The following is a 57,671-nucleotide window of genomic DNA, read 5'->3' as shown; positions in this document are numbered from 1 at the left end:
GCAGCAGCATGAGGTCATACGGCCGCCCTGCCGTCACCAAAGCCCGTGTCAGTTTCAGGGTATTGATGAAATAGACATTGTCGTCGGTCACCCCGTGGATCAGCAGTAGCGGACGCGACAGGCCGGACGCATAGGTCAGCACGTTACTGGTGCGGTAGCCCGAGACATCCTGATCGGGAAGACCAAGGTAGCGTTCGGTATAGGCAGTATCATAATCGGAAAAATCGACCGGCGGAGCACCCGCCACACCCGCACGGAACAGTTCGGGATGCCGCATGACCGCCATGGCCGTGAAATAGCCGCCAAACGACCATCCATAAACACCGACGCGCTTCATATCCATTTCCGGAAATGCCTTGCCCAGCGCCGTCACACCGGCAACCTGATCCTCAAGCGGCGCGTCAATAAGGTCATCATGTATGGCGCGTTCCCAGTCGCGGCTACGGCCGGGCGTCCCGCGTCCATCAAGGCTGACCACAATGAAACCCTGATTGGCCAGGCACTGGTTTTCCGCATGCATGCGCGGTGCACGCAGCACCTCCTTGTATCCCGGCCCGGCATAGACCGACAGGATGACCGGCAGGCGCTGTCCACGGTGGAAATTGACGGGCCGGACGACCATTGCGTCATACCCTTGTGCCCCAATCGTCAGGAACTGCATGTTGAACGGCGGCAGTGCACGCGCCACATCAGGCAGGCTGCCCGTGACCTGCCCGTCACGTCCACGCAGCAGGACGCGCAGGCTGCCGTCCGCGGCGTTGAAACGGTCGATGAACTGGTCATGGCGGCCGGGCGTGAAGTTCACCTGATGCAATCCCGCCGCCGTCGCCAGGGGCGTGACCGCGCCAGTGCGCAGATCGGCACGATATACCGCCGTTCCCATCCGGTCCGGTGTCGCGGTGAAGGTGATCGTGTTTCCTGCAAAATCGACATCATCAAGCGAGGCAAAGGGCAGGGTCGGGGGGGTTACGACATGGTCCAGCGTCCCATCCGCGTGCCGCATCTCCAGTTGCCATTGGCCACTGCGCTCCGACGCCCACAGGAAATGCTGCCCGTCCTTCATCCAGTAGGGCAGGGCAAGGCCCGTCGTCCGTGCCGTGGGGGCAATATTGACCCATGCGGCATCATGTTCGGACAGCAGTTCCTTCGTCCGGCCCGTATGGGGATTGACGTCCAGGACATGTTCCTCGTCCTGTGCACGGTCCATCACCACCAGCGACAGGCGCCCGGTCTCCTTTGACCAGACCACGCGCACGACATACGGGTAACGCGTGCTGTCCCAGCGTATCCACCGTGTCCCGCCACCACTGCGCCTTATGATGCCCAGACGCACCCTGGCATTGGGCGTGCCTGCCTTGGGATAGCGGAATGCGACAGGAGGCGTCGATGGATTTTCCGGGTCGGCGATATAGTGCTTTTCCACCCCGGACAGGTCCGCTTCCTCATAGACAAGGAAACGACTGTCGGGCGACCACCACATGCCCTCATGCCGGTCGAGTTCCTCGGCCGCCGCGAATTCCGCCACGCCATGGGTCAGGTCCGCCGTGCCACCATGGGTCAGGCGATGCGCCTTTCCCGTCGCCAGTGTGATGATGTGGATGTCATTGCCCTTGACGGCCGCGACGTGACGCCCGTCGGGGGACAGGCTCGGCGCGCCCCAGTCATCCCCCGGCAATGCCGTCGCCGCATGATCGGACAGGCTGATCCGCAGCAGGTGTCCCGCCTGACTGGCGATGGCGGTCGTGCCGGCATCGGCCATCTCGAATGCGGTCACGCCGGTCATCGTCAGGCGTGCACGCTCCCGCCGGGCCTTTTCCTCCACCGACAGGTGTTCATTCGCGCTGGCGACATGCGTCAGTGCCGTGTCCTGGCCTGTGGCAATATCATGATACCACAACTGCAGGGCCGTATCCTGCGCGCCGCTGCGCAGGAACATGACCCCACGGCCATCGGGGGTGATCGCGGCATTGCGCGCAATCCCCAGCGTATAGGTCTGCGTCGCCGCGCTGTCGGCAAAACATTGCGACGTGTCGGCCCGCGCAACACCCTGCCATGCCCCAAGCAGCAGGACACCCCCCATCAGCAGCCGTCTGGTTGTAACCTTCATGGCGTAACCACGCGGGGCTTGAGGATATCGGCCAGCATGTCGGGCGTATTGGCGATACGCTCCAGTCGCGGATATCGCAGCCCGCCATGATAGGGAATGGAGACCGTCCTGTAATGATCCCCCGCACGCACCAGCAGACGGATCGGAGCGGCGCCATTCGCGCTGGCCGCCGTGATCGCATCGGACAGGGTATCGGCATCGAAGGCGAGATCGTTGACCGCAACGACCTCTTCATCCATCGTCAGGCCGGCCTGCCATGCGGGGCTGTTCCATTCGACATTCAGCAGCTTGCCCTTCTGGTTCAGGGAAAACCCGAGGGAGAAGCTGTAGTCATGCATCTTCAGTATCGTCTCCCGCGCGGACTGGTACGCCGTAGGCTCCGTCGTGTAGGTCAGGCGATAGCCACCACGCGCCAGCCCCTCCAGCGGGGCATGACGGGTCACGACATCCACGCGATCATGCAGGAATTTGGCCCAGTCATAGGGCTGGACCGCATTCAGGGCGGCAATCATGTCCTCGCGGCGGTAGGTGTGGGTCACGACGCTGCCATCATCAACGCCAAAGAACCGCCTTGCTACATCATCCAGCGAATGCTGGCCGTGCGACAGGTCACGCAGCAGCGTATCGACCTCCAGCCACAGCAGTTGCCCTTCGGAATAGTAATCCTCGCTACGCTGCCAACTGCGCCATGACAGGGGCGTGCGCCGTGCGATGACCGGATCGTTGGTCGTGTCCACCAGCGGCCGCCACAACCGGCCCGCGCGCCCGTCATAGGTCGCGGCCACCAGCGCGATCGCATCAAGCACCTGCGGCGGCGTCATCAGGCCACTGCGCGCGGCAAGGACATAGCCCCAGTACTGCGTCTGCCCTTCATAGATCCACAGCAGGGCCCCACGATGGGGGGTATTGAAATCCGCGGCCCACAGGTCTTCGGGCCGGCGGAATTTGCCATTCCACGAATGGGTGTATTCATGCGCCAGCAGATCGCGGAAGGGAAAGGTCTTGTCCCATTTCGTGAAGTATCCACGCGGCCCGCTATTCTCGCTGGACTGGTGATGCTCCAGGCCGATACGGCCCAGTTCTTCCGTCAGTGCCAGCAGGAAGTCATAATGTTCGTAATGATGGGACCCAAAGACCGCATTGGCCTGCACGACAAGGTTGCGATGCGCCTGCACCTGCGCATCCGTAGCGGCGAGTTCCTCCGGCCGGTCGGCCACGACATCAAGGGAGACCGGCGCGCCATGCGGTGGGGTCAGGTCAAAACGCCGGAAATAATGTCCGGCAAAGACAGGGGAGTCCACAAGCCGGTCAAAGGACGTGTCCTGGAACGTGACGCTGTCGCCCGGTGAGGCCCCCGCACGCGGGCGCAACGCGGTTCCGTACTGCCACCCGTGCGGCAGCACCAGCGTTGGCGAGACGGTAATGCCCCGGGTGAAATACCCTGCCGGATAGAGCGCGACGGCATTCCATTGCACGTTGAGCATGTCCGGCGTCATCACCACACGCCCCACCTCGGGGGAGACCGGCGTCAGGACCTGGAAATCCAGCGTGACCGTTGTCGCACCGGCAGGGACGGGGATGTGAAAGGCGCTGATATCGACGGTGTCACGCACCCACGCCACGGCCTGCGCGCCCGCATGCACCGACAGGCCCGCAAATTCGGTAATCGAGCCAGTCGGGGAGTGGTGGCCCGGAATCCACATCGGATACCTGACGATGAAATCCCCGCCATGGGCCGACAGTTCGGGCGCGACGGGAACCGTTTCATGCACGGTGTAGATATGGCGCGCGATGTCCGTCCCATCGACCTTCAGCGCAATGGTGCCCGGCATGCGCACATCCCGGGCGGACGGGATCGGGGCCGGCATGGGAAGCTGTTGTGGCGCGGCGACCTCGGCCGCGCGGGCATCCGCATGCATCGCAACAAGAACGGCAAGTCCTGACAGGCCCGCAAACAGGATAGAACGCAAAACGCATACTCCACAGATATTGTACCGGTCGTTTCTTTCCCTGCCCGACATGCAAGACCATGCCGGGCAGGGGAGGCGGGTATTTCCGGATTTTTGGAATTACCAGATTTTTACACGGGATTCCGGCTTGATATACAGCGACTGCCCCGGCTGCACGTTCCATGCCTTGTACCATGCATCGATATTGTGCATCGGCATGTTCACGCGCGCGCGCGGCGGGGAGTGCGGGTCGGTAATCACGCGCTGGCGGATCGTGTCATCACGCAGTTTTTCGCGCCAGACCTGCGCCCAGCCCAGAAAGACGCGCTGATCCCCGGTCATGCCGTCGATCACCGGGGCTTCCTTCCCCTTGAGAGAGGCATGATAGGCATCAAGCGCCAGCGTCAGGCCGCCAAGGTCCGCGATGTTTTCCCCCATCGTCAGCTTGCCGTTCAGATGCACGCCGGGCAGGACCTCGAACGCATCATACTGCGCGCCAAACCGGGCCGAAAGCTGGTTGAAGCGTTCCTCGTCCTTTTTCGTCCACCAGTCGCGCAACTGTCCCTTTTCATCGAATTTGCGGCCTTCGTCGTCGAAGGAGTGGGTCATTTCATGACCGATCACCCCACCGATCGCCCCGTAATTGATGGCCATGTCGGCCGAGGGGTTAAAGAATGGCGGCTGGAGGATGGCGGCAGGGAAGACGACCTCGTTAAAGACGGGATTGTTGTACGCATTGACCGTCTGCGGCGTCATGTCCCATTCGTCACGATCCACCGGCTTGCCAAGGTGCGCCAGCCAGTAGGACCATTCAAACCCGACGCCGCGCGCCGAATTGCCATACGCATCGCCGCTGTGGACAACCAGTCCCGTATAGTCACGCCACTTGTTGGGATAGCCGATCTGGATCGCGGAGCTGTCCAGCTTGCGGATCGCGGCCTTGCGCGTGGCCTTGCCCATCCATTCATTGTGCTTCAGGCGGATACGGAACGCCGCCTTCAGTTCCTGCGTCAGGCCGACCATCTTGTCGTGATAGGGGGCGGGGAAATACCGGCTGACATAGACCTTTCCCAGCGCCATGCCCATGGCTTCGCTCGTCGCATGTCCCGCCCGTTTCCAACGCGCGGTCAACTGCGGCTGTCCCGACAGGATCTTCCCATGGAAATTGAACGATGCGTTGACAAAGGCGCGCGGCAGGACCTGCGCCGCATTGTCCGCCAGATGGAAGGCCAGCCACGCCCGGAGCGTCGTCATGTCCGTGCGGGCAAGAATCTGCGCCTCGGTCGTGATGGCGGAGGGTTCGCCCACGATGATGTTCCCCAAATGAATGACATCATCGGGAATGCCCGCCGCCTTCAGATAGGACAGCCAGTCAAAGCCCGGCGCCTTTTCCTGCAGCGTGGCCAGCGACAACGGGTTATAGATCCGGTCCGGGTCACGCATGTCCTGCCGCGCCCAGTGCGCCTGCGCAAGGGAGGTTTCCAGCGCCACGATCGCACTGGCCCCGCCGCGCGCGTCCGGCCAGCGGATCAGGCCCAGCATCTGCGCGACATAGGCCTGATAGGCGCTTTTCTTCGCCTGCATCTCGGGCTTGAGGTAATAGTCACGGTCCGGCATGCCCAGGCCCGCCTGATCCAGCGTCAGGGTATATTTCGTGGGCGTGCGGGCATCAGGCTGGATGCTCAGGGCGAAGGGCGTGAACTGGAAACCAACCTGCGCGGTCCCCGACAGGCTGGCGAAATCGGTGGCGGTCCGGATCGCGCGGATCTGCGCAAGGTCGTCGGACAAAGGACGGATGCCATGGGCCTCGATGGTCTTTTCATCAAGGAACGTGGCATAGAATGTGCCAAGCTTCTGTTCGATCGTCTGGGGATCTTCCACCGGATGGGTGGACAGTTCTTCCAGGATGCTCCGCACACGTGTCCGCGACAGTTCGGCCAGCGCGTTGAACGGGCCATACGAGGTCATGTCGGGGGGGATGACGATATCACGCACCGCCGTGCCATCGGCATACTCGAAAAAGTCGTTCCCCGGCGCGACCGAGGTATCACGCCCGGCAAGATCAAAGCCCCAGCGCCCGAAATCCCCGCCCCCGGCATTGGCCGCCCCCTGCGTGACCGGGGCGGCAAGCGATACACCCGCACCACAGGTCGCCAGCAGCGTGGCCCCCATAAGTCCGGCGCGCATCGCACGTCCTGTCATACCTGCCATTATGTATTCCCTGTTTCGAGAGCATGAGTAAGCCATTCCATTTTGACGTCAAAATGGAATACCGACAATACATTCACACGTATAAGAAACATGAAGTTCACATCGGAAAACACAGATGTGAAAAGGCGATACGAAAGACTGGCGCCACGTTCCCGCCGATTGCGGCGAAAGGGAAGGGGGCGGACATGCATTATTTCAGCATTTCAACATGAAAAAGGCGCGACCCGTTGCCGGATCGCGCCCTGAAACCGGCACAGCAGATCAGAACTGTGCGGAAACCGAACCGAAGAACATACGCGGTGCGGCCACGAACAGGTTGGCGTTATCATCGCCACTCACGCTCGCGGCACCATAGACACCACCGATATAGTTCTTGTTGAACAGGTTGGTGATACCGAAGGTCGTCTTGATGTTCTGTGCGAAACCGACCTTGCCGAAGTTGTAGCTGCCATTCAGGTTCGACGTCCAGTAAGACGGAATGTACTGGTCGTTCGTATAGGTCATGGCGCGACGGCTTGTATAGGTCGCGTTGAAGTTGAACATCGCCCGATGCCACGTATAGGTCAGGTTCGCCTTATACATGAACTTCGGATAATAGACCTGATGCTTGCCCTTCAGGCTGATGGTATCGCCACCATCGGGAATGCTGCCTTCGTAAACCGCGTTGTTCCAGCTAAAGCTGTTGGAAATCTCCAACCCATGGACCGGACGGATCGCCGCCATCACATCCGCGCCGTTCATCGTTTCGCGGCCCACGTTCGCCACGGCGCCATACGTGTTGCCGGTCGATCCGGACGTCACTGTCGCCAGACGGTTGTAGTAATCGGTGTGATAGAAATCGGCACTCGCCGTCAGCATCTTGGAGTTGTAGCGATAGCCCACGACATAGTTCCAGGTGCGTTCCGGACGCAGCGTGTTCTTGTTCGCGTTGAACACGGACTGTGCCGAGTTGGTCGCACTGCCGAGGCCACCCCACACGGTGCCGGAACTGCTCTGCTGCCCATAGTCATAGGCACGCATGTTCTCGGCGATGTCGAAATACACTTCATGATGACGTTCGAAGTGATAATCGAAGTTGAAGTGCGGCAGGAAGGCGTTGGCCGCCGTCATGCTGCCATCGGCAGGATGGCTGTAATAGGTGTTCCAGTTGGAATACTTGGCGGTATTATCCATCTTCGTGCCGCCATGCGTGTCCTGCAGCAGCGACTTGAAACCCGCACTGACCGTCATGCCCGGAATGATGTGATAGGTGTCCTGCAGGTAGAACTGGAACGTATTGGTATTGAAGGAATCCGAATACCACGTCGCCGCCTGCGACGCCTTGAAGTCGCTCTTGGAGTTGTGGGCCGCATCCACGCCATCCTCATACATGCGCATGGGATAGTTGAAGGCGTCGTTTTCATACCAGATACCGGTCTGGATGTCGTTGCCGTGGGTATGGATCGTGAAGTTCTGGGTAAAGCCGATACGCTGGACATCGGGATGCCCCGTTTCCAGCGCCATGGGCACGCCGGAGTTCGGCGAGACGAGGAACGGGTTGGAGCCACTGTAATCGCCACTGGACACATGCGCATAGGCAATGGTCTTGGACGTCACGTTCGGGAACAACTGGAACTCACCCGTCACGGCGGACAGGTAGTTACGCTGCGTCTGCGTGCCGTCATAGGCGTAATCGCCAATTTCGTCGTTCGACAGGATGCCCTGCAGGCTGGACGGGACACCGCCATTCTGCGCGTAAGTGGCATATTCCTTCGAAAGGGCATAGTTGGGCTTCAGATAGGTCGCATCGCGCCCCATCTTCTCCCACATATTTTTTGTCAGCCCCATGTAGTTGTACTGTGCGAAGTTCGAATAATCGAAAATCGCCGTGATCTTGCCGCGATCACCGACCGGCTGGACCAGCTTGAAGTTCGCCTGCTGTTCCTGCTGGTCGCCAAAGCCCTTCCACAGGTCCTGGTCCGTACGGGCATACGCCGCATAAAACCGGGTGCCGGTCGAATTCAGGACGCCACTGTCCACACGCCCGAACGTACGAAAGGCGTTATAGCTGCCAAAGGTCTGCCCGACGCGCCCACCGGCCTTCATCGACGGATCCGACGTCGTATAGGTCAGCGCACCGCCAAGGGTCTGCGCCGAAGGGGTATCCAGCGCACCGGCCCCCTGCGACACGGTCATGCCCGCGACGTCTTCCTGGATTTCCATCTGATCGACGCTCAGGCCGTTCCAGTTATGGAACCCCTGGCCACCCATCGGGATGCCGTCGAGCGTTTCACCAAGCTGCATCTGGTTGAAGCCGCGCACATACAGGGTGTTCGCCACCGTATCGAGGCCAAATGCGTCATCCGATGCGAAGTTGACGCCCGGCGTGGTCAGCGCAAGGATCTGGTTGGGGCTTGTGCCCTCAACGAAATGGTCCATCTGCTGACGTGTCACGGCCTGCACGGCACCATGCGAACGCACGCGTGAGACACTGACCTTCAGGGTTTCAGGCGCTGAATGCGGTGTCGCAGTGCTATGCGCGCGGGCAGGGTGCGCGGCCGCCGCCTGCGAGCCATTTGCCCGATGAAGACGATGGGTAGATGCAGTGGTCGTGGATGCGGCAGTGCCTGTCTGCGTCGCGGCCATGGCAACAGAGCCGACCGACAGCAGCCACACAAATGCCGATCCCGCCAACAGGGGCTGACGGGCCAGACGATTTTTTTCCCGCCTCGCTATATTAGGCATAGAGGACTTTTTCCAATCACAGCCATGACGCGGTGCCATATCGGATCACTCCGTATCCTGCACCGTCATATTGTTGATGCTCACGCCGCGGCGTGAAGGAAAAAGTACGGACCATTTCGCGCATCGTTTCCCCCCATACAATCGGACATGCCGACCGCCACAACCTGATTTCCTGATGAAAATCATTACAGTGTCAGAAGAGGAAAGATTCAACGCCGAAAAAAAGGCAGCACAACGCGGTGCCTGCCCCTGTGACGAAAGAGCAACACACGCTGATGATGGCGTAAATTATTTCAGAATGTGAAGAAGCCCCCGCACATTCAGTCGGTTTTTGCTAACATTCCATATCTGTCCATTTTTTCTTTCGTATTATATTCCTGAAATGGAGCAAAAAGAAAGATAAATTCATTCCGCTAGCCAAAACTTTTTGGAATGAAATCGTATCGTTTTGAAATAACAATCGATTTCCACATACTGAATGATCCCGTGCCATAAAAAATTCATGGAAATCGTATCTTTTTCCGGCATGTGTGTCGCGCAAGACCTAGACAAATCCTGAAAAATAATAACCGGAAATCATGAAGATGCATATGGAAACATAAATATCATATATATGTTTTCCATCTAATAATATTTCAAACCCAACGCCCTGGCATAATTCACACTCTGCACATCTTATTCATATTTTGAATGAAACATTTATTATTACATTATTTATAGAATTGAATATCACCCTGTTTCATGGAGGTTTCCCGGCCTTCATCATCCGCACATGCATCGCCAGCGAAATTTCAGCCAGACATTTTGCCAAATTTAACGTGCCCAAGCCTCCGCCGGTTTCCCACAGCAGGAGGGGAGGGACGGCATCAGGCCATCCATTATTGTTGTAGCATGTCGATCAGGAGAACCTGCCGCCAGGGACCCACCCCCGAAGGAGTGGGTCGCGGTCCGGATTATGTATCATCCGGACCAGAGAGAGGGCAGATGGGATATCAGCCAAGCCGCGCGCGCATCGTGAATGTCACGGATGCAGGCTGACCAGCGATGCCATCACTATAGGAAGTACCACAACCATAGTTACTGGCAGCCTGCCCGGCCAGCGGACCGGAACTGATGGTCGAGCAGGTGCCCGGCGCAATCTGCTTGTATTTGTACTGCCAGTAGAATGTATTGAACAGGTTATAGACATTGATATCGAAGTTCAGGGACTTCAGGGGACCTGCGTTCTTGAACGGCATATCGTAATTCAGGTCCAGCGAAAAGATCATGTACGGGGCAATGCCACCATGCGGATCATATGTCGTCGCACCCGATGTAATGGTGTAGTAGTTATAGTTCGTTCCGTTATCGTATCCTCCCACACCGGGAATGTTCCCGACATTCTGGAAGCCGGACAGATCGTAGGTCGTGCTCTGATGACCCGTATACTGTCCCTGGAAACGGACATTGAAATTATCGCCATGCCGGATCAGGTTGCGGGTGCGATAGTCAATGCCGATCGTCGAGAGCCATGACGGCACGCCGGTAACTGGCGATCCCTTTGTCGCGATCCCAAACTGGTCTTCCTGCACTGTCATGCTTTCCAGCGCTGTGGCGTCATAATGCTCGCTAAGATGCGAGAAATTGCCAAACAGCTGGATCTTCGGCGTCACCTGCCAGATGACCGAGGCCTCTTCACCCTTCATCGAACGCTGGCCCGCATTGGTATAGGAGCTATACCCCGCCAGTGCGCCCGACTGATATTCGAACATGCCAAAGTCACGATCGACCTTCTGATGGAAGTAATCGACTGAAATCGAGATGTTGCGGCGGTTGAACTTGATACCACCTTCTTCCATGTGCACGATCGAGGCATTCGGCACTTCGCCCAGCACGTTCGGCGAGAAGTCGGACACCGGCGCATACAGGGCCGAGTTACCCCAGCTTCCGTAAAACGACAGTCCCTTCAGCTTGGGTATGACCTTGTCCAGATCGTAACTGACGTTGATGAACGGCAGCCATTCACGATCCCACTTCTTGGCTGAGTAATAGCCCGTATTACAGGTATATGTCTGGCAGTAAGTCGTCGCCGCTGCCGCTGCCGAAACCGTGCCGCCATACATTTCGGTGCTGGTCAGGCCGGACTGCGTCCCCTCGATCACGAAGCCGGGCGTGACATGCAGGGTATTCTTGAACAGGTCGATCTTGTCCTGAAAATAACCCTGGTACATGACGCGCTGGCCGCCGCCTTCACCACCACCGCTGATCAGGTTTGCCGCCGTCTGCTTGACATCCGCGGTGCTCCCTGCCCAGGTCGGGGTCAGGTTGCTTGTTTCCTTGGCAATCAGGGCGCCGACCTTGATCGTATTCTGGATCCCCCAGAAACTGGGCGGCGTAATCGTCAGGCGTGGACGGATGCCATACGTGTCCGTACGTGTGTAGCTTTCCTGTGCATTGTAACCACAGGGACTGGTCTGTCCTGCCGCCGCCCATGCGGACTGGACGCCGGCGGCACAGTTGCTGCTGCCGTTATAGGTATACACGCCGGGCATATAGAAGATGTTTCCATACCCGTAGTACCCCTGCTCGCCAAAGCCTGCCGCTGTCTGCGTGAAGATATTGGAGCCACCGACCGAATAGGGGGTTGCGGCGCCATCGAGCGAAAATGAGTCCGGGTTCTGGTAATCGAGCATCGTTGAATCCGAAAATTCGTAGAAGCCCGTGACACCAACATTCAGGTAATCGTTGACGTAGGTGTCGTTCTTCAGGATCATCGTGAAGTAGTCGTTGTTTTCCTGACCGAACGTCGTATTCGGGTTATAGTTACTGTACTTACCGTATTTGTTCATCCATGCCGTCGGCACTGGCTGCGCCTCGAACCGCCCGTCGCCGGTATTGTAAAGCACGGTCGCGGAGAACAGGGACTGACCATCATTGTACGGTTTATCAAATGCAAACTCCATATTGTTATAACGCGCAGGAGTGTATTTGATATAGTTCTTGGTCTGCATGTTGGAATATTTCAACATGATCTTCGGCGCATCGACGCCGTGACCCATCCATCCATCCAGACGGCCGGAATCAGCCTCGAACCCTTCGTTCCATGTCCCGAATGACCCGACGGACCCGGTTATGTCAAGGTGACGGTCGTCACTCGGCCGCAGGGAATGATAGGCAATGGTACCACCGATTGTCCCGAATGTCGTTTCACTGGGATAGGCAACACCCGGATAAATGGACACCCCGCTGATCTGGTCCATGTTGAACTTACCGCCGATGATGCTGCTCATATAGCCACCGGAGCCACCATTCAGCAGATCCTGCATCGGCACACCGTCAAGGGTCTGCGCCACCTCCAGGCCACGCGCGCCACGCACGCTGATGACCGGTTCATTGTTGCCCACGCCCGACTGATAGACATTGACGGATGGTGCATCACGCAGGATGGACGCGACACTCCCCATCAGGCCGGCCTGACGGATATGATCGGCCCCAAGTTCGGTCACCGCGCTGGGGGAATTCTTTTCGCGCAGCAGACGCCGCTGGGCACGGACGGTAATGGATTCCGCCTTGGAACTGACATTCACGGTCGATGACGAAGCCGTGGACGACGTCGTCTCCGTAGAGGTTTTCTTGGCCTTCTGCGCCTTTACCGTGGTCGTGGTGCTGGCAGGGGTGGCAACCGAGGAGGTCACGTCCTGGGCGCCGGCGTCACGACTGGAAAAGCCGATCCCGGTCGTCGCCATCAGGGCCACAACAAATGTTACAGACGGATTGAGCGCGCGGCAGGAACTGACACAGCTGCTTTTCAAAGAGGCAGATGTTCCCTGTCGCATTATCAGATAATGCGACAGGGAAATACTTCTTTTTCTCATGGGCATCCCCCTTGCAATGAACCGACTGAATGTATGATCGGTAGGTTCATTACATATGTGGAAACATCCGCCTTCGATATGAATATACTAAAGTGTAGTATTAATTACACCATGTTGCACGAATGCAACATTCATGCCGGGATATGTTAAGTTCACATCAGGATTTATTTAACATTGTTCTCCTGCATCCATTCGCCCATCTGCGTGCGCGCACGTGCATAGATTTCCGCATTGGACATGATCTTGTCCGCTGCCTGTCGTGCTGAAACCATGCTGCCGCGTGAGGACGTGCTGGAGGGATTGCTCAGAACGGCCTTGGCAATATCGGGATTGACCGTCTCCCCCGCCACGGCCGGCAGGAGCGTTTCCTGAGACCAGGGGGAAAGGCGCTTGCGGATCTCATCCTGATTTTTCAGGACAATATCCCACACTTCCTCCGGATGGCCGCTTTCACGCGCGACAATCGCAAGCGCCCTGACAATGCGGCCATTGGGGATGGCGCCGCTATAGGCGAGGGCAACCGTCCGGCGGGTCAGCGCCATGTCATGCGAAGCCGCCAGCGCATCAAAGAAACGCAGCTTGCGTTCCGTATCGGGGGCCTTGTGAATGACCTTTTCGATCTGGGCGTATGTCTTTTCGTCTGCTTCGCGTCCTGCAATCGTGGCGACGGGCGCAACCAGACTGGTGGGCAGGGAAGAAGGCGTCTTCAGGTATTTTTCGAATCGTGCCTGCGCTTCGGCAATGACCGCGCGATCCCCGAACTGTCCCAGAACATCGATCACCTTCGGACGGAGCAGGGTATCGGTAAAGGGTTCGTCCGCACGCACGTTCCAGCCAAGGCGCTGCATCTGTCCCTGCAGTACCGAACGGGCAAAATCGTGGAACCGGGCCTGCCCGGGTGTTCCCATCATCATGGTATCCAGCGCCTGCAGGTGCGAAATCGTCTCCTGCCAGACGGCGATATCATTTTCATGGGTGGCGGGAAGATTGGCCACCAGCGACAGGTAATCCTTCAGGGATGCCTGCCCGGACTGGAACATCGCGAATTCATCGCCCAGCAGGTTGGCACGGTCCGCCGGACCGAAGGAGGCAAACTCCTTCTGCAGCAGCGCAAGCGACGCCGCATCGTAACGTGTACGGTAGTACCCGTTTTCACCAAGGTTGATCTTGATCGCATGGTCACATCCCGCAAAGCGCAGCGTGGACGGGGTCTTGCCCAGCAGGATCTTGCGGACATCGCCACCCGCGTCGCCGGCAATGACTGGAACCTTCCATTTAAGGGCCGCCGCATGGGGATCATGGATCGTAAAGCGGCTTTGCGTCAGGGTCAGCACGGTCGTATCGCCCACGCACCGGCGCGCGACATTGACCTGCGGGATGCCCGGCTGCTCGACGAAACTACGCGCGACCGAACCGATATCCTGCCCCGAGGCCTGCGACAGCGCGGCCCACAGGTCATCACTGGTCGCATTGCCATAGGCATGGGCCTTCATGTAGCCGCGCATGCCGTCACGGAAACGGTCCTCGCCCAGCCAGTTCTCGATCATGCGGATCACCTGCTCACCCTTCTGGTAGCTGATCCGGTCGAACGCGCTGCTGGCCTCGCTCACATCATGGATGGTCTGCTGGATCGGGTGGGTGGTGGACTGCGCATCGAGCGCCATCGCCGCTTCACGGTCGGAGTGCTGGCGCGGCCAGATTTCCCATCCGGGGTTGAAATGGTTGGTGGCCTTGGTTTCCATCCATGATGCGAAACCTTCGTTGAGCCAGATGTCATTCCACCATCCCATGGTGACCAGGTCACCCGACCACTGGTGCGCCATTTCATGGGCGACCACCAGATACACCCATTCGCGGGTTTCGGGCGAACTGCGCTTGGGATCAAACAGGACGGCATTGTCGATGAACGTCATCGCGCCCCAGTTTTCCATTGCCCCCGCCTCGTAATTGCCAGGAATGGCCAGCAGGTCGAGCTTTGGCAGGGGGTAGGGGACGCCAAAATACTGGTTGTAATACGGCAGGATGTCGGTTGCGGCACCAAGCGCGTATTCACCGGTCTTCTCCTCCCCGGCGGGCGCATAGACATTGATGGGGGTGGAACCACCCATGCCATGCACCGCGCCAAGGTCACCCGCCACCACGGCAAGGAGGTAGCTGGACATGCGCGGCGTCGTGGCGAAATTGACGTATTTCGTCCTGCCTGCCGCCTTCGTGACCGAGGTGACGGGCATGTTGCTGACGGCGGTATAGGCACGCGGCACGCGCACGCTCAACTGGTAGGTCGCCTTCAGGCCGGGCTCATCCCAGCTTGGGAACATGCGACGCGCGTCGGCGACCTCGAACTGGGTCACCAGCATCCGTTTTTTCCGGCCCTTCTGGTCACGGTAATCATCATAATAGATGCCGTTGGGCGTCTGCGGGATCGGCCCGCTATAATGGATCGACAGGACATGCCGCCCCGCCGGAACCTGACCGGGAACAGGGACGCTCAGCGTGGCGGTCTGCGCGGTCTCGTCCTGGGAAATCTGCAAGGCGGTGCCATCGACACTGGCGGCTTCAAGCTTCAGGCCGGCCTGGTTCAGCACGATCTGCCCCACCGGGCGGCTTACGGTCAGGTCGATTTCCTCGTGACCGTTGAGTACAAGAGCCTTCATGTCCGTATCGACACTGATACGATAGGCAGAGGGCACGACGGTCGTGGGCAGTCCCCCCGGCGTCAGGGCGGGGGCGGCCGTCGCGTGACCTGCGGCATGGGCCGACACGCTGCAGGCTGCGCCACCGGCCAGCAGCGCCAGCACGGGCAGCATGTGGCGTATCAACCCGCCCGAACCCTCATTATCAGCAAAACGCACAATCGTCCTCCTTGCGGAATGTTATTCCCGTTCCTGTCATAACCTCAAACCGTTACGGTTTCCTTTGTTATTATGTAAAGTTAATGAAACCTGCAACGCAGCCCTCGTGCCCCCGGGAAAGCCCTGTCCTCGGGCCGATCGGGGCAGGGAAGGGGGCTGCCGCGACAGCCATGATCGCGTTATTTTTGCGTCAGATATCCCGTGAAAGGCGTTTTGGGCGTTCGGAACGGCTGGCTGCTATGATAAGGGCAATGCAACGACAACGCCCCATGGGCAACACTGGAGTGGAATGACGTGAAACGGCTTTCCTGGCGGCAGTTGCCGTCACTGGCAATCATGGTTGCATGTGTATCGTCCGGTACGCTGGCCGAACGTGGCTTGGCCGCCGACACGCAGGCAGCGGCCAAGGCGGCGGGCGCACCCGATACCTCCGCGCTGATGGTACAGACCGGCAGCGATATTCCCGCCCATGTGGTTTTCCCCACGAATGACCGCAACTATATCAAGCGTGACGTGATGATCCCGATGCGTGACGGCGTAAAGCTGCATACGGTCATCGTCATTCCAAAGGACGCGTCCGGTGCCCCGATCCTGCTGACGCGCACGCCCTATCATGCCTCCGCACGGGCGAACCGTATCCCTGACGCCCCCGACATCCGCTCCATCCTGCCCGAAGGCGACGATGCGTTCGTGGAAGGTGGCTATATCCGGGTATTCCAGGACATCCGGGGCAAGTACGGCTCCGAAGGGGATTACGTGATGACCCGGCCGCCACGCGGCCCGCTGAACCCTACGAAAACGGACGAGACCACGGATGCGTGGGATACAATAGAATGGCTGGTCCATAATATCCCCGAAAGCAACGGCCGCGTGGGCATGCTCGGCTCCTCCTACGAGGGCTATACGGTGGTCATGGCGCTGCTCGACCCGCATCCCGCGCTGAAGGTCACGGCCCCCGAAAGCCCGATGGTCGATGGCTGGATGGGGGATGACTGGTACCATTACGGCGCGTTCCGCCAGGGTGGGCTTGATTATTTCACCATGCAGATGTCAGAGCGCGCGGAAGGCCACGCCATCCCGCGCGTCGATCATGACGACTACACCAATTTCCTGACTGCGGGTTCGGCCGGGCAGTTCGCGCACAATGCGGGACTGGACCAGTTCCCGTGGTGGCAGCGCATGCTGGCCCATCCCGCCTATGACGCATTCTGGCAGCAGCAGGCGCTTGACCACCTGCTGGCACGCCGCAAGGCGAGTGTCCCGACCCTGTGGGAACAGGGACTGTGGGATCAGGAGGACATGTGGGGCGCGATCCATACATGGCAGGCCCTGCAGGCGACGACACCCTCTGTCCCCAACGTGCTGGTCATGGGACCGTGGCGCCACAGCCAAGTCAATTACAACGGCTCCTCCCTTGGCCCGCTGCAGTGGAATGGCAATACCGCCTCGCAGTTCCGGCATGAGGTCCTGCGTCCCTTCTTCGACCAGTACCTGCGCCCCGGCGCCGCCGCGGTCCACCTGCCCGAAGCGATCATCTACAACACCGGCCAGAACCATTGGGACTATCTCGAACGCTGGCCGCTGGCATGTGACGAACACTGCCCCCATCCGCTGCAGCCGTTCTTCGTGCATGCCGAACATGGCCTGTCGACCCGACAGCCCGAACATGACGAGCAGGCATCGGATCATTACATCTCCGACCCGCAGCATCCGGTTCCCTTCCTTGCCCGCCCGTTCTCCTTCGTTTCTGATTCGGACCGCTGGAAGACATGGCTGGTGCAGGACCAGCGCTTCGCCGAAAGCCGTCCTGATGTCGTGACCTATGAAACCCCGGTCCTGACCACCCCGGTCAAGGTCAGCGGCGTGCCCGTGGCCGACCTCTATGCCGCGACCACCGGGACGGATGCGGACTGGGTCGTCAAGGTGATCGACGTCAATCCGCCCACGACCGCCGACCGTCCCGAAATGGGCGGATATGAACTGGCGGTGTCGATGGACATCTTCCGTGGCCGTTACCGGCAGGGCTTTGACAAACCCACCGCCATCGTGCCGGGGCAGCCTGCGCGCTACCGCTTCACGCTGCCGGCGGTCAACCATGTCTTTGAACCCGGTCACCGGATCATGATCCAGATCCAGTCCAGCCAGTTCCCGCTGTATGACCGCAACCCGCAGAAATTCGTGCCCAACATCCTGCAGGCCACCAAGGAGGATTACACCGTGGCCACGCAGCAGATTTACCACGACCGTGCGCATCCCACAGCCGTCTGGCTGCCGGTTGTGCCCTGAGTGCATGTAAATGCAGGGTTCAGACAGTGACGCCGGCATGAAACCCATGTCGGCGTCAGACAGGTCCGCCGCATTCCGCGTCGTCCTTGCCATAGAGATATGGGAACGGTTCGGATTTTACGGCATGCAGGCGATCCTGCTGCTGTACATGGTCCAGAAACTGGGCATGAACGACACGCAGGCCAACATGCTGTGGGGCAGTTTCGCCGCCATAACCTATGCCGCGCCCGTTGTCGGCGGGTGGCTGGGCGATCGGGTCCTGGGGTCGCGACGGACAATGGTGGTGGGCGCCATTGTCCTGGCGAGCGGCTATCTGCTGCTGGGGGGGATGACCGGCAACGCCCATTCCCTTTTCCTCGGGATGGCGGTGATTGCGGTGGGGAACGGGCTTTTCAAGCCCAACTCATGCAATACGGTCAACCTCATCTATCGGGATCAGGAACAGACGCTCGATGTGGCCTTCACGATCTATTACATGTCGGTCAATATCGGCTCCACCTTCTCCCTCGTCCTGACGCCATGGCTGCAGCAGACCTATGGCTGGGCCGTGGCCTTCGCGTCATGTGGCGTGGGGCTTGTGCTGGGGATCGTGGCCTATTTCATACGCCGCCGCAGGCTGGACGGGATTGGCACGGCACCGGATTTCAACGCGGTGCCCATCCGGCACGGCTTCGTGATTTCGGCGGCGATCCTGGCGGCCATTGCGGTCATCGTACGCATCCTTGAATCCAGTTCGATCCAGGGGATGCTGGTCATGGCGTCGGGCCTGATGATCATGGCGGCATGGGTGGTCCTGTATGTCCGCGCCGCCGCCCATGAACGCCCGGGCCTGAAGATCATATATCTCCTGACTTTCGAAGTGGCGCTCTACTTCGTCTTCTACCAGCAGATGGTGACGTCGCTGACGCTGTTTACCCTGCGCAATGTCAGCAAGGATTTCACGCTGATGGGCCTGCATCTGTTCTCGATGTCGGCGGGGCAGTTCCAAGCGTTCAACCCCCTGTGGATCATGCTGGGCACGCCGCTTCTGATTGCGGTTTACAAATGGCTGGGCCGGCGCGATGCGGATATCAGCATCGCGGGGAAATTCGTCATCGGCTTCGCCTGTGTCACACTCTCCTTCGTGATATGGTGGGTGTGCACGCATCTGTGTGCGGGCGATCATGTGTCACCGTGGTGGATGCTGTTCGGATATGGGCCGCTGTCGATCGGCGAACTCATGCTCAACAGCCTGGGGCTTGCTGCCATTGCGCGGTATGTCCCGCCACGTATCAGCGCCTTCATGGCGGGGTGCTTTTACGTGCTGATCGGCTTTGCCATGTATGTCGGCAGCATGGTCGCCAACATGGCGGCCATCGACAATGCCGGCGAAAGGGGAACCGACGCGGCGCAGACGCTGGTGATCTATGGCACCCTGTTTCGCAACCTTGCCTTTGTAGCGGGGACGGCAACCCTTGCGTTCGCCCTCCTGCTGCCTCTGGTGCGGGGATGGGAACGCGCCAATGCCGCGGCCCACGCCGGACAACAGGGCTAGGGGCCGAGCATACGGTCAAGGAACATCCGCGCACGTGTGCTGCGCGGGGACTGGAAAAAGGACGTGGCAGGAGCACTCTCCAGGATCCTGCCACGATCCATGAAGATGATGCGGTCGGCCACATGACGGGCGAACCCCATTTCATGTGTGACGAAAATGCTCGTGATGCCTGCATCACACAGGTCATTGATGATGGCCATGACCCCGCGGATGGATTCCGGGTCGAGGGCGGCCGTCGGTTCGTCAAACATCATGATCTGTGGCTGCATGCACAGCGCCCGCGCGATGGCGACACGCTGCTGCTGACCGCCGGAAAGCTGGGCGGGATAGCGCTCCGCCTGTTCCCTGATACCGACCTGCTCCAGAAACCCGAGCGCAAGGGTACGTGCCTGCGCAGGGGACATTTTGCGCACGAGGCGCGGGGCAAGGGTGCAGTTGTCAAGAACGCTCAGATGCGGAAAAAGATGGTAGTTCTGGAAAACCAGTCCGACCATGCCGCGCAGTTTCACAAGGTCGGTCGTTTCGTCAATCACCTGTCCATTGATCGACAGGGTGCCGCTGTCATGCGCCTCCGTCCGGTTGAAGCAGCGGATAAGGGTGGATTTTCCCGCCCCTGACGGGCCAAGAACCGCGACCTTCTCCCCCTTGCGGATTTCAAGGTCGATGGTGTCCAGCAGGCTCATCTCCCCCCGGTTCCTGCACAATCCACGGGCCGCCACGACAACGGATGCATCCTCCCCCATGGCGGCCGGATTACCGTTCATGAACACTTCCCCCATGGGCGGCCCATCCAAGGCGATGTTCCATGATTTTCTGCAGCGTGATGAAAAACAGCACCATCAGCAGGTAATAGACAAGGGCCGCCGCGTAATATTCACTGAACTCGAAACTCCGGGCGACCTCCACCTGCGCCACGGACAGAAGTTCGTGCAGCGAAATGACCGACGCCAGCGACGTGGTCTTGAGCAGCGTGATGAAATCATTAAGCGTGGGCGGCAGGGCGATCCGCAGGGCCTGTGGCAGGACGACATGGCGATAGATCTGCCCGGTCCGCATGCCCAGCGCCTTTCCCGCCGCGACCTGCCCGGGATCAACGGAAGCGAGCGCAGAACGGTTGATTTCAGCCTGGTAGGCACTTTCATTGAGTGACAGCGATATCCACGCCGCAAGGAACGGCGTGAACCATGCCTCCCTGAAGATGGGACAGAACTGCGGCAGCGCATTCCACACGAACAGCAGTTGCAGCAGGGTCGGCACGGCACGAAAGACATAGATGTAGAGACCCAGCAGCGTGCGCACGATCCCTGGCCGCCCCCCAAGCCGCAGGGCGATGGGAATCGAGATCACGATGGCCGTCAGGTGCGACGCCAGCGCCAGCGCCAGCGTGACCGCCGCCCCCCGCAGGAATGACGCCGACACCAGCGCGCGGAAAAAATCATGCCAGACAAAGACCGGGGCAGGGGCCGCCGACAGGACCGTGGCGCTGCTTGGGGCAATTGACCAGCGGCGCGCAATGGTATTGATCCGGCCATTGGCGGACAGGACGGCAATGGCATGGCGCAGGGCCTCGTGATCCTGCGCGTCCTTGCGTATGTACAGGGCGAACTGCCGGTATTGCGGGTCACTGGTCCGCAGGATGACATGCACCTTGCCATGCAGTTGCTTCTGGCGGAAATATATCTCCACATCCTGACTTATGAAGGCAAAGTCCCGGTCTAGGAGAACCTGCTGCACCACCGTTTCCTCGGTAGGATACTGCTGGATCTCGATGGGCATGCGGTGCTGTGCCAGCAGTTGTGCGTTCAGGCGTTCGATCATGGCCGCGTAACTGGTGCCCGCCTGCACGGCGACACGTCGCCCGGACAGGTCATCCATGGTGGCGATGGCGCCGGTCGCGGCAGGCGCCACAACCACCATCGCCGTATCCAGGTAGGGAACGGCGTCAAAACTTCTTTCCCGACTGGGAAGGCGCGTGACGCCACTTGCGACCATCGCGCACCGTCCTGCCATAAGGGAGGGAAACAGCCCCACGAAATCCATGGAGGAAACCTCAAGCCGGACATGCCAGTACTCGGCAAGTGCGCGCGCAAGGTCGATATCCACGCCAGAAGGCAGGCTCTGATCCTCCCCCTCATGTTTCATGAACGTCATCGGGGGCAGGGTGGGATTGGTGCAGACGTTCAGGACACCATCATGAATGAAGCCCGGCAGGCCGGACACCTGCGCCCGGATCGGACGCGCATGCAGCATTACAAGAAGAAAGAAACACAGGGACAACAGATCCGTCACCGCAGGACAGGTGGAATATCTCAATATGAGTCTTCCAGTATCGTGCGGAAGGTTTCGATCATCATGCCCGTATCGGGGGACGGACGCACCAGGAAATGGAAACTGGTCATCAGGCGCAGGCTGTCCGGCGCGATATGGCGCAAAAGCCCCTCGGCAACAAGCGGCCGCGCATAGGCTTCGGGCAGGAAACCGATATAATTGCCCGAAAGGATCAGCAGGGCGCGGGCATCAACATTTTCGGCACCGGCGCAGAACGTCATATGGCCCTTGATCCGGTCCCACGCAGGGGAGGAAACCGCGCTGGAGACCTCGATCATGCGCTGCTGCGTCAGGACATCGAACGTGATGTCATCCTTGTCCATCTGCGCCAGTGGATGCGTCATCGCGCAGTACAGGCCAAGGGATTCCGTAAACAGCGCCGTACTTTCCATGTCCGGTCGATGGTGGCCATGCAGCACGATGCCCGCCGTGGCACGCCCATCAAGCACCGCAAGTTCCACTTCACGCGGGGAGGCGGAATACATGTTCATGAAAACCGAAGGATGGCGCGCGGTAAAGGTCTTGATGGCACGTATGACCGCCGTTTCCCCGTGAATCAGGATATTGTCCGGCATATACAGCGAAAAACGTCCCGACAGGATGCCGCTTGCCGTATTGATGCGCTGCTGGAAACGCTCGATATCCGCCAGCAGCTCCTCCGTCGCCTCAAGCACCATGCGCCCTTCGCCCGTCAGGGCAAATCCGCTGCGCCCGCGCTGGCACAGTTTTATGTTGAGGCGGTTTTCCAGCGCCGAGATATCGATACTGATCGAAGACTTGCTTTTTCCCAGGGCAATTTCTGCCGCCGAAAATCCCCCGCGTTCGGCCACCGTGCGAAAGACGCGCAGCAGACGCAGGTCCACCTCGGCCACCTGGCCACGGAAACCACCCCCCCTGCGTCGGCCTGCCGCCATCCGCTTTGTGGAAGATGGGGAAGGGGAGGAAAGGGTCATTGATGAGGCTGTCATGTGCGTCGGGATCCGTCCATGGTGCCAGTGGGATATCGGTCGGGATGACTTCGGCCGGATGGTTACGACCTGATGAATTCTGCTGATCGTTACTTGTCCGCTCCAGATTGTCCAGAGAGTGCAACATTATATGTCATGGCACAAACAGGTTTTTTGATTTCTTGCGGTTAATGAAATTTCAAAGTGAACTATGCATCATTCCTATCCCGTCAAATCCGTCACGTTGCTACGCTGCAAACCCTTCCTGCCGGGGGGCAGACGCGCCATTTCTTCGGGATTTTCACGTAATGAACGCAAATCACTGGTTCATGGACAGCGAAAGCGGCACCCTTGCCGATGTGCTTCTGTGCCGGCCAGAGCATTATTCATGGATACCAAGCAACGACATCGCAATCCAGACCCTGGCCAGCGGGCGTCGCACCAATCATGCCGATATGCTTTCACAGTTTGATGAACTGGTGGATGCCCTGCGCATGGCGGACGTCAACTGCCATTTCATGACACCGCAGAGCGGCATGCCCTATGAGGTCTATACCCGCGACAGTTCACAGACCACGCCATTCGGCACCGTGGTCACCCGCATGTCGCGCCCCGAACGCCGTGCGGAGGAAGGGGCGGTGCGGCAGTTCTATGCCCCCGGCGAAATCTGGAAAACCTGCACGCAGGGCCATATCGAGGGAGGCGACATACATTTCATACGTCCCGGCCTGCTGGTGATCGGGGTCAGTGGCGGCCGCACGGACGAAGACGGGGCAAGGCAGTTCGCCGACTGGTTCATACAGGAAGGCTGGACCTGCCGCCTGATTCGCTTCCCCGCGCATTTCCTGCATCTTGATGTCATCTTCACGATGATCAACGACGACACGGCCATTGCGGTCACCGATGTCCTGCCCGATGCCGACCTTGCATGGCTGCGCGCGCAGGGCATACGCCTGCTGCCCGTCAGTTACAAGGAAGCGATGAACGACATGGGATGCAATGTCCTTGCGCTGGGGAAGGGGCGGGTCATCAGTCCACGCCACAGCACGCGAATCAACCAGATGATGCGCGCCGAAGGCATGGAGGTCCTGACCCCGCATCTGGAGCAGTTTTCACGCGGCGGGGGCAGCGTGCACTGCATGACCATGCCCCTGCGGCGGGCCTCCCTGGCGCGGTGAACGCCCGATAAGGCCATGCCGGCCGCGCAATTCCGACATAAGCGTGGTGTGGCATATTTTCACACCCGCATGGTCATTACGATCCGTGTTTCATAATGGAACTTGATCGTAATGAATAAGCCTGCATGATATGTGTCCTCAGGATGGTTGCGGGGCCATGGTCACCATCGCCCTGACATAACTAAGGAACGCGTATTATGGATACGGATGCGACTTTGTCGGCTGACGCCCGGCGTGACCTTCTGCAGCGGGGATATTCGCGTCGGCAGTTTGGCCGTATCGGGGCGTTGCTGGGCACCGGTCTGGCGCTAGCGTCGCTGCCGGGCAGGGTTTCGCAGGCACGCGGGGTCGTGGCGTCGGCCGGCGATAACGCGGGCAAGGTGCTGATCGACAGCAACGAATGGTGGACCGGCCCCATGGAGGCAGGCGTGCGCGCCGGTACCGCCATGGTGGCGCAGGGCAACCGTTACTGGCCCAATCGCAACCGGCAGGACCTGATCAAGGCGGTTTCCGAAATCGAGGGCGTGCCCGCCGACCATATCATGCCCTGGCCCGGTTCGGGCGATCCGCTGTGTCGCGCCATCGTGACGTTCTGTTCCCCCAAACGGGGACTTGTCACGCTGGACCCGACCTATGAACCGTCATGGGAGACGGCGGAGTGGCTGAAGGTTCCGCTGGCGAAGGTGGCGCTGCGTCCGGAAAACAACTGGAAAGCGGATGTCCGCGCCATGCTGGCGGCCAATCCGAACGCGGGGGTCTACTATATCTGTTCCCCCAACAATCCCACCGGCACGCTGACGCCCATTGCCGATATCGAATGGCTGGTCGCCAACAAGCCCGCAGGCTCGATCGTACTGGTGGACGAGGCTTATATCCACTTTTCGGGCACGCCCAGCGCCGCCTCCCTTGTCGCGGCGGGCAAGGACGTGATCGTGCTGCGCACGTTCTCCAAGCTGTTCGGCATGGCTGGCCTGCGCCTCGGGCTCAGCATGGGGCGTCCCGACCTGCTGGAAAAGATGATGCGTTATGACGGGTTCTCCCAATCCTTCATGCTCTCCACCGTGGCCCTTGCCACCGGACTGGCCAGCGTCACGCGCGCGCAGGAGATCGTGCAGCGTCGCAACGAGATGATCGCCAACCGGGAGATGACATTCGCGCACCTGCGCCAGCGCGGGATCTCCTACATCCCCAGCGTGGCGAACATGTTCATCGTTGACTGGAAGCGCCCGGCGAAACCGGTGCGGGAGGCATTTGCGAAACAGGGCGTCATCATCGGGCGCAACTGGTCCATATGGCCGAACTGTTCACGCATCACCGTCGGGTCCGAAAGCGACATGCACAGTTTCTGCAAGGCGCTGGATGTCGTCATTGCCTGACGCGACGGGTAACGGGGACATGGACGTGCGGGAGGCGGGGGTACCAGTGCCCCCGCCATCCGCAACGGAACAGGTGCTGCGCCGCGAACTTGCTGCGGCGTATCGTCTGGTGGCGCATTTCGGGATGACCGACCTTGTCTATACGCATCTCTCGGCACGACTGCCGGGGGAGCGGCATGCCTATCTGGTCAACCCGTATGGTTTCCTGTTCGAGGAAATCACCGCAAGTTCCCTTGTAAGCGTGGATGCCGACGGCCATCCGCGCCAGCAGACCGCCTGGCCCATCAATCCCGCGGGCTTCGTCATCCATTCCGCCATCCACCGTGCCCGGCCCGACGCTGCCTGCGTCATGCACACCCACACGGTTGCGGGCATGGCCGTGGCGGCGCAGGATCGCAAGATCCTGCCCATCAACCAGATCAGCATGGAATTCCATGACCGTATCGGGTTCCATGCCTATGAAGGGCTGGCCGCCGAAGACAATCTGAGCGAGCGCGAACGCCTTGTCCGCGACCTTGGGGACAAGCATGGCCTGATCCTGCAAAATCATGGCCTGCTGACAGTCGGGCGCACGGTGGCGGAATGTTTTTACCGCATGTACTATCTGGAGCAGGCCTGCCGTATTCAGGTCGCGGCGCAGTCAACCGGCGTGAAGCTGCATTTCCCGTCACTTCCCAGCATCCTGCGCGCACGCCAGCAATTCGAAGACGATACGGACCAGGGACAACTGATCTGGCAGGCACTGATCCGCAAGCTCGATCGTGAACAGCCGGATTACCGCAACTGACCTTCGGCCGCAGGCAGGCCACCTGCCTGCGCGTTCCCTGATGACATTCCCGCCCGCAACAGCATGCCTTTCCCGCCGGTTTCCCCTGCTCGCGGTCTTGTAACCTGCATGCTATGAAAAATTGTCATCACCACAAGATATAGCTTGTTGCATATTTCATGGCAGTGGCGTTCAATGACCTGACGACAAGGTTTTCAGGCAGGTCTTCATGTCCGCTCCACCCTCCATGCCGCCCCCTTCGCAGCCATGGCGCTTCACCCGGCAGGGCACGGATGGACGGAGCCTGCCCGAAGTCCATGCCAGCATCCATGTCCCGGACAGCACCGCCGCGTGGTGGCGCCGTTTTCTGGCGTTCGTCGGTCCGGGATACATGATTTCGGTCGGATATATGGACCCCGGCAACTGGGCCACCGACCTGCAGGGCGGGTCGCGGTTCGGGTATCATCTGCTGTGGGTTGTCATGCTGTCCAACCTGATGGCGATCGTGCTTCAGGCACTTGCGGCACGACTGGGCATTGTGACCGGCCGCGACCTTGCACAGGCATGCCGGGACCATTTCCCCCCGCTGGCGAATTCCATTTTGTGGCTGTCATGCGAACTCGCCATCATCGCCTGCGACCTGGCGGAGGTCATTGGCACGGCCGTTGCCCTGCAACTGCTGTTTGGCCTGCCCCTGATCGGGGGATGTATTGTATCCATTGCGGACGCCTTCGTCGTGCTGCTGCTGATGCAGCGTGGCTTCCGCTATCTTGAATCCTTCATCATCGGACTGCTGCTCATCATCGCAGGCTGTTTCGTGGTGCAGGTCATCGCGTCCGTTCCCTCCATTTCCGCGATCCTGCGCGGGTTCATGCCATCGTCGCAGGTCCTGAGGGACCCTTCGATGCTGTATATCGCCATCGGCATCATCGGGGCGACGGTCATGCCGCATAACCTGTACCTGCATTCCTCCATCGTGCAGACCCGTGCCTTCGACCGCACTCCGGCGGGACGACGCGACGCCATCCGGTGGTCAACACTCGACAGCACGATCGCCCTTGTTCTGGCGCTGTTCATCAATGCCGCCATCCTGATTGTCGCGGCGGCGGCGTTCCATGCCAGCGGACATCACGACGTTGCTGAAATTTCCGATGCCTATCGCCTGCTGTCACCCGTGCTGGGCGTGGGGATCGCATCCACCCTGTTCGCAACGGCCCTGCTGGCGGCGGGCATGAATTCAACCGTGACCGGCACGCTGGCCGGGCAGATCGTCATGGAAGGGTTCCTGCACCTTTCCATGCCATCATGGGCGCGTAGACTGCTGACCCGCGGCCTTGCGGTCATTCCCGTCCTGTTCGTCACGTTGCTTTATGGCACGCATGGGGTGGGAGAACTGCTGATGTTCAGCCAGGTCATCCTGTCGATGCAACTGCCCTTTGCGGTCATCCCGCTGGTGATGTTCGTCTCTGACCGTGAAAAGATGGGGGAATTCGTGATCTCTCCCCCGATGAAAGCCATGGCGTGGCTTATCGCCGCCATCATCCTCATCCTCAATTTCAAACTGCTGTGGGACAGTCTGACATCCCTGAACTGAACAATGCCGCACAACACCCAATTTCGTGTACGGAGGAGAAAATGACCGACCTGTCGCATGATGTCCCGCCCGCGCAGGTGCATCTTGGCCACCGGCACGCAGCCCCGGATTATCACCTCGGTCGCCTTGTCATCATCACGATGGCGATTGCGTGCATGACCCTGTTTTTCATTCTCCAGTAGGCCACACAGCGCAGCGGCATGCGTGAAGGCACCTGTCTTCTTCTGGACGTATGCACGCATGTCGATTATTTTCCGTCCCACGCCGGAGCCGGTTGCGTATCTGCTCCTGAAACGTAAACGAGACGGAAGACCTGATGCCTGGCACATCGTACGACCTTGTTTTGAAAAACGGGACTGTCGTCCTTCCCGATCAGACCGTAACGGTGGACGTTTTCGTCCGTGACGGACGGATTGCACGCATCGGCGGCACCGGCAGCGCGGATCGCACGCTGGACTGCACGGGCCTGACCATCCTGCCCGGCGTGATCGACACGCAGGTCCATTTCCGCGAACCCGGACCCGGCGATGCGGAAGACCTGGAATCCGGCAGCCGCGCCGCCGTGCTTGGCGGCGTGACGGGCGTGTTCGAGATGCCCAATACCCGCCCCCCCACCGATACGCCCGAAGCCGTGGCGGACAAGCTGGCGCGCGCACGCGGGCGCATGTGGTGCGAACACGCATTCTATGTCGGGGCGACGACGGACAATGCAGAGCAGTGCGGGGAACTTGAAAAGCTGCCGGGCACCGCAGGGATCAAGATCTTCATGGGCTCCTCCACCGGCAGCCTGCTGGTGTCCGATGACCGGATCCTCGAACGTGTCCTGCGCTCCGGCTCCCGCCGCGTCGCGATCCATGCCGAGGACGAGGACAGGCTGCTGGAACGGGTCGGGCATCGCGTGGCGGGGGATCCGTCCTCCCACCCGGTCTGGCGTGACGAGGAAACGGCAATGCGCGCGACACGGCGCATCGTGGCCCTTGCACGCAGGACAGGCCGCCGCATCCATGTGCTGCATGTCACCACGCCGGCGGAACTGGAATTCCTTTCGGCCAACAAGGATATCGCCAGTTGCGAGGTCACGCCGCAGCACCTGACCCTTGCGGCGGAGGAGGCCTATCCCGAACTCGGCACGCTGGCGCAGATGAACCCGCCGATCCGCAACCGCACGGCGCGAGAGGGCCTGTGGTACTGGATGGGGCAGGGGGTACCCGACATCATCGGATCCGACCATGCCCCCCATACCATGACGGCAAAGGAACGTTCCTATCCCGACTCCCCATCCGGCATGCCGGGGGTGCAGACGCTGCTGCCGCTGATGCTTGATCATGTCGCGCAGGGACGCCTGACGCTGCGCAAGGTGGTGAACATGACATCCGCCGGACCACAGCGCCTGTTCGGACTGGTGCGCAAGGGACGGATCGCCGTGGGGTACGACGCCGATTTCTCGATCGTCGATCTTGGGGCCCGCTGGGAGATCCGGCAGGACTGGCTGGCATCACGTTGCGGCTGGTCACCTTTTGTCGGTCGCACCCTGACCGGCCGTCCCGTTGGCACCATCATCCGGGGGAATACCGTCATGTGGGAAGGGGAACTGCCCGGCACGGCAGTCGGCGAACCCTTCCGTTTCGATGCCACGGACCGACCGCAGGACGTACGATAGGAACCTGCATACCCTCCATGGAAACCCGAAGACTGTATCGAACGCTCCAGCACAAGGGAAATGGATCAGGGACGGCAGGGAGGTAGTAGAATACGCTAAAGATGCATTTCATTGGTTTTTCAGAACAGAACGTACATCCACGGGATCGCCAGACCGTCATGCCGGAAGCCAGATGCAGATAAGTTTACATGCGGCGGCCGGGACATTCCTGATTATCTGGGGCCTTGCGACGACACAGGGACATGCGCAGTCCGCCCCACCTGACATCATGCAGGACATGAACGACCTGCGCGCCGCGCTGAAGACAGAAGTGGGGCCGCAGGTCGCCCGGACCAGCGCCAACCTTACGGACACGGCCCTTGCACAGGCCAGGGATCTTCTCAACAGGACGCATCTGTGGCCCGATACCGCACAGGTCGTACTGGTCGTGGACCGTGCCGAACGTGTGCAGCGCCTGTGGGTCACAGTGGGCGGGGGGGAACTTGGAAAACTGATTGCGCTGGGCTCGGTCCGTGTCAGCACGGGACGCCCTGGCCGTACGGAACATTTTCGTACGCCCGTGGGGATTTTCCTCAATGACGGGCAGATCTACGGCTACCGTGCGCAGGGGACGAAAAATGAATTCGGCGTGCGTGGCAATGGCAACAAGGGCATGCGCGTCTGGGACTTTGGCTGGCAGACGACCGAGGACTGGCGCAGGAAAGGCGCGCTCGCCGTTGTCCGTCTGGAGATGCACGCAACGGACCCCGACCTGCTGGAAGGGCGTCTGGGCCGTTCGGATTCCGAAGGCTGCATTCGCATTCCTTCACGTTTCAACACGTTCCTTGACCATCATGGCCTGATTGATCGCGACCTCGACAGCCAGATCCATGACGGCCAGAACGCGCGTGGCCTTCAGGCCCTTCTGGGTGCGAACCATGTTCCCGATCCCCTCTCGGGGGACAGGGTGGTCGTGATTGATTCGTCGCAAAAGGATGCGCAACTGTCCGACCCGGAACTGGCACGCAAGATGCAGGATGATTTTGCAAGGTTCCTGGCCCAGGCGCAAAATCCCAATCCCAACTCTGCTCCTGCTCCTGCTCCTGCTCCTGCTCCTGCTCCTGCTCCTGCTCCTGCTCCTGCAGAGCCCGCGACGGAAGATACGACAAGCCTTTAAATTCATTATTCCGGAAGTTTTTATGGTTATCTTCCGTAACCCGGTCATGAAAACTTCATGATATCCGTGCTGTATCTGGATTCTTCCAGAATATCTGCCGTTCCATAAAAAACGACTGCAATCATCCCCCGACCGTCCGCATCCTGCTTCCATGCGAAAGCCAGAACTTTCGCCCGGAATTATTTAATTCCATCGGTCGATTATTTTTTCCTGCGCAAGGTAGGGATTCCTGCCCGATATCTTATACATTTTCATGAATATATAATGAATCTTTAAATAGAGACCTTACAGGTCCATATTTTTAATTCCAATTGGTCTATTTTTTCGTTGACGACAAAATGCGGCGTCGTTATGTGATTGCAAAATTTCACTTACAGAATACATTGGGAAAATATTGGTAATGCGTGATTTTTACCGGATTGGCGTAAAAACGTTTTCCGTTCTCTGCATCTCGGCTGCAATTTCGGGATGTGCGACCGATCAGTCTGGTAATACTGCGCAGACCGGCACCGAACCCGGCGTCCACACGACACGCAACCATGTCGTGGCGGGCCTTGCCAGCCTGATCGGCGGGGAAACCTTTGGTTCGAGTATCGGCAACATGCTCGACAACATGGACCGCAAGGCGTTGGCCCGCCGTCAGCAGCAGCTTCTGATGGCGCAGGGGGACAACCGTACGGTGACGTGGCAGTCCGACCACTCCACCATGCGCGCCACCATCACCACGTCCAATACCCGGCAGGAAGACAAGTCGATCCGTATTGTCCGCAATGCCGACGTGGCGGCGCCGGGGTCGATCCATGCGATTGGCGCGCGATACCAGGTGACGTCATCTTCCCCGGTCTATCTTTCCCCGTCCACCTCCGCCACGGTCGCGATGACGCTGCCGACCCATTCCGTGATCATGGTGGTGGGACAGTTGACGGGACAGAACTGGATGCTGGTTTCGCAGCATGGCCGTTCGATCGGCTACGTCGCGGCATCTTCGCTGCAACCGCTGTCGGCCGGGAGCCACCATGCCGCGACCAGCGGGACATTTGACCTCGATGCAGCGCCGGCCGCCCCCGAAGGCAAGACGGTATCGTCGAACGTCAATGCAAGCGTCACCTGCCGCGACCTGAAAACCGTCGCGACCGACAAGGGAAAATCCAGCACATCGACCGAAACGGCATGCCGTTCGGCACAGGGTGTATGGGAACTCAACTAACGTGAGGAACAAGCGCATGATCCGGTCGCTTCTGCACGAAGGCACGATGCGTCAACGCCTGACCGGGGGTGTTGCGCTGGCCATGATGCTGGCGCCTGTCGCGGCATGGGCGCAGGAAGAGGCGCTGATCGCACGGTCAAGCGCCAAGCATATCGAGGTCTATGCCGCAGGCGGCGCGCAGTGGTGCCGCAAGGACCTGCGCCTGAAGATGGTCCTGTCCAGCGAAAGCGGGGACAGGGGCAATCCGACCGCACAGGTTGCGCTGCTCGACAGGATGCGGCGCGAGTTCGAGCAGACATGCCCCACCGCCGAACGCGCCGATGCCAGCGTGTCGGAAGAAGGCCGCATCACCGGCCAGTATCACGCGGAACGCAGCGGGGGATGGGTCTTTGCCGCGGCGACCCCACCGGCCGCCACGCCGCCGGCCTCCCTCGATGCCCCCACGCCACCCAACCCGTTCACCGGACCGCCGCCGGCGGATGCCCCTGCGCCGCAACCCGCAGCAGACGCCGCCACGTCCCCGCAGGCCACGCCACCAGCCACTTCCCCTGCGCCCGATCAGGCACAGCCTGCCGTGGCGTCCGCGCAACCCGCCCCCGTGCCCAGGGTGGGGGATCAGGGATATTGGGGCTACATGCTGTTCGCCGGGAAAAACGACCCGACATTCCTTGCCAACCCCGAGGCCCAGAAATGCTGGGCGCAGGGGCATATGGCCCCGGAATGGTTCCGTTCAAGAAACGACGATTTCCGGCTGCATGAAGTGCTTGAAAAGGCAGGGCAGGACATGCAGGCCCATAGTGGCAATGTCGCGCCAGGCGTCATCTATGCCGAACTGGAAACCGAATTCGGCCATTATGACTTTCAGGAAAACATGTTCCCGGTCCATATCAACGGGAATCTCCTGCGCCTTGGCCGTCCATGCGCGGCGGACGGAATCCCCCTTGCCGTCGCGCTGCATGCGCAGGACATGGAATCCATCACGGGATTCGCGATGCCCCCCGAAGAGGCGCGTAATTTTGAACGCAGGCGCGAGAGCTTTGGCTGGATGAACCGCCGGGTCTGGATCGTGCTGGAATTCGATGTCGATCCCAGGGGCGTCAGCGGCAACGAGGCCGAACCGACCTATTCCGCCACGGTACATGGCTACAGCGTCTATGGCGACCAGCGCCTTGAAACGCTGCTGTATCAGGCGGGACCGGAACAGATCGCGGCCCAGCACGCGCAGGCGCAGCGGATCGCCGCAGCCAGGCGTGAAAAGCAGCTTGTGGCGCGTCGCGACAGCGAGATACGTGAACTTGGCACGGCCCCGGTGCCCGTCCGCCTGGCGAACTGGATCAATGATGACCGGCCGGTCGAACTGTTCCATTCGCTCGACAACATCCGTGCCACCCGTTTCGCCTCCATGCAGGGCGATGGAAAGCCCGTTCCCGTCAGCCTGCTGGTGCAGACGAACGGGGCCGGGCACAAGGATGTCGCCACGACATGGCCGGGCCACCTGAGCCTGACGATGGCCGATGACAAGGCCGATTTCGGTGACGCCGGATGGTACCTCGTCAGCGGCATGCTCACCACGCCCACGCAGGGGGACTTCCCTGACGCGCAACTCAGCGTCACGCGTTCCTACGCCTGCAAGCAGCCGCAATGCGCCGATGCCACCGATCCCACGGAAATTGAAAACCGCAAGATCGCCAACGCCACGCAGGCGGCCACGTCCACCCCGGCCCCCTGATCCCCATCACGTCGTGCCACCGGCACCAACCCTCCCCGTTTCCCTTACCAAGGACCGAACATCATGAAGACCCTCCTGTCCTTCGATACGCTCATCACCCCGCAGTTCATGAAGATATTCTATTATATCGGCGTGGTCTTCTGCGTGCTGTCCGGGCTGGCGACATTCATCAGCATCCTCGTGCTGTGCATCAATGCCGCGCAGATGGCGGGGGAATCCACCACACTGCCGACCATCATCGGCCTGATCCTGGGCAGTATCGTCGCCCTCATCACGACTGTCCTCAGCATCATCCTGACGCGCATCGGGTGTGAAACCGTGCTGGTGGTGTTCATGATCCGCGACGAACTGGCATGGCAGCGCGAAAATACGCAAAAGCACGCCTGATCCTGTACGCAGACAAAGGAACGATGACGGTAATGCAGACCGCAGGCACACCCACTCCGGCAGGGGCCGCAGCAGCCAATACCTCCATGCTGCTGCCACCAATGAGCAAACTGCTGCCCCCCCTCAGTCCGCTGATCCCGCCCGGCGCGCTTCTGGCGCGCGGAGGCATCGCCACGGGTACGGGCATAGGCAGTTCGGCCAGGGCGGACGAAGCACTGGAACAGATTGGGCAGGGCCTGAAGGCGTTTTCCCATCGTACGTCCGATTTCGTGGTGGCACAGGCCCCCAAGGTCAAGGCGGCGCAGCGTTCGGCGGCCGAATACATGACCAAGGCCGCACATGAACTCGGCGATGCAAAAAACCGTCGTTCCTTCATGCAAAAATATCACCGGTGGCTGCAGGCCGGGGCAGGGGGGATCGGCTGCCTTGTGCTGATCGGGTGGGGGATCGCCCACCATCATGCCTCACAGAAGGCGGAAAAGGGCGTGCATGACGCCCTGCAGTCCATGAACCTGCTGGGTGTCGTGGAATATGGCAGCGTCAGTACCTCGCTTTTCGGTACGGTGTCGCTGTCGGACGTGAAATGGCACGTCGCGCCTGCGGTGGATATCACGGCCAGCAGCGTGGACATTTCGCGCATCGATACGGCGCACGCGATACCCTATTACCTTGACCTCTCGTTCTCCGGGATCACGCTCCCTGTCCAGAAAATCGTCGCTGCAGGTCCCGGCGCACCGATCCCGGGCACGCTGGCATCTTTTGCCCGGGAGGTGGGGCAAGAGGGTTACAACACGCTGCAAGGCAGCCTGAACATCGGGTATGGCCTGCAGAAAAACACGTCAGTGATGACCATGACGAGTAGCGGGAATTTCCCGAATTTCGGCAACTGGCATGGCAAGATTCAATTGGGCAACTTCTCGCCCGTGCTGCTTGATACCGCCACCCTGTCGGTGCTGGACCACAATGTCCGTGGCCTCAATCCAATGACGGTGTTCAACATTGCCCAGAATGTGGGGCGCCTGACATTGCAGGCCGTGGACGTGACGCTGGACACAACGGACGCCGATAAACGGGACAAGGAAATTCCCGGAACACCGATGCCGCAGCAGAACGCGGACGCGGCGGACCAGCAGACCATCACGATGAAGGAAAACGAAGCCCGCCATGCAGGCCTGCCGGATGACCAGGCGCATCTTGCCGCGCTGCTGATGGCTGGCAGGCTACCGGCCTTTACGATGAAATCTTCGGGCACGAAAAGCCTGCCCATCACCGAAGTGCAGATCCCGCTGCCGCGTATGATGCAGCGCCTCGATATGACACTGGGCACGCCCTGAAAGCAGGTGCCCTGCCACCGGTAAGAGCGTTTCAAAATTTCATCATCACATAATGAAAGTTTCCGGGTGCCGCCTTTTTCAGAAAGGCGGCATTTCCCGGAATTAAAAAGGCCCCTGCGCAACGAACGCTTGGGCCTTTTTTCATTTCTCCCCAAGCTGGGCGCGGAAAAATTCATCGGCCTCCGCCATGGCATCGGCAGGCACCTCTGGGGACAGGTGATCGAATGTTTCATGGGCAAGGGCGAATTCATGCGCCATCAACCACTCCAGCGGTTCAGGCATCGCGATCAGGCGGGTTTCACGGGTCTGCGCCTTGGCGCGGATAAGGTCGTCGATGATCCCGACCGTGGCAGGTTCGAGTTCACATTCACCCAGCAGGGACGGAAAGTGCATCGGCACGACATTGCATGCCGGATGCAGGCGCAGCCAGCGCAGGGCGATGGCGGGACGCAGGGCGTAAAAAAGCTCCTTGATCCGCAGGTCATGCACCTGCATGCCACAATGCCGGTCGTACTGCTTTTCGCCCAGATGCAGGTAATGCCGCGCGACAAGCGTGCGGTTGCACACACGATGCGCCAGGGCAAGGAAGCGGGCGCGGAATGTCGCATCCGCCCCATAAATGATGGGGGAGGACAGCCATTCCATCACCGCCACATTCCCCTTCAGCAGCAGGCGGACAGCCTTGGCAAGGTCCCAGCCATTGATGTCGAGTTCCTGCGTCAGCGGGACCTCGATAACATCGCGCACCGGCCAGAGGGACAGGTATTGCGCCGTGGGCCTGATGAAGATGAACCGGCAGTCATAATCACTGTCGAGGGAAGGGAAGCCCCATGCACGGCTGCCGCTTTCGATCGCAAGCGGGATCGCGACATCATGCTCCGCCCGGATTGCCTGAAGCGTCCGGTCAATGTCCCCAAGCGCGGTCGGGCAGAAACTTTCGGGAATGGCGTGGAGCCATCCTTGTGCATGCGTCATGTCGATCAGGGCAATTCTGTATTTTCGGTATATCTTTTCGCGGCGGGGGAGTCATTTCGCGGTGGGTATCGTAACATTATATTCCGCAACATGTTTTTGAATATAAATGACCGATATCCCCATGCCAGATGTCATCGTCTGTCTTATGTGCATCAGGCTGCAGTTGGATGGATGACAATCGCCATTTTCATATTACAGTTGCAATAACACCAGTATGGAAGAGGCCCTTCATGCAGATCACGGCAGTCAGTGATATCGATGGACAGCGTAGCCGACGGGGCGCTGACATCCTGCTCGAAATTCTTGAAAGCGAGGGGGTCAAATATATTTTTGGCAATCCCGGCACGACGGAACTTCCGCTGATCGATGCGCTGCAGAAACGCCCGGACCTGCATTATGTTCTGGCCCTGCAGGAGGCCAGCGCCGTCGCCATGGCCGATGGCTATGCGCAGGCGGCGGGGCGTCCCGGCTTCCTGAACCTGCATACGGCGGGCGGACTTGGCCATGGCATGGGCAACCTCCTCAACGCCAGCGTATCGCAGACGCCACTGGTGGTAACGGCGGGGCAGCAGGATTCCCGCCACACCATCTCCGACCCGCTTCTGTTCGGGGATCTGGTCAGCATCGCCACCCCCGCCGTCAAATGGGCGCAGGAAGTCATGCATGCCGACCAGTTGCCGGTACTGGTGCATCGCGCCTTCAACGACGCCATGGCCGCGCCCACTGGCCCCGTCTTCCTGTCGCTGCCCATGGACGTGATGGAGGAAATGAGCACGGTTTCCGCCGCCCCCCCATCGCAGATCGACCGGCGTTCGATCGCAGGCGGCCTGCCGGAACTGGCGCAGCAGTTGGCCCGGATCGCGCCGGGGCGCCTCGGGATCATCGCGGGGGACGAGGTCCACGCCGCCGGGGCTGCCGCACAGGTGGCCGCCGTGGCCGAACTTCTGGGCGCGCCGGTCTTTGGCTCCTCCTGGCCTTCGCGCGTGCCCTTCGCGACATCGCATCCGCTGTGGGAAGGCAACCTGCCCACGCGGGCAACGGACATCGCGGCGAAACTTGCGGATTATGACGCGATTTTCGCGCTTGGTGGCAAGTCGCTGATCACCATCCTGTATTCCGAAGGCTCCGCCGTGCCGCCGGGATGTGCGATCTACCAGGTTTCGGCGGATATCGGGGATCTGGGACGTACCTTCTATACGCCACTGTCGCTGGTGGGGCATATCCGTACCTCGCTGGAGGCGTTCCTGCCCCTGCTGAAAAAGGCGATCGCGGGACGCGAAGACGATTATGCCACCACACGGCAGAATGTTACGGCGCGCAACCATGACCGCCGGAGCAAGGCCATCGCCACCGCGCTGCACCGCATGGAAGAACCCGTCATCGCCCCCTGCGTCGCGGCGTACGAAGCCGTGCGCGCCATCGGGCCGGACATCGCCATCGTTGACGAGGCCATCGCCACCTCATCGCATGTGCGCTCCTTCCTCGACAGTGACTGGCCCGCGCAGTACTCCTTCCTGCGCGGCGGTGCGCTGGGCTGGGGGATGCCGGCCGCCGTGGGCGCGTCACTCGGCCTGGGGCGGGAGCCTGTGGTGTGCCTGGTGGGGGACGGGGCCTCGCTCTACTCCCCACAGGCGATCTGGACCGCGGCGCACGAGAAACTGCCGGTGACCTTCGTCATCATGAACAATCAGGAATATAATGTCCTCAAGGGTTTCATGCGGGGACAGACGCATTACGTCTCGACCCGCAATGGCAATTACCTTGCCATGGACCTCAATGACCCGGTCATAGATTATCAGGCCATGGCCGCGTCCTATGGACTGTCGGCATGCAGGATCACGCGCGCCACCGATATCGCGCCTGCCATCCAGGCAGGGATCGCATCGGGCCGCGCCAATGTGGTGGAGATCATGATCCGGGCCGAGTGATCCTGCGCCCGGTCCCAAAGGGAAGGGCATGGGTCCGCCCAAGTGCCTTATCCCGTTGGATAATATGACATATCCCCGATATGATGGAGAGCAGCTATTTGAAAAATAGGCTTCCCATGGGATGTGAAATCCCCCATTGCGTTATCAGCATGGCATGTCGGGCGACGTGGGCGCCATCGGGCGGATGATGACAGCCGGTTCCAGTCGCATGCAGGCCGTGCTCCGCGCAGGTTGCGCAAGGAGATTGTAAGCTGCTTCACCACTTGGACTATCTGTTCCAGCATTATGGATATGGCGTCATCACCCTGATCGTCATGCTGGAAAGCATGGGGCTGCCCCTGCCGGCGGAAACGCTGATCATCTCCGCCTCGCTCTATTGCGCAGCGACACACCATATGGCGATTGGCTGGGTGGCGGTCGCCGCCATTGCGGGCGCGGTCATTGGTGACAATATCGGCTATATCATCGGGCGGACGGTGGGAATCCCGCTGCTCCAACGCTATGGCGCACGGCTTGGCCTGACACCGGACCGGCTTCTGCTTGGCCGGTTCCTGTTCCGCCGCCATGGCAGTGAAATCGTTTTCTTTGGCCGCTTCATCGCCGTGGTGCGCGTGTTCGTGGCGCTGCTGGCCGGGGCGAATCACATGACATGGCCGCGCTTCATGATCTTCAACGCGGCGGGCGGCATCTGCTGGGCCGGTGGTTATGCCATGCTGACCTACTATCTGGGTCACAAGATCATGCAGCTTTCGGGACCGGCAAGCGTCATCGGTGTGATCGGCGTTGTTGTCGGGGTCGGGGGATCGGCCATTTTCCTGCGGCGCAATGAAAAGCGCCTGACGGAAAAGGCCATGCAGGAAGCCCGCGACGACATGAACGGCAGCAGTCCGGACAAACCTTCGCAAAAGATACCGTGAAAATACGGATTACGATTTATCTTCGACGTCATGATAACTTTATGTTACGTCAGGTAACATGAACCAGATGCATATCAGGTTGAAAATAATCACAATCTTACCGTTCGCGAGACTCTTATGACGGCGCCGTTTCCACCAGATTCAACACAACACCCGCTGGCGGTGATTACCGGCGGGGCAGGGGGGATCGGACGTCTGGTCATCGATGGCCTGCTGGCTGCGGGATACCATGTGATTGCGCTGACACGGCAGGGAAGCGTCCCGACGCTGGAACACTCGCCAGACGTGACCAACATCCGCTGCGATCTTGGCGATCCACAGGCCCTTGGTTCGGCGGCAGACCGGATCCGCACACTGGGCGCGCCGGTGCGTGCGCTCATCCACTGTGCAGGGGTGATCGTGCCGCAGGCTGCCGCCAGCCTTGACGACAGATCGGTGCGCGAACAGGTAACGGTCAACCTGCAGGCGCCCATCATGCTGACGACGCGACTACTGGATCTGGTGCCGCGTGGCGGGCATGTCGTGTTTGTCAATTCGATGGCCGCCATTGTTCCACTCGGAGGCAGCAGCGTCTATGCCGCCACGAAATTCGGCCTGCGCGGCTTTGCCCTGTCCCTGCGGGAGGAAGTCCGTGCACGTGGCATCCACGTCTCCTCCATCTTTCCGGGGGCGGTGGATACGCCCATGCTGCAAAAGGAAATGCAGAACGGGGGATCGGCCCTCAATTTCGTAACCCTGCCGGTACCGCCGCAGCAGATCGCAACGCTGATCCTACGTGCCCTGCGCCAGCGTGGCAGGGACGTATTCGTCCCGTCATCCGACGGGGTTTTCGGGCAACTTCTGCTGATTTTCCCTGCATTGTGGCAGAAACTCCTGCCGGTCATGCTGTGGATGGGGGAAAAGGGGCGACGGAAATATCTGCGCGAACGCCACGATGAAACGGGGACGTCGTCCTGACACATGCCGCTCAGGCGATGGTATCAATCATGCGCCGCGCGGCATAGATGTGGGTGGAAGCGCCGCAGACCACCATGACATGCCACAGCGCATTGGAAAACGGCAGGTTTTCGTGATTATAGAACACCGTACCAATGCAATAGAAGACCAGCCCCAGAATGATGAGGGCCACGACCTGAAAGGGCAGGTGCCAGAAAACCGGATCCGGGCACAGGAAGAACATCCATGCCACCGCCAGATAGGGGAAAACGGGGTATTTCTGGCTCTTTTCAAACCAGAACAGTTTCATGCCCATCCCCGCCAGCGCCACGCCCCATAACAGCCCACAAAATCCGAGGCTGAGCCCCCCATGTCCACCAATGATGATGAAGGGTGTATAGGTACTGGCAATGGCGACGAAGATCATGGCCTGATCGACCCGCTGCAATCCCCCCTTGAGGCGACAGGCCGGACAGAAATTATAGGCCGCCGAACAGATACACACGAGGATCAGGCAGGTCCCGTAAAGAAAGACCGACTGCCGCGCCGCCCAAGAGGCATCGGCCGGCACCGAAGCCCCCAACCATGCCGCCCCGGCGACCATGACGACAACCCCGACGACATGGACCACAAGGTCAGCCATACGTTCAAGCAGGGTATAGGAGGGGAAGCGGGCTTTTATCGTCATGCCTGCGGTTATATCGCAAAGACGTTCCATTCGGGAACGCGGCAGCCATGCAGGGCGTGAATGAAAAAGGACGCAGGGGCATCAATATCCGGGATGAAGCCAGCGTTTCCGTTCACGACAATTCCCTCATCATTGAGCAGAACACGAAAAAATATGCTGCCGTGGAAATAAAGGACAAGTCTTTCCTTCATGCCGTCCAGAACGCCCCGAATATCATCATGGCGGAATGCGACGATGATGGATTTGAAATCTTTCGGAAGGTAACGCTGGTTTCGTAACCCGGTTATTTTTCTGGCCCCCACATCCATCTGACCAACAGGCATGATCAGTCGATGCCTGTTCCCAGGGTCCTCGCTCCGATTACAGCGGGTTTCCGGTCGAAATAGATCCGGATGACCAAATCCCCACTTTTTTATTCCTGAATGATGGTGGCAAACCGTTTTCCGTAGCCCAGATCGTAACATTCCTGAACCGAATTGACCGTATCCTTGATGCCGGGTTACGTTCGTCGCGGCATGATCCACCATAATGGCCACGCAGAGAAAAAGGTTTCGATATTCATGAGTTTACGTCCCGATCCGAAAGGATACAGATCCCTGCTTCTTGGGTGCGTGGCCTCCCTTGCCTGCGTCACGTCCGGATGGGCCGCCACCAGCCTTCCCCCGGGGCAGGCAGTACGGGCGCCGGACGTTTTCATGCCGCAACCCATGCCGGACCGGCCCACCGCCTTTCGTTCGGCCGCCGGGGTTCCGGGACGTGCCTTCTGGCAGAACCGCGCGGATTATTCCATCAATGCGCGGATACTGCCGGATGCAAAAAGCCTCTCCGGGCAGGAAACCATTACCTATACCAACAACAGTCCTGACGCACTTGATGTCATCTGGCTGAACCTGGAGCAGAACGAATATAAACCCGATTCACGGTCGCAATATGCTTCAGGCCGTTTTTCCGCCCCGCGCACCAATGGCGTCCAGATCCAGAAAGTCGTTGTGGAATACGGGGGAAGCAAAAAGGAAATCACCCCGATCATCAGCGATACGCGCATGCAGTTGCGCCTGCCCACCGCCCTGCGTGGCAAGGGTGGGAAAATGCGCATCCATGTGACGTGGCAGTACGTCATTCCCGGCCCGTGGGGTGGGCGCACTTCGGTGACCCCAAGTAAAAATGGGGACATTTATGAAATCGCCCAATGGTATCCGCGCATGGCGGTCTATGACGACATCCGGGGATGGGACACGGCGCCCTATCTGGCGCAGGAATTCTACCTTGAATACGGGAATATCGATTATCGTGTGACCGTGCCGTGGAATTACACGGTTGCGGGTTCCGGCACGCTGCTCAATCCGGAAAGCGTCCTGACCGCGACAGAGCGCAAGCGCCTGTCACAGGCGGCCCACAGCGATACGCGCGTCCTGATCCGCACCGCGCAGGATGTGACGGACCCAGGCAGCCATCGCCATGACCATGGGGACATGACATGGCATTTCCGCATGGAAAACACGCGGGACGTGGCGTTTGCCGCATCCCCTGCGTTCGTCTGGGATGCTGCCCGGATGAACCTGCCTGCCACCCATGGCGTGACCAGGGGGCCACACCTTGCCATGTCCGTCTATCCGGTCGAAGGCGTGGGACCGGACGGGTGGGACCGTTCCACCGAATACGTGAAGCACGCGATCGAATATTTTTCCGAACAGTGGTATCCCTATCCGTGGCAGAACGCGATCAACCTTGGTGGGCATGGGGCCGGGATGGAATATCCCGGCATCGTCTTTGACGGCATGAAGGACCACGGGCCGCAACTGTTCTGGATCACCACGCACGAACTCGGCCATGGCTGGTTCCCCATGATCGTCGGGTCCAATGAACGGCGCAACGCCTTCATGGATGAAGGCTTCAACACCTTCATCGATGCCTATGCGTCCGATCATTTCAACCATGGGGAATTCGCCCCCAAGAAGGACAACGAGTTCGCCCCCCAGACGGGCGTGCCGGCGGACGATATTGTGCCCCTCCTGCGGGACAGGGATGCACCGCCGCTGATGGTGCCCTCCGACCTGGTGCAGGAGCGTTACCGCCATCCGGTGACCTATTTCAAGGGGGCCTACGGCCTCAAGCTGCTGCGTGAACAGATCGTCGGGCCGGAACGCTTTGATCGCGCTTTCCGGCGCTATATCGACGTGTGGGCCTACCACCATCCCACGCCGTCGGATTTCTTCCGTTTCATGAGCAGCGAAACAGGGGAGGACCTGTCGTGGTTCTGGCGCGGCTGGTATTTTGAAAACCGTGCGCCGGATTATGCCTGCACCGGAATTCACGCCACATCCGATGGCTATCAGGTCACCGTGCAGAACAAGGGCAGCCTGCCCATTCCCGTGACAATGCTGCTGACCTATGCTGATGGCACCACCGAACGTCAGGTCATCCCGACCGAAGCATGGTATCAGCACACGGCCATCGACCTGCCGGTCAGGACCCATGGCGTGCTGCGAACGGTGACGCTGGATCCCGACCACGCCATTCCCGACATCGACCGTCGCGACAACACCCTGTACACACGGTGAACAGGGCAGGGGACATGCGGTAAATTTTATCGCACGTCCCCTTATTAGATGACCATGATAAGGGGGCCGACGGATTGCGGCCCCCTTTTGTCGTTGTCCCGTCCCCCATACAACAGCGCGCCTCAAGGGGCACGCATGCGATCTGCGCACCGTGTCCACCTTCCCTGATACGGGGCCATCCCGCCTCTGTCACTCACCGGATCGTGTGTCCCACGCCGGGAAAAGCCGCCCCATCATCCCATAAATATGGCAACCTTCGGGAGACCCCTGCCTTAGAAACCATAGCCTCCCGGCATTCACGCCCCCGATGAAAGGCCGCGACCAGACGTCATGATGCCCCGTAAATGCACCGGACCTCTCCACGCCCCGCTTTCACGCCGCCATGTATTGCAGGCAGGCGTCGCCGTGACGGGCATGCTGAACGTTTCCCCGGCCGGGGCAGCGGTTGCAGGTCAGCGCCCGCGCGGACATCTGCGTGCCGTCGGGACAGAACCCAGCCAGCATGGGATCGAGGTGCAACTGACGGTCAATGGCACGCCCCACCAGCTTGAACTCGATACCCGCACGACACTGCTCGACCTGCTGCGCGAACATCTGCACCTGACAGGTACCAAAAAAGGCTGCGACCATGGGCAGTGCGGGGCCTGCACCATCCTGCTCGACGGCAGGCGGGTGCTGTCGTGCCTGTCGCTTGCCGCATCGCATGACGGCGCGGACATCACCACTATCGAGGGCCTGTCGCGGGAGGAACAGCTTCACCCCATGCAGCGGGCCTTCATCGACCATGACGGGTTCCAGTGCGGATACTGCACCCCCGGGCAGATCTGTTCGGCCATCGGCATGTTGCAGGAATGGAAGGCAGGCTGGCCCAGCATGGTCACGATGGAAGGCACCGAACACCATCCCCATCTGGATATCGCCGACCTGCGCGAACGCATGGCGGGCAATCTGTGCCGCTGCAGCGCCTATCCAAACATCAGGGACGCCATCCTTGACGTTGCGCGACATTCGGCATGAGGCCGTTTTCCTATACGCGCCCCGCCACGACCGATGCGGCAACACGGGAAAAGGGGCAGGGGGCAACCCTTCTGGCGGGGGGTACCAACCTTCTTGACCTGATGAAACTGCAGGTCATGCATCCCGATCGCCTGGTCGATATCAACCGGATTTCCGGCCTGCACGACATCACGACCGATCCGGCGGGCAATACGCATATCGGCGCGCTGGTCACGAATTCCGACACGGCGGCCCATCCCCATATCCTGCGCCATTACCCCGTACTGTCCCATGCCATCGTGGCGGGGGCCTCGGGCCAGATCCGCAACATGGCGACGACGGGCGGCAACCTGATGCAGCGGACACGGTGCCTGGCCTTTTACGACATGGCGGCAGCGTGCAACAAACGACAGCCCGGTTCGGGATGCGACGCGATGGGCGGCGGTAACCGGATGAACGCCGTCATTGGCGGCAGCGACCATTGCATCGCGGTCAACCCGTCGGACATGGCCGTGGCGCTGCGTCTGCTGGATGCACGGATACGTACCCGACAGGCAAGCGGCCAGGAACGCGAAATCCCGATGGCCGACTTCCATCGCCTGCCCGGCGACACGCCGCAGGTGGAAACGGCGCTGCAAAGTGATGAGATGATCGTCGCCGTCGTGCTTCCCCCTGCACCAGTGGGGCGATCTACCTATCGCAAGGTGCGTGATCGCGCGTCCTATGCCTTTGCGCTGGTATCGGTCGCGGCCATTGTGCAGGCACGGCAGGGGCAGTTCACGCATGTCCGCTTCGCCTTTGGCGGCATCGCCCCGCGACCGTGGCGTGTGGAGGAGGCGGAACAGACGCTGACGGGCCAGAAAATATCCCGTGATGCCCTGTCGCATGCGGCGGACATCGCATTGGCGGGCGCGCAGGGCCATGGGGACAATGATTTCAAGATCCCGCTTGCCCGCCGGACATTGATACAGGTCCTTGCTACCCTGTCGCGGGAGGATGACAGTGACTGACCTTCCCACGCTTCCTCCCGAACAGGACGCTCCCACCATCCCGATGATCGGGGCGGGCATGCAGCGCGTCGAAAGCGTGCTGAAGGTCACGGGACAGGCCCGCTATGCCTACGAAATGGATGCAGCAAGCCTTGGCGCGCAGGCTGATCCGCTGGTGGGGGTCATGGTGCTGTCAACGATTGCACGCGGGCGCATCACGTCCATCGACAGCGCGACGGCACGGAACATGCCGGGGGTCCGCCTTGTCCTGACCTGTGACAATGCGCCGCCACAGGCCCCATGGGGTCCGCTGGTCGCCCGGGATCGCTTTGCCCGTGCGCAACCCGTGCTGCGGGGGCCTGATGTCCATTATTATGGCGAACCGGTCGCGCTTGTCGTGGCGGACAGCCTTGAACGGGCGCGTGCCGCCGCCATGGCGGTCAATGTGCAGTATGAGACGGCATCACATGCCATCCTGCTTGACCCCGCCACGGCGACGGAGCCGGAATTCCTCAACGGGTTCAAACCCGCCCATACGGACCATGGCGATTTCGATGCCGCCCTTGCCCGGTCCGCCATCCGGGTGGAGGCGGTCTATGAAACCCCGCACCAGAACCACGCCCAGATGGAACCCCACGCCACGACGGCGCTATGGCAGGGGGACCGGCTGGTGCTGCATACCTCGGCACAGAATCTGGTGTCGATCCAGATGGGCATTGCCGCGACCCTGCAGATCTCGCCCCATCGCGTGCAGGTCATCAGCCCGTATGTCGGCGGTGGGTTTGGGGGGAAGCTGCCCTATTTCGCGGATGCGATCCTGGCCGCACTTGCCGCGCGCGCACTCGGCAAACCCGTCAAGGTGGGCATGACGCGCACGCAGATGTTTTCCGCCACCACCCATCGCACCGCCACCCGACAGGCATTGCGCATCGGTGCGGACCGCACGGGACGCCTGTGCGCCATCAGCCATGATGCACTGTCGCACTGCGCCTCCTTTGACAATTTCGTGGAGGATACGACCACGATCACGCGCGGCCTGTATCGCGCGGACGCCATCCGCACGACCGCGCACCTCAACCACCTTGACCTGCCGCGTTCGGATTCCATGCGCTCCCCCGGGGACGCGGTTGGGATGATCGGGCTGGAATGCGCCATGGATGAACTGGCGCATGAACTGGGGATCGATCCTGTCGAACTGCGCCTGCTCAATGACACGCCCACGGACCTGACCGCCCATAAACCCTTCAGCAGCCGTCACCTGCGCCAGTGCCTGGAAGAAGGCGCCCGGCGCTTTGAATGGGGCGCACGCAACCCGCAACCGGGACAGGTGAGGGAGGGCGAGTGGCTGGTCGGGATGGGGATGGCGTGTGCGATGCGCTACAACCTGCTCAAGCCGTGCCAGGCGCTGGCGCATCTGGATGCGGGGGCGAACCTGACGGTGCAACTGGCGATGACCGATCCGGGGACGGGGACGCAGACCATCCTGACGCAGATCGCCGCAGGTGTCATGGGATTGCCCCCCGCGCAGGTTCATGTGCAGATGGGGGATACGGCCTATCCACCCGCCCCGGGGTCCGGGGGATCGTTCGGGGCCGAAAGCGCGGGATCGGCCGTGCTGCGCGCCTGCGAAAACCTGCGCACGCGGTTGCTGGAAGCCGGCCTCCGTGATGAACACTCCCCCCTGCACGGCCAGTCGATGGAGTCCGCCCACCTCGATGCGGGCAGCCTCCATGCCAGGGGGCGGCATGAATCCCTTGTCGCCTTCATGGAACGGACATTTCCCCAGGGCGCGCAGGCACATGGCGAAATCACGGCGAACCCGGACTCCCTGAAATGGTCACAGGCGTCCTTTGGCGCGCATTTCGCCGAAGTCGCCGTCAACGCCATAACGGGGGAGACACGGGTGCGCAGGATGCTGGGCGTTTTTGCCTGTGGCCGTATCCTCAACAGCCGCACCGCACGTTCGCAACTGCTCGGCGGCATGATATGGGGTGTCTCGAACGCCCTGCATGAAGAAAACATGCCCGATCCACGCACGGGACAGTTCATCGCCCATGACCTTGCAAATTACCACATCGCCACCCATGCCGACATGCCGGAGATGGAGGTCGTGATGATCGCGGAGGATGAACCGGTTTCCAACCCGCTGCACATCAAGGGACTGGGGGAGGTCGGGATCTGCGGTGCGCCAGCAGCGATCGGCAATGCCATCTTTAACGCCACGGGCATACGCGCCCGCCGCTTTCCCATCACGCCGGATCGCCTTTTACCCTATCTGCCCGAAGTGACGGTCTGAAAAACAGGGGGCCCTTGTTCTAAAACGGCAACGTCTTTCGAAGCTTTTTGAAAAAATCTTCACCAAAAACTTTTTTTAAATTTCAGGATTTTTTCTAAAAAGAATAAAGGGGCACGCCCGCGCGTCCCCCTTTTCCCATGCCTCAGGTGCGCGGACCTCAGCGCTGCTGATACAGCAGGCGGGCGCGGATCGTGCCCTTGAGGTCACGCAGCTTGGCAAGGATACGGTTGTCCTTGTCCACATCCCCCCCGGTATCGGCCTCGACCACGACGTAACCGAGTTCACCCGCCGTCTGCAGGTACTGTGCGGTCACATTGCAGTCCTCGCGGGAGAAGATCTCGTTGATCTGCAGCATCACCCCCGGCGCGTTGGTGTGAACGTGCATGAAACGTGTGCCGTGCGGGTTTTCCGGCAACTGCACGGTAGGAAAATTGACCGCCCCCAGTGTGGAGCCGATGTCGGAATAATCCAGCAGCTTGCGCGCGACTTCCTGCCCGATGCGCTCCTGCGCCTCTGCGGTGGAGCCACCGATATGCGGGGTGAGGATGACGTTATCCAGCCCGCGCAGCGGCGTCTCGAGGCTTTCGCCCGCGGCCTTCGGCTCCTTGGGGAACACGTCGATCGCAGCGCCAAGCAGATGGCCATCCTTCAGGGCCGCGGCAAGCGCGTCGAGGTCCACCACATTGCCGCGTGCGTTGTTGATCAGGAACGATCCCTTCTTCATCGCGCGGATCTGCGCCTCACCCATCATGTTCGCCGTCTCCGGCGTCTGGGGCACATGCAGGCTGACGACATCGCTCAGGCCCAGCAGTTCCTCCAGCGTGGCGACGGGATGGGCATTGCCATGCACCAGCTTGTCGATCACATCGTAATAGAACACGCGCATGCCGAACGCCTCGGCCAGCACGGAAAGCTGCGACCCGATGGAGCCATAGCCCACGATACCCAGCGTCTTGCCGCGCACTTCCCAGCTATTGGTGGCCGACTTCTTCCAGATGCCTTCATGGCATTCCACCGATTTTGGGAAGATCCGGCGCATCAGCATGACAATCTCGCCCATCACCAGTTCCGCGACGGAGCGGGTGTTGCTGAACGGGGCGTTGAAGACGGGAATGCCACATTCACGCGCGGCGACCAGGTCCACCTGGTTTGTGCCGATGCAGAAGCAGCCAATGGCGATCAGGCGATCCGCCCCCTCGATCACTTCGCGCGTCAGTTGCGTGCGCGAACGGATACCAACGATATGCACCCCCTCCAGCGCCTTGCGCAGGGCCTCGCCTTCCAGCGCGGTCTTGAGACGGGTGACGTTCTCGTACCCGTTTTCCTTGAGCAGCGCGACGGCACTGTCATGCACGCCTTCGAGCAGAAGGATACGGATCTTGTCCTTGGAAAGGGAAAGATGGCCGGCGGAGGGATGAGTCATGTCGGGTACTCACGCTTGTTCGATCAAAGGGATGCCCTATCCGATTGCTTGGCGCGTGGCTAGGGCGGAATGATGTCAGGACAGGGCAGAGGGGGCGGGAAACCGGGAAAAACGTACTATTTCGCCAGCAGGCGGCAGGCCTGCGGCAGGAGGGCGGGATTTCCCAGCGCCAGGACTGTTCCATCCCCATCAAGCCGCAGTGGCTGCCCCGCCCAGTCGGTCATGGAACCGCCCGCGCCCTCGACCACGGGGACAAGGGCGGCCCAGTCCCACGGTTTCATGGTGCATTCGGCGATGACGTCCACCTGTCCCAGCGCCAGCAGGCCATAGGCGTAACAGTCGCCCCCCCAACTGACGCGCTTGACGGCACGCGACAGGACATCCCAGCGCGCACGATAGGCTCCTTCCAGTATTTCGGGCGAGGTGCATGACAGTTCGGCACGATCCAACGCCGGACACAGGCGCGTCCCCGCCTGTCCCGCAAAGTGCGAGAGATAGCGCGTGGGTTCCCCCCGCATGCCGATCCAGCGTTCCCCGGTAATCGGCTGGTCAATGATGCCCAGCACCGGCACGCCCTCATGCAGCAGCGCGATCAGCGTGCCGAAGGTCGGGCGGCCCGTCAGGAACGCCCGCGTCCCGTCAACCGGGTCGATGACCCAGCGATAGGCGGCATCGGGCCGTTCGGTGCCGAACTCCTCCCCCATGATCCCATGGTGGGGCAGGCGTTCGCCAATGACGGCGCGGATCGCACGTTCGGCCGTGCGATCGGCAATCGTCACCGGGCTCTGGTCGGCCTTGTCATCGGCCGACACCCCGGCACGGAAAAACGGACGCACGATACAGGCCGCGACATCGGCCGCAGCCTGCGCCGCCGCGATGAACTGCGCCCGGTGCGCCAGCGGGTCCGTCATCAGTTCTTCTCTTCGACAAGGGTCTGGATGAAGGCGACCAGGTTGGCCCGGTCCGTCGCCGAGGCAATGCCGGGGAAGGCCATCTTCGTACCCGGGGCGAAGGCGTCGGGCTTCTTGATCCATTCCGACAGCAGGGCAGGGGTCCACACATCCTTCTTGTGCGCGCTCAGGGCATCGGAAAATTCATAATCGGGAATATCGCCGATATGCGTGCCCATGACGCCAAACAGGTCGGGCCCGATGACGGACGGACCATGGGGCGCGAAGCTGTGGCACATCCCGCACTGGTGATCGGCGATTTCATGCCCCTTGGCGGCATCCGCATGCGCCAGCAGCGTCTCGATCGGCGGGTCCTGCCCATCGTCGGGCGTGGATTGCGGCATGGGGACGGCACTCTGCGCCGCGGCGCGGTGGGGCACGAGAAGACTGCCCATTCCCCAGCTTCCGCCCAGCGCCACCGCTGCAATCAGGAACGCTGCTCCCATCTGGTTAAGCCGCATGCTGTTCATGGATAAGGACGCCTTTCGTGCGCGGTTGCATGAGTTTGCTTCATTACCTAGACTGCCGCGCAGCTTGTGTGAAGCAGTCACAAGCCCGCATGCTTCGTGTCGCCTTGATGAACCGATGGGCCAAAACCAGATTTCATGAACCCGATTGTCATAATACCGGCCCGCATGGCGTCGTCACGCCTGCCCGGAAAACCACTGGCGGATATTGCCGGACGCCCGATGATCGCCCACGTCCTTGAACGTGCCATGCGGGCCGACATCGGCCCCGTGGTGGTCGCCGTGTGTGACGCCGCCGTGGCGCAGGCCGTGGAGCAGGCCGGCGGCCACCCCGTCATGACCGATCCCGACCTGCCATCCGGATCCGACCGCGTGTGGCAGGCGCTCGAACGCATCGACCCGGCGGGAAAACACGACATGATCGTCAACCTGCAAGGCGACCTGCCGGGCGTCATGCCCGACATCCTGCGCACGGTCCTGCTGCCGCTGCGTGATGCGCGGACCGATATCGCAACCCTTGTGGCCCCGGTGCAGGACGCCGCCGAAGCAGCGACGGACTCCGTGGTGAAGGTGGCCTGCGCCTTTCACGAAGGTGCCGATACCGCACGCGCGCTGTATTTTTCCCGCGCGGCCATCCCGTGGGGGCAGGGGCCGCTATGGCACCATGTCGGCATCTACGCCTATCGCCGCGCGGCACTGCGCCAGTTCGTCGGCAACCCGGAATCCCCGCTGGAGCGACGTGAACGCCTGGAGCAGTTGCGCGCGCTCGAGGCCGGAATGCACATAGGCTGCGCACGCATCGCACGGGCACCGTTCGGGGTGGACACGCCCGCCGACCTGGAACGCGCGCGCGCTGCTGCCACGACACACGCAACGCAGGCACGGACATGACAGCGGGAATCATCGCCTTCCAGGGCACGTTCGGGGCCTATTCCGACCTGGCCTGCCGACAGGCGCGCCCGGGCTGGACAACCCTGCCGTGCGAAACCTTTGCCGGGGCCATCGCCGCCGTGCATGACGGCCGGGCGGACGCCGCGATGCTGGCCTGTGAAAACAGCCTTGCGGGACGGGTGCCCGACATCCATGCCCTGCTGCCGCAGTCCGACCTGTTCATCGTTGGCGAGCATTTCCTGCGTATCGAACATTGCCTGATGGGCATTCCCGGCGCGACCCTGCACGATGCGCGACGTGTGCACACCCATCCCGTCGCCATGGCGCAGATCCGGGGTCTGATCAAGGAAACCGGCCTCAAGCCGGTGGTGGAGTTCGATACGGCGGGGGCCGCCGAACTGGTCCGCGAATGGGGCCGCAAGGAAGACCTCGCCGTGGCGTCGTCACTTGCCGCCGACCTGAACGGGCTTGTCATCCTGCGCCGTAATGTGGAGGACGCGGCCCATAACACGACGCGTTTCTACATCGCCGCGCGCAGGCCACCCGACCTGCCCGCGCGCATGGATGACTGCATGACGACCGTGCTGTTCCGTGTCAGCAACCAGCCGGGTGCGCTTTACAAGGTGCTGGGCGGGTTTGCGACCAATGGCATCAACATGACACGGCTGGAGAGCTACATGCTCGACGGGTCCTTCGCGGCCACGCAGTTCCTGCTTGACGTGGAAGGCCATCCCCATGACCCCGCCCTGGCGGCGGCGCTGCATGAACTGTCCTTTTTCGCGGAGCAGGTGGATGTGCTGGGTGTCTACCCCGCATCCCCCTTCCGCCACAAAGACGCGGAGCATGGGAATGCCGGTCATGCGGCCACGCCCGCAATGGATTCCGGGACATCCGTCATGAAATGACAGAACGATCCGCATGCGGAAACTTTGCCATCCGCACACCCCATACCCATATCAGGGGATCATAGCGGGCGGGCGCGTTCCCCGTCCCTGAAACCGAGACAAAAACAGGCCTGCTGCCTTTTCGGCCCGCTCCTCCCGCGTTGGCCGGCAGGACCTGACCAACCAAGTGGAAACAACCATGTTCAAGGGTTCCATTACCGCCCTGATTACGCCGATGAACCAGGACGGGTCACTTGACCTGTCCTCCATGGGGCGTTTCATCGACTGGCAGATCCAGCAGGGAACTTCCGCGCTGGTGCCCGTGGGCACCACGGGGGAAAGCCCGACGCTGTCGCACGATGAACATGCGCAGGTGGTCGAATTCACCATCAAGACAGCCAATGGCCGCGTGCCCGTCCTGGCCGGTGCCGGGTCCAACAGCACGGCCGAAGCCATCAAGATGGCCCAGCAGGCGCAATCCGCGGGCGCCGCTGCCGTGCTGGTGGTTACGCCGTACTACAACAAGCCAACGCAGGAAGGGGTCTACCGCCATTTCATGGCGGTTGCCGACGCCATCTCGATCCCGGTCATCCTGTACAATATCCCCGGACGTTCGGTGATCGATATTTCCGTCGAAACCATGGCGCGACTGGCGAAGCATCCCAACATCATTGGCGTGAAGGATGCGACGGCCAACCTGCTGCGTCCGCTCCAGACACGCCAGACGGTCGGCAAGCCGTTCAACCAGCTTTCGGGCGAAGACGGTACGGCAGTGGCATTCCTTGCCTCCGGTGGTGATGGCTGCATCAGCGTGACCTCGAACGTCGCACCGACCCAGTGCGCCGAAATCCAGGCGGCGTGGAACGACGGGCGCGTGATGGACGCGATGGAGCGGCATGACCGGCTGTTCCCGCTGCATGACGCCCTGTTCTGCGAAAGCAACCCTGTCCCGGTCAAGTTCGCCGCAAGCGTGCTCGGACTGATGGGGGAAACCTGCCGCCTGCCGCTCGCCCCGCTGAGCGATGCGTCCCGCACGCGCGTGAAGGATGCCATGTCCGCCGCAGGCCTGCTGGACTGAACCCATGGCAGCAAAACAGAAAAACGGCAGCGGGATGATTTCCACGGGCATCGCCGCGCAGAACCGCAAGGGCCGCTTCAACTACACCATTCTTGAAACGCTTGAGGCCGGACTGGTCCTGAAAGGGCCGGAGGTCAAGAGCCTGCGGATGGGACGCGCCACCATTACCGAGGCCTACGCCGCCGAACGCGATGGGGAACTGTGGCTGTTCAACAGTTATATCCCCGAATATCAGGGCGGGGTTCTGTCCCGCTTTGAACCGCGCGCCCCGCGCAAGCTTCTGCTGCATGGCAAGCAGATCGACCGCCTGCTGGGCGAAAGTGCGCGCAATGGCGTGACCCTTGTGCCGCTCGACATCCATTTCAACAGCCGTGGCCTTGCCAAGCTGACGCTGGGGATCGGGGAAGGGCGCAAGAAAGCCGACAAGCGGCATGCCATCGCCGAACGCGACTGGCAGCGCGACAAGGCGCGCCTGATGCGCAACAAGGGGCGGGAAGACTGATTTCCTTCCCCACCACCATGGCCTGCGCATAAAAAACAGGGCGTCCCCATAGGGAGCGCCCTGTTTTCATGAAGATCAGGCGGCATGATGTCTCCATCATGCCATCCGATAATCAGTCAACGCTGATGGCAGCGGCTTCGGGACCCTTCTGGCCCTCGACCACCTGCACGTTGGCCGTCTGGCCTTCGGACAGGCTGGTCAGGCCCGAACGCTCCAGCGCGGAGGCGTGCACAAAGATGTCCTTGCCACCGCTTTCCGGCGTGATGAAGCCAAAGCCCTTCGTGGCGTTGTACCACTTCACGACGCCACGCATGTCCTGCGCCTGCGACAGGTCGGGGGCGGGGCGACCGGAGCGGGAGAACCCGCCGGCACGCGGCGCGCCAAAGCCACGGGGGCGTTCCGGCTGCGCGGTGCTTTCGTCAACGGACACCACGGCGGCGACCTGACGGCCCTTCGGGCCCTGACCGATGCGCACGACCAGCGTGCTGCCGGGGGAAACCGTCTCGAAACCGGTGGGGTTCAGTGCATTTGCATGCAGGAACACGTCACCCGATCCATCCGACAGTTCGACAAAGCCGAATCCCTTTTCGCTATTGAACCACTTGACAGTGGCGCCAATCTCCGGCCCGGATGCGACGATCTGCGGACCTCCGCTGCCGGCAAAGGGGCGACGGGGAGCGCTGGCACGGTCATTGAATGACGGCGCCGACATGAAATCATCGTCAAATCCGCCGCGGCGCGGGGAGCGGGAGCTGCGGTCGGTCCTGTTACTTCTCAACGGTCGTAATCCCGAGGTCTAGGTGGCGGGTCCCGGTCACGGGAAGCCGCCGATATGGAAACGCTTTGTTCGCAGAATAGAGTTTTGCCTGTCTGGCATTACCGCGGGTCAGGCGGGCCGCCGGGAAACATTTCTCCGTCCTGTCTTTGACCCTAGCATGAATCGCATCGGTATCACCAATATCTAAAGCATATTCCTGTGACGGGATTCCACAGCATTTTGCACGTTCAAACATTTTTGTGACCAGCGGGGCGCTGGCCGGCGGCCGCAGGCCAGTGCGGGGCCATTTTTCCACCCCCGTCCCGGTCCGCTGCCACCATGCGGGCATATCCCACGTTACCAGCAGCCAGGGGACAAGCACGCCACAGGGCATGTCCCTGACGCATGCCCGCTGGCCACAACCGCAGCGCAACATTGCCGATTGCGTAAAAGTGGGGGATATATCTGACATGAACCCGAACGTATCACCGAAGTCCCCCAAAGCGCGCGGACGTGGACGCCCCCCCAAGGACGTCTCCGAACAGCAGAACATCCGCCATCAACTGATCCAGGCGGGGATCGTCGCGCTGACCGAAAAGGGGTTTGGCGCAAGCGGGCTTGACGACATCCTGCGCGCGGCGGGGGTCGCCAAGGGATCATTCTACCACTACTTTGAAAACAAGGAAGATTTCGGCAGCGCGGTCATCAAGAGCTACGCGCGTTATTTCAATGCGAAGCTCGACCGCTGGCTGACGGATGACTCCTATCCCCCGCTGCAGCGCCTGCGCCATTTCGTGGAAGACGCAAAGACGGGGATCATACGCTTCGACTACACGCGCGGGTGCCTGATCGGGAATCTGGGGCAGGAACTTGCCATCCTGCCGGTTTCGTTCCACCAGGAACTGCGCGACGTTCTTGCGGGGTGGGAACGCCGGGTCGCCACCTGCCTGATGGCCGCGTTCGACACGCCATCGCCCGCCTATGGCCATATCTGCCAGCGCTGGGCCGAGTTTTTCTGGATCGGGTGGGAAGGGGCGGTGCTGCGTGCGCGCCTTGAACGTTCGGTCAGGCCGATGAGCCTGTTTTCGGAAATCTTCCTTGAGATGGTCGAGGCCGAATGTGGCCTGAAGGACTATACGCCGGCCTTTACCCCGCCTTCATGATCCGCTGCGCATCGGTGCGCGAAAACAGTTCAAGCAGGAGGGCAATCGCCGCGGTCCGCCTGCGCACGCCCGCGGACGTATCCTCGACCACACGCTGGGCGTCCTGTGCCGCGGCGCGCAGCAACTGTTCGATATGCACGCCCGCCGCCATGCGGAAATCCGGCATTCCCGACTGCCGGTGACCGGCAAGGTCGCCGCCGCCACGGATGCGGAAATCCTCGTCCGCGATGACGAACCCGTCCTCCGTATCACGCAGCAGCGCCAGACGCCGCCGCGCCGTCTGCCCCAACTGGCTGTCATGCAGCAGCAGGCAGAACGATTCCGCCTGCCCGCGTCCCACCCGGCCACGCAACTGGTGCAACTGCGCCAGGCCGAAACGCTCGGCATGTTCGATCATCATGACCGTGGCCGACGGGATATCCACGCCGACCTCGATCACCGTGGTGGCGACGAGGATGCGCGTCTTCCCTTCGGCGAAGTCGCGGATCGCGTCTTCGCGCACGGCGATGTCCTGCTGCCCGTGGGCAAGGCCGACAAGGTCGCCAAAATATTCCCGCAGCATCGCATGGCGTGCCTCCGCCGCCGCGATGTCGAGCGCCTCGCTCTCCGACACCAGCGGGCAGACCCAGAAGACCTGCGCGCCCCGCGCCAGCGCCCGGCGCAGGGCGGCCACCAGTTCGGGCATGGCCGACAGCGCATGCAGCGAGGTGCGGATGGGCTTGCGCCCCGCCGGTTTCACGTCAAGGCGGCTGACCTGCATGTCCCCCCACTGCGTCAGCAGCAGCGTGCGCGGGATGGGGGTTGCCGTCATGACCAGCACATCGGTCCGGTCGCCCTTTTCGCCAAGCATCATGCGCTGCGCCACGCCAAAGCGATGCTGCTCGTCAATGACGACCAGCGCGAGGTCGGCGAACTCCACCTTGTCCTGAAACAGCGCATGCGTCCCGACGACAAGCGGCGCGGCCCCCGTGCGGATAGCCTCCAGCGCCTGCCTGCGCGCCCGTCCCTTGACTGAGCCGCTGAGGAACGCCACCGGCACGGGGGAGAGTTTCTCGAAGGTCGCCAGATGCTGGCGCGCAAGGATTTCGGTCGGCGCCATCAGTGCCGCCTGATGCCCGGCCTCCACCGCGCTGAGCATCGCCATCAGCGCCACCAGCGTCTTGCCCGCCCCGACATCGCCCTGCAGCAGTCGTGTCATACGATGCGGGGCGCGCAGGTCCTGCCCGATTTCCTCCAGCACCCGGGTCTGCGCCGTGGTCGGCTCATGGCCAAAGCGCGACAGGGCGACCGCGCGCAGGGCACCGGTGCCGACGATGGAACGGCCGGGCCGGTCCCGGTTGTCGATGCGCGCACGGGCCATGGCGATCTGCATCGCCAGCAGTTCGTCATAGGACAGGCGCGCGCGTGCACGTTCACTTGCGGCGGTATAGCGGTCGCCCTCCATCAGGTCGGGAAAATCTGACGGACGGTGCAGGACGCGCAGGGCCTGCTCGAACGTCGGCCATTTACGCTTGCGCACCATTTCGGGATCCAGCCATTCCGGCAGCGCGGGGAAGCGGGCGAACGCGCCGTGCAGCGCGGTGCGCAGATGGCGCGGAAACAGCCCCCCCGTCAGGGGCCAGACCGGGTCGAGCAGGGGAATCGCATCCGCCTGATCGCCGGGGACCAGGTAATCCGGATGCGGCATGCTCAGCCGGTCGCCAAAGCGTTCCAGCATGCCCGAGACGCATATCTGCATGTCCACCCGCAGCCGCTGCGCCTGATAGGGGGAGAAGAAGACCAGTTCCGCCTGGCCCGTCCCATCACTGACGACAATACGCCACGGCTTGCGCCCCCGGCTGCTTTCGGGCGCGATGATCCGTACCACATGCGCCTGGAACGTGCACACGCGCCCTGCCTCCGCCACGGCAAGCTGCGGACGGTAACGCCGGTCCACCAGACCATCGGGCAGGTGAAACAGCAGGTCGATCACACGGTCGCCCCGCGCGGCGCGCGCGATCAGGCGTTCGACCGACGGGCCGATGCCCGGCAGGGTTCCCACACTGGCCAGCAGCGGGGCCAGAAGCGGGGTATCGGGGGCGGGCGGGGCAG

The 57,671-nt window shown here is 61.0% G+C and carries 43 protein-coding genes (1 of these 43 running past the window's edge); 26 read left to right on the top strand and 17 right to left on the bottom strand.

Annotated elements, in window-relative coordinates:
- From HNH97_RS07025 to HNH97_RS07010, 4 genes are all read right to left on the bottom strand, one after another.
- Positions 1-2,107 carry the 5' portion of a S9 family peptidase gene (locus HNH97_RS07025; RefSeq protein WP_171790417.1) on the bottom strand. The gene continues 95 nt to the left of window position 1, outside the view, so only the first 2,107 of its 2,202 coding nucleotides appear in the window; the start codon lies at positions 2,105-2,107; its stop codon lies off the left edge, out of view.
- Positions 2,104-4,026: a M61 family metallopeptidase gene (locus tag HNH97_RS07020; protein ID WP_171790425.1), complete on the bottom strand. Its 1,923-nt coding sequence runs from the start codon at positions 4,024-4,026 to the stop codon at positions 2,104-2,106. Before HNH97_RS07020 ends, HNH97_RS07025 begins: the two co-directional genes overlap by 4 nt.
- Positions 4,027-4,176: 150 nt before the next feature.
- The gene (locus tag HNH97_RS07015; protein WP_244949351.1) at positions 4,177-6,267 is read right to left on the bottom strand and encodes a M13 family metallopeptidase; all 2,091 of its coding nucleotides are present in this window, start codon (positions 6,265-6,267) and stop codon (positions 4,177-4,179) included.
- Between the two features lie 261 nt (positions 6,268-6,528).
- Positions 6,529-8,991 carry a TonB-dependent receptor family protein gene (locus tag HNH97_RS07010; protein ID WP_171790416.1) on the bottom strand — a complete coding sequence of 821 codons (2,463 nt, stop codon included), beginning with the start codon at positions 8,989-8,991 and terminating at the stop codon, positions 6,529-6,531.
- A gap of 175 nt (positions 8,992-9,166) precedes the next feature.
- Here HNH97_RS07010 and HNH97_RS18145 point away from each other — a divergent pair, with 175 nt between their 5' ends.
- Positions 9,167-9,295 (top strand): hypothetical protein, encoded by a 129-nt coding sequence (locus HNH97_RS18145; RefSeq protein WP_261310525.1) that lies wholly within the window; start codon positions 9,167-9,169, stop codon positions 9,293-9,295.
- Positions 9,296-9,983: 688 nt separating this feature from the next.
- Here the strand turns inward: HNH97_RS18145 and HNH97_RS07005 are convergent.
- Entirely contained in the window at positions 9,984-12,716 is a 2,733-nt protein-coding gene (locus tag HNH97_RS07005) for a TonB-dependent receptor (RefSeq protein WP_227744463.1), read from the bottom strand.
- A 293-nt stretch (positions 12,717-13,009) separates the two neighbouring features.
- Entirely contained in the window at positions 13,010-15,652 is a 2,643-nt protein-coding gene (locus tag HNH97_RS07000; protein ID WP_171790422.1) for a M1 family metallopeptidase, read from the bottom strand.
- A gap of 339 nt (positions 15,653-15,991) precedes the next feature.
- Between HNH97_RS07000 and HNH97_RS06995 the strand changes: the two genes are divergently transcribed.
- Together HNH97_RS06995 and HNH97_RS06990 are read left to right on the top strand one after the other, a co-directional pair.
- Positions 15,992-17,983, top strand: coding sequence for a CocE/NonD family hydrolase (locus HNH97_RS06995; protein WP_171790415.1), 1,992 nt, complete (start codon positions 15,992-15,994; stop codon positions 17,981-17,983).
- A 46-nt stretch (positions 17,984-18,029) separates the two neighbouring features.
- Positions 18,030-19,517, top strand: a complete 1,488-nt coding sequence (locus HNH97_RS06990; RefSeq protein WP_171790421.1) for a peptide MFS transporter — start codon at positions 18,030-18,032, stop codon at positions 19,515-19,517.
- On the opposite strand, the gene HNH97_RS06985 is transcribed toward HNH97_RS06990, so the two are convergent.
- Genes HNH97_RS06985 through HNH97_RS06975 form a run of 3 tightly spaced genes read right to left on the bottom strand, consistent with a single transcriptional unit; the run spans position 19,514 to position 22,798 of the window.
- Positions 19,514-20,281, bottom strand: a complete 768-nt coding sequence (locus HNH97_RS06985) for an amino acid ABC transporter ATP-binding protein (RefSeq protein ID WP_171790414.1) — start codon at positions 20,279-20,281, stop codon at positions 19,514-19,516. The genes HNH97_RS06990 and HNH97_RS06985 overlap by 4 nt on opposite strands.
- Complete coding sequence (locus HNH97_RS06980; RefSeq protein ID WP_320442943.1) at positions 20,271-21,830, bottom strand: ABC transporter substrate-binding protein/permease; 1,560 nt, start codon at positions 21,828-21,830, stop codon at positions 20,271-20,273. Before HNH97_RS06980 ends, HNH97_RS06985 begins: the two co-directional genes overlap by 11 nt.
- Positions 21,827-22,798, bottom strand: a complete 972-nt coding sequence (locus HNH97_RS06975) for a LysR family transcriptional regulator (protein ID WP_171790419.1) — start codon at positions 22,796-22,798, stop codon at positions 21,827-21,829. Before HNH97_RS06975 ends, HNH97_RS06980 begins: the two co-directional genes overlap by 4 nt.
- Before the next feature lie 302 nt (positions 22,799-23,100).
- On the opposite strand from HNH97_RS06975, the gene HNH97_RS06970 reads away from it, so the two are divergent.
- The 11 genes from HNH97_RS06970 to HNH97_RS06920 all read left to right on the top strand — a co-directional run bounded on the left by HNH97_RS06970 (position 23,101) and on the right by HNH97_RS06920 (position 35,179).
- Positions 23,101-23,970 carry a dimethylarginine dimethylaminohydrolase family protein gene (locus HNH97_RS06970; RefSeq protein WP_110912662.1) on the top strand — a complete coding sequence of 290 codons (870 nt, stop codon included), beginning with the start codon at positions 23,101-23,103 and terminating at the stop codon, positions 23,968-23,970.
- Positions 23,971-24,167: 197 nt separating this feature from the next.
- Positions 24,168-25,346 (top strand): pyridoxal phosphate-dependent aminotransferase, encoded by a 1,179-nt coding sequence (locus HNH97_RS06965; protein WP_171790413.1) that lies wholly within the window; start codon positions 24,168-24,170, stop codon positions 25,344-25,346.
- 19 nt (positions 25,347-25,365) lie between these two features.
- Positions 25,366-26,133, top strand: coding sequence for a class II aldolase/adducin family protein (locus HNH97_RS06960; protein WP_244949353.1), 768 nt, complete (start codon positions 25,366-25,368; stop codon positions 26,131-26,133).
- Between the two features lie 208 nt (positions 26,134-26,341).
- Positions 26,342-27,706, top strand: a complete 1,365-nt coding sequence (locus tag HNH97_RS06955) for an Nramp family divalent metal transporter (protein ID WP_171790411.1) — start codon at positions 26,342-26,344, stop codon at positions 27,704-27,706.
- A 41-nt stretch (positions 27,707-27,747) separates the two neighbouring features.
- Positions 27,748-27,888, top strand: a complete 141-nt coding sequence (locus HNH97_RS06950) for a hypothetical protein (RefSeq protein WP_167400287.1) — start codon at positions 27,748-27,750, stop codon at positions 27,886-27,888.
- 134 nt (positions 27,889-28,022) lie between these two features.
- Positions 28,023-29,366, top strand: a complete 1,344-nt coding sequence (locus HNH97_RS06945) for a dihydroorotase (protein ID WP_171790410.1) — start codon at positions 28,023-28,025, stop codon at positions 29,364-29,366.
- A gap of 172 nt (positions 29,367-29,538) precedes the next feature.
- Positions 29,539-30,522: a L,D-transpeptidase gene (locus HNH97_RS06940; protein ID WP_216657566.1), complete on the top strand. Its 984-nt coding sequence runs from the start codon at positions 29,539-29,541 to the stop codon at positions 30,520-30,522.
- Positions 30,523-30,922: 400 nt separating this feature from the next.
- Positions 30,923-31,729: a hypothetical protein gene (locus HNH97_RS06935; protein ID WP_171790409.1), complete on the top strand. Its 807-nt coding sequence runs from the start codon at positions 30,923-30,925 to the stop codon at positions 31,727-31,729.
- A 16-nt stretch (positions 31,730-31,745) separates the two neighbouring features.
- Positions 31,746-33,458, top strand: a complete 1,713-nt coding sequence (locus tag HNH97_RS06930) for a DUF4852 domain-containing protein (RefSeq protein ID WP_171790408.1) — start codon at positions 31,746-31,748, stop codon at positions 33,456-33,458.
- A 63-nt stretch (positions 33,459-33,521) separates the two neighbouring features.
- Positions 33,522-33,845: a DUF4282 domain-containing protein gene (locus HNH97_RS06925; protein ID WP_171790407.1), complete on the top strand. Its 324-nt coding sequence runs from the start codon at positions 33,522-33,524 to the stop codon at positions 33,843-33,845.
- A gap of 32 nt (positions 33,846-33,877) precedes the next feature.
- The gene (locus tag HNH97_RS06920; RefSeq protein WP_171790406.1) at positions 33,878-35,179 is read left to right on the top strand and encodes a hypothetical protein; all 1,302 of its coding nucleotides are present in this window, start codon (positions 33,878-33,880) and stop codon (positions 35,177-35,179) included.
- A 141-nt stretch (positions 35,180-35,320) separates the two neighbouring features.
- Here HNH97_RS06920 and HNH97_RS06915 read toward each other — a convergent pair whose 3' ends face one another.
- Positions 35,321-36,154: a nucleotidyltransferase domain-containing protein gene (locus HNH97_RS06915; RefSeq protein ID WP_171790405.1), complete on the bottom strand. Its 834-nt coding sequence runs from the start codon at positions 36,152-36,154 to the stop codon at positions 35,321-35,323.
- Between the two features lie 230 nt (positions 36,155-36,384).
- Here HNH97_RS06915 and HNH97_RS06910 point away from each other — a divergent pair, with 230 nt between their 5' ends.
- The 3 genes from HNH97_RS06910 to HNH97_RS06900 all read left to right on the top strand — a co-directional run bounded on the left by HNH97_RS06910 (position 36,385) and on the right by HNH97_RS06900 (position 39,956).
- Entirely contained in the window at positions 36,385-38,082 is a 1,698-nt protein-coding gene (locus tag HNH97_RS06910) for a thiamine pyrophosphate-binding protein (protein ID WP_171790404.1), read from the top strand.
- 251 nt (positions 38,083-38,333) lie between these two features.
- Positions 38,334-38,999: a DedA family protein gene (locus HNH97_RS06905; RefSeq protein WP_227744406.1), complete on the top strand. Its 666-nt coding sequence runs from the start codon at positions 38,334-38,336 to the stop codon at positions 38,997-38,999.
- A gap of 117 nt (positions 39,000-39,116) precedes the next feature.
- Positions 39,117-39,956: an SDR family NAD(P)-dependent oxidoreductase gene (locus tag HNH97_RS06900; protein WP_171790402.1), complete on the top strand. Its 840-nt coding sequence runs from the start codon at positions 39,117-39,119 to the stop codon at positions 39,954-39,956.
- A 10-nt stretch (positions 39,957-39,966) separates the two neighbouring features.
- Here HNH97_RS06900 and trhA read toward each other — a convergent pair whose 3' ends face one another.
- Both trhA and HNH97_RS06890 read right to left on the bottom strand, forming a co-directional pair.
- Positions 39,967-40,623: a PAQR family membrane homeostasis protein TrhA gene (gene trhA / locus HNH97_RS06895; RefSeq protein ID WP_171790401.1), complete on the bottom strand. Its 657-nt coding sequence runs from the start codon at positions 40,621-40,623 to the stop codon at positions 39,967-39,969.
- Positions 40,624-40,631: 8 nt separating this feature from the next.
- Complete coding sequence (locus tag HNH97_RS06890) at positions 40,632-40,946, bottom strand: hypothetical protein (RefSeq protein ID WP_171790400.1); 315 nt, start codon at positions 40,944-40,946, stop codon at positions 40,632-40,634.
- 237 nt (positions 40,947-41,183) lie between these two features.
- Here HNH97_RS06890 and HNH97_RS06885 point away from each other — a divergent pair, with 237 nt between their 5' ends.
- The 4 genes from HNH97_RS06885 to HNH97_RS06870 all read left to right on the top strand — a co-directional run bounded on the left by HNH97_RS06885 (position 41,184) and on the right by HNH97_RS06870 (position 47,465).
- A complete protein-coding gene (locus tag HNH97_RS06885; RefSeq protein ID WP_171790399.1) occupies positions 41,184-43,184 on the top strand; it encodes a M1 family metallopeptidase in 2,001 nt (666 codons plus the stop codon).
- 414 nt (positions 43,185-43,598) lie between these two features.
- On the top strand, positions 43,599-44,201 hold the full coding sequence (locus HNH97_RS06880) for a 2Fe-2S iron-sulfur cluster-binding protein (protein WP_244949350.1): 603 nt from the start codon (positions 43,599-43,601) through the stop codon (positions 44,199-44,201).
- Complete coding sequence (locus tag HNH97_RS06875; RefSeq protein ID WP_171790397.1) at positions 44,198-45,190, top strand: FAD binding domain-containing protein; 993 nt, start codon at positions 44,198-44,200, stop codon at positions 45,188-45,190. The genes HNH97_RS06880 and HNH97_RS06875 overlap by 4 nt, the downstream gene beginning before the upstream one ends.
- Complete coding sequence (locus HNH97_RS06870; protein WP_265176058.1) at positions 45,183-47,465, top strand: xanthine dehydrogenase family protein molybdopterin-binding subunit; 2,283 nt, start codon at positions 45,183-45,185, stop codon at positions 47,463-47,465. Before HNH97_RS06875 ends, HNH97_RS06870 begins: the two co-directional genes overlap by 8 nt.
- 157 nt (positions 47,466-47,622) lie before the next feature.
- Here HNH97_RS06870 and serA read toward each other — a convergent pair whose 3' ends face one another.
- The 3 genes from serA to HNH97_RS06855 form a co-directional block, all read right to left on the bottom strand.
- Complete coding sequence (gene serA, locus HNH97_RS06865; RefSeq protein WP_171790395.1) at positions 47,623-48,888, bottom strand: phosphoglycerate dehydrogenase; 1,266 nt, start codon at positions 48,886-48,888, stop codon at positions 47,623-47,625.
- A gap of 116 nt (positions 48,889-49,004) precedes the next feature.
- Positions 49,005-49,799 (bottom strand): inositol monophosphatase family protein, encoded by a 795-nt coding sequence (locus HNH97_RS06860; protein ID WP_171790394.1) that lies wholly within the window; start codon positions 49,797-49,799, stop codon positions 49,005-49,007.
- Positions 49,799-50,308 (bottom strand): c-type cytochrome, encoded by a 510-nt coding sequence (locus HNH97_RS06855; protein WP_110912643.1) that lies wholly within the window; start codon positions 50,306-50,308, stop codon positions 49,799-49,801. Before HNH97_RS06855 ends, HNH97_RS06860 begins: the two co-directional genes overlap by 1 nt.
- Positions 50,309-50,443: 135 nt before the next feature.
- On the opposite strand from HNH97_RS06855, the gene HNH97_RS06850 reads away from it, so the two are divergent.
- The 4 genes from HNH97_RS06850 to smpB all read left to right on the top strand — a co-directional run bounded on the left by HNH97_RS06850 (position 50,444) and on the right by smpB (position 53,660).
- Positions 50,444-51,196, top strand: a complete 753-nt coding sequence (locus HNH97_RS06850) for a 3-deoxy-manno-octulosonate cytidylyltransferase (protein ID WP_171790393.1) — start codon at positions 50,444-50,446, stop codon at positions 51,194-51,196.
- Positions 51,193-52,101, top strand: coding sequence for a prephenate dehydratase (locus tag HNH97_RS06845; RefSeq protein ID WP_244949349.1), 909 nt, complete (start codon positions 51,193-51,195; stop codon positions 52,099-52,101). Before HNH97_RS06850 ends, HNH97_RS06845 begins: the two co-directional genes overlap by 4 nt.
- 166 nt (positions 52,102-52,267) lie before the next feature.
- Positions 52,268-53,158 (top strand): 4-hydroxy-tetrahydrodipicolinate synthase, encoded by an 891-nt coding sequence (gene dapA, locus HNH97_RS06840; RefSeq protein ID WP_171790392.1) that lies wholly within the window; start codon positions 52,268-52,270, stop codon positions 53,156-53,158.
- Between the two features lie 4 nt (positions 53,159-53,162).
- A complete protein-coding gene (gene smpB, locus HNH97_RS06835; RefSeq protein WP_110093865.1) occupies positions 53,163-53,660 on the top strand; it encodes an SsrA-binding protein SmpB in 498 nt (165 codons plus the stop codon).
- A gap of 112 nt (positions 53,661-53,772) precedes the next feature.
- Here the strand turns inward: smpB and HNH97_RS18140 are convergent, their stop codons facing one another.
- On the bottom strand, positions 53,773-54,438 hold the full coding sequence (locus HNH97_RS18140) for a cold-shock protein (RefSeq protein ID WP_110912639.1): 666 nt from the start codon (positions 54,436-54,438) through the stop codon (positions 53,773-53,775).
- Between the two features lie 449 nt (positions 54,439-54,887).
- Here HNH97_RS18140 and acuR point away from each other — a divergent pair, with 449 nt between their 5' ends.
- Positions 54,888-55,580: an acrylate utilization transcriptional regulator AcuR gene (acuR, locus tag HNH97_RS06825; RefSeq protein WP_171790391.1), complete on the top strand. Its 693-nt coding sequence runs from the start codon at positions 54,888-54,890 to the stop codon at positions 55,578-55,580.
- On the opposite strand, the gene recG is transcribed toward acuR, so the two are convergent.
- Complete coding sequence (gene recG / locus HNH97_RS06820) at positions 55,564-57,642, bottom strand: ATP-dependent DNA helicase RecG (RefSeq protein ID WP_171790418.1); 2,079 nt, start codon at positions 57,640-57,642, stop codon at positions 55,564-55,566. The genes acuR and recG overlap by 17 nt on opposite strands.
- Between the last annotated feature and the right edge of the window lie 29 nt (positions 57,643-57,671).

The organism is Gluconacetobacter entanii, from assembly GCF_013155425.1.
GTDB classification, from domain to species: domain Bacteria; phylum Pseudomonadota; class Alphaproteobacteria; order Acetobacterales; family Acetobacteraceae; genus Novacetimonas; species Novacetimonas entanii.
The sequence above is the reverse complement of the archived record's forward strand: the minus strand, read 5'-3'. Positions and strand labels throughout refer to the sequence as shown.

Bases quoted from the DNA above. Each gene is read 5' to 3' on its own strand.
- HNH97_RS06850 (WP_171790393.1), top strand. From the start codon at position 50,444: ATGAACCCGATTGTCATAATACCGGCCCGCATGGCGTCGTCACGCCTG.
- HNH97_RS06970 (WP_110912662.1), top strand. From the start codon at position 23,101: ATGAACGCAAATCACTGGTTCATGGACAGCGAAAGCGGCACCCTTGCC.
- HNH97_RS06900 (WP_171790402.1), top strand. From the start codon at position 39,117: ATGACGGCGCCGTTTCCACCAGATTCAACACAACACCCGCTGGCGGTG.
- smpB (WP_110093865.1), top strand. From the start codon at position 53,163: ATGGCAGCAAAACAGAAAAACGGCAGCGGGATGATTTCCACGGGCATC.
- HNH97_RS06880 (WP_244949350.1), top strand. From the start codon at position 43,599: ATGCTGAACGTTTCCCCGGCCGGGGCAGCGGTTGCAGGTCAGCGCCCG.
- HNH97_RS07005 (WP_227744463.1), bottom strand. From the start codon at position 12,716: ATGGCGACGACCGGGATCGGCTTTTCCAGTCGTGACGCCGGCGCCCAG.
- HNH97_RS06885 (WP_171790399.1), top strand. From the start codon at position 41,184: ATGAGTTTACGTCCCGATCCGAAAGGATACAGATCCCTGCTTCTTGGG.
- HNH97_RS06890 (WP_171790400.1), bottom strand. From the start codon at position 40,946: ATGCCTGTTGGTCAGATGGATGTGGGGGCCAGAAAAATAACCGGGTTA.
- HNH97_RS07015 (WP_244949351.1), bottom strand. From the start codon at position 6,267: ATGGCAGGTATGACAGGACGTGCGATGCGCGCCGGACTTATGGGGGCC.
- HNH97_RS18145 (WP_261310525.1), top strand. From the start codon at position 9,167: ATGAAAATCATTACAGTGTCAGAAGAGGAAAGATTCAACGCCGAAAAA.
- HNH97_RS06945 (WP_171790410.1), top strand. From the start codon at position 28,023: ATGCCTGGCACATCGTACGACCTTGTTTTGAAAAACGGGACTGTCGTC.
- trhA (WP_171790401.1), bottom strand. From the start codon at position 40,623: ATGACGATAAAAGCCCGCTTCCCCTCCTATACCCTGCTTGAACGTATG.
- HNH97_RS07020 (WP_171790425.1), bottom strand. From the start codon at position 4,026: ATGCATGCGGATGCCCGCGCGGCCGAGGTCGCCGCGCCACAACAGCTT.
- HNH97_RS06935 (WP_171790409.1), top strand. From the start codon at position 30,923: ATGCGTGATTTTTACCGGATTGGCGTAAAAACGTTTTCCGTTCTCTGC.
- HNH97_RS06930 (WP_171790408.1), top strand. From the start codon at position 31,746: ATGATCCGGTCGCTTCTGCACGAAGGCACGATGCGTCAACGCCTGACC.
- HNH97_RS06960 (WP_244949353.1), top strand. From the start codon at position 25,366: ATGGACGTGCGGGAGGCGGGGGTACCAGTGCCCCCGCCATCCGCAACG.
- HNH97_RS06975 (WP_171790419.1), bottom strand. From the start codon at position 22,798: ATGACCCTTTCCTCCCCTTCCCCATCTTCCACAAAGCGGATGGCGGCA.
- acuR (WP_171790391.1), top strand. From the start codon at position 54,888: ATGAACCCGAACGTATCACCGAAGTCCCCCAAAGCGCGCGGACGTGGA.
- serA (WP_171790395.1), bottom strand. From the start codon at position 48,888: ATGACTCATCCCTCCGCCGGCCATCTTTCCCTTTCCAAGGACAAGATC.
- HNH97_RS06985 (WP_171790414.1), bottom strand. From the start codon at position 20,281: ATGAACGGTAATCCGGCCGCCATGGGGGAGGATGCATCCGTTGTCGTG.
- HNH97_RS06990 (WP_171790421.1), top strand. From the start codon at position 18,030: ATGTCGGCGTCAGACAGGTCCGCCGCATTCCGCGTCGTCCTTGCCATA.
- HNH97_RS06920 (WP_171790406.1), top strand. From the start codon at position 33,878: ATGCAGACCGCAGGCACACCCACTCCGGCAGGGGCCGCAGCAGCCAAT.
- HNH97_RS06860 (WP_171790394.1), bottom strand. From the start codon at position 49,799: ATGACGGACCCGCTGGCGCACCGGGCGCAGTTCATCGCGGCGGCGCAG.
- HNH97_RS06915 (WP_171790405.1), bottom strand. From the start codon at position 36,154: ATGACGCATGCACAAGGATGGCTCCACGCCATTCCCGAAAGTTTCTGC.
- HNH97_RS06940 (WP_216657566.1), top strand. From the start codon at position 29,539: ATGCAGATAAGTTTACATGCGGCGGCCGGGACATTCCTGATTATCTGG.
- HNH97_RS06925 (WP_171790407.1), top strand. From the start codon at position 33,522: ATGAAGACCCTCCTGTCCTTCGATACGCTCATCACCCCGCAGTTCATG.
- HNH97_RS06875 (WP_171790397.1), top strand. From the start codon at position 44,198: ATGAGGCCGTTTTCCTATACGCGCCCCGCCACGACCGATGCGGCAACA.
- HNH97_RS07000 (WP_171790422.1), bottom strand. From the start codon at position 15,652: ATGCTGCCCGTGCTGGCGCTGCTGGCCGGTGGCGCAGCCTGCAGCGTG.
- HNH97_RS06855 (WP_110912643.1), bottom strand. From the start codon at position 50,308: ATGAACAGCATGCGGCTTAACCAGATGGGAGCAGCGTTCCTGATTGCA.
- HNH97_RS06965 (WP_171790413.1), top strand. From the start codon at position 24,168: ATGGATACGGATGCGACTTTGTCGGCTGACGCCCGGCGTGACCTTCTG.
- HNH97_RS07010 (WP_171790416.1), bottom strand. From the start codon at position 8,991: ATGCCTAATATAGCGAGGCGGGAAAAAAATCGTCTGGCCCGTCAGCCC.
- HNH97_RS06845 (WP_244949349.1), top strand. From the start codon at position 51,193: ATGACAGCGGGAATCATCGCCTTCCAGGGCACGTTCGGGGCCTATTCC.
- HNH97_RS06910 (WP_171790404.1), top strand. From the start codon at position 36,385: ATGCAGATCACGGCAGTCAGTGATATCGATGGACAGCGTAGCCGACGG.
- HNH97_RS06955 (WP_171790411.1), top strand. From the start codon at position 26,342: ATGTCCGCTCCACCCTCCATGCCGCCCCCTTCGCAGCCATGGCGCTTC.
- HNH97_RS06950 (WP_167400287.1), top strand. From the start codon at position 27,748: ATGACCGACCTGTCGCATGATGTCCCGCCCGCGCAGGTGCATCTTGGC.